55 protein-coding genes (2 of these 55 running past the window's edge) are annotated in these 56,931 nt (G+C 70.5%); 41 read left to right on the top strand and 14 right to left on the bottom strand.

Going from position 1 to position 56,931, the window contains the following annotated elements; translation table 11 throughout:
• Positions 1-728: the 3' portion of an IS481 family transposase gene (locus FZ046_RS13120; RefSeq protein ID WP_070356453.1), read on the top strand. Its footprint begins 244 nt before the window's first position; only the last 728 of its 972 coding nucleotides appear in the window; its start codon lies beyond the left edge, outside the window; the stop codon is at positions 726-728.
• Positions 729-782: 54 nt separating this feature from the next.
• Positions 783-1,301 carry a PH domain-containing protein gene (locus tag FZ046_RS13125; protein WP_070356115.1) on the top strand — a complete coding sequence of 173 codons (519 nt, stop codon included), beginning with the start codon at positions 783-785 and terminating at the stop codon, positions 1,299-1,301.
• On the opposite strand, the gene FZ046_RS13130 is transcribed toward FZ046_RS13125, so the two are convergent.
• The gene (locus FZ046_RS13130; protein WP_070356114.1) at positions 1,256-1,960 is read right to left on the bottom strand and encodes a GtrA family protein; all 705 of its coding nucleotides are present in this window, start codon (positions 1,958-1,960) and stop codon (positions 1,256-1,258) included. The two genes, FZ046_RS13125 and FZ046_RS13130, sit on opposite strands and share 46 nt — an antisense overlap.
• Before the next feature lie 118 nt (positions 1,961-2,078).
• Here FZ046_RS13130 and FZ046_RS13135 point away from each other — a divergent pair, with 118 nt between their 5' ends.
• Genes FZ046_RS13135 through FZ046_RS13145 form a run of 3 tightly spaced genes read left to right on the top strand, consistent with a single transcriptional unit; the run spans position 2,079 to position 4,978 of the window.
• Positions 2,079-3,263, top strand: coding sequence for a 5-(carboxyamino)imidazole ribonucleotide synthase (locus FZ046_RS13135; protein ID WP_070356113.1), 1,185 nt, complete (start codon positions 2,079-2,081; stop codon positions 3,261-3,263).
• Positions 3,256-3,771 carry a 5-(carboxyamino)imidazole ribonucleotide mutase gene (purE, locus tag FZ046_RS13140; protein ID WP_070356112.1) on the top strand — a complete coding sequence of 172 codons (516 nt, stop codon included), beginning with the start codon at positions 3,256-3,258 and terminating at the stop codon, positions 3,769-3,771. Before FZ046_RS13135 ends, purE begins: the two co-directional genes overlap by 8 nt.
• 43 nt (positions 3,772-3,814) lie before the next feature.
• Positions 3,815-4,978: an acyl-CoA dehydrogenase gene (locus tag FZ046_RS13145; RefSeq protein ID WP_070356111.1), complete on the top strand. Its 1,164-nt coding sequence runs from the start codon at positions 3,815-3,817 to the stop codon at positions 4,976-4,978.
• A gap of 7 nt (positions 4,979-4,985) precedes the next feature.
• Here the strand turns inward: FZ046_RS13145 and FZ046_RS13150 are convergent, their stop codons facing one another.
• Positions 4,986-5,720 (bottom strand): TIGR03089 family protein, encoded by a 735-nt coding sequence (locus tag FZ046_RS13150; RefSeq protein ID WP_070356110.1) that lies wholly within the window; start codon positions 5,718-5,720, stop codon positions 4,986-4,988.
• On the bottom strand, positions 5,708-7,204 hold the full coding sequence (locus tag FZ046_RS13155) for an LCP family protein (RefSeq protein WP_070356109.1): 1,497 nt from the start codon (positions 7,202-7,204) through the stop codon (positions 5,708-5,710). The genes FZ046_RS13150 and FZ046_RS13155 overlap by 13 nt, the downstream gene beginning before the upstream one ends.
• A gap of 66 nt (positions 7,205-7,270) precedes the next feature.
• Between FZ046_RS13155 and rfbD the strand changes: the two genes are divergently transcribed.
• The 4 genes from rfbD to manB all read left to right on the top strand — a co-directional run bounded on the left by rfbD (position 7,271) and on the right by manB (position 11,338).
• Entirely contained in the window at positions 7,271-8,143 is an 873-nt protein-coding gene (gene rfbD / locus FZ046_RS13160) for a dTDP-4-dehydrorhamnose reductase (RefSeq protein WP_070356108.1), read from the top strand.
• Positions 8,144-8,221: 78 nt separating this feature from the next.
• A complete protein-coding gene (locus FZ046_RS13165; protein WP_246182991.1) occupies positions 8,222-9,244 on the top strand; it encodes a cellulase family glycosylhydrolase in 1,023 nt (340 codons plus the stop codon).
• A 109-nt stretch (positions 9,245-9,353) separates the two neighbouring features.
• On the top strand, positions 9,354-10,247 hold the full coding sequence (locus FZ046_RS13170; protein ID WP_070356117.1) for a glycosyltransferase family 2 protein: 894 nt from the start codon (positions 9,354-9,356) through the stop codon (positions 10,245-10,247).
• 2 nt (positions 10,248-10,249) lie between these two features.
• Positions 10,250-11,338 carry a mannose-1-phosphate guanylyltransferase ManB gene (manB, locus tag FZ046_RS13175; protein WP_070356106.1) on the top strand — a complete coding sequence of 363 codons (1,089 nt, stop codon included), beginning with the start codon at positions 10,250-10,252 and terminating at the stop codon, positions 11,336-11,338.
• 8 nt (positions 11,339-11,346) lie between these two features.
• On the opposite strand, the gene FZ046_RS13180 is transcribed toward manB, so the two are convergent.
• Genes FZ046_RS13180 through cofD form a run of 3 tightly spaced genes read right to left on the bottom strand, consistent with a single transcriptional unit; the run spans position 11,347 to position 14,263 of the window.
• Positions 11,347-11,880, bottom strand: a complete 534-nt coding sequence (locus tag FZ046_RS13180; RefSeq protein WP_070356105.1) for an NUDIX hydrolase — start codon at positions 11,878-11,880, stop codon at positions 11,347-11,349.
• Positions 11,877-13,229 carry a coenzyme F420-0:L-glutamate ligase gene (locus FZ046_RS13185; protein ID WP_070356104.1) on the bottom strand — a complete coding sequence of 451 codons (1,353 nt, stop codon included), beginning with the start codon at positions 13,227-13,229 and terminating at the stop codon, positions 11,877-11,879. Before FZ046_RS13185 ends, FZ046_RS13180 begins: the two co-directional genes overlap by 4 nt.
• Positions 13,226-14,263 carry a 2-phospho-L-lactate transferase gene (gene cofD / locus FZ046_RS13190; RefSeq protein ID WP_070356103.1) on the bottom strand — a complete coding sequence of 346 codons (1,038 nt, stop codon included), beginning with the start codon at positions 14,261-14,263 and terminating at the stop codon, positions 13,226-13,228. The genes FZ046_RS13185 and cofD overlap by 4 nt, the downstream gene beginning before the upstream one ends.
• Positions 14,264-14,556: 293 nt before the next feature.
• Here cofD and FZ046_RS13200 point away from each other — a divergent pair, with 293 nt between their 5' ends.
• Positions 14,557-14,949, top strand: a complete 393-nt coding sequence (locus FZ046_RS13200) for a WhiB family transcriptional regulator (RefSeq protein ID WP_070356102.1) — start codon at positions 14,557-14,559, stop codon at positions 14,947-14,949.
• A gap of 28 nt (positions 14,950-14,977) precedes the next feature.
• Here the strand turns inward: FZ046_RS13200 and FZ046_RS13205 are convergent, their stop codons facing one another.
• Positions 14,978-15,400, bottom strand: coding sequence for a metallopeptidase family protein (locus FZ046_RS13205; RefSeq protein ID WP_070356101.1), 423 nt, complete (start codon positions 15,398-15,400; stop codon positions 14,978-14,980).
• A gap of 129 nt (positions 15,401-15,529) precedes the next feature.
• Between FZ046_RS13205 and FZ046_RS13210 the strand changes: the two genes are divergently transcribed.
• The 4 genes from FZ046_RS13210 to manA all read left to right on the top strand — a co-directional run bounded on the left by FZ046_RS13210 (position 15,530) and on the right by manA (position 19,839).
• Positions 15,530-15,967, top strand: coding sequence for a DUF3499 domain-containing protein (locus tag FZ046_RS13210; protein ID WP_149484256.1), 438 nt, complete (start codon positions 15,530-15,532; stop codon positions 15,965-15,967).
• A 148-nt stretch (positions 15,968-16,115) separates the two neighbouring features.
• Positions 16,116-17,522, top strand: coding sequence for a phosphomannomutase/phosphoglucomutase (locus FZ046_RS13215; protein ID WP_070355321.1), 1,407 nt, complete (start codon positions 16,116-16,118; stop codon positions 17,520-17,522).
• On the top strand, positions 17,519-18,607 hold the full coding sequence (locus FZ046_RS13220; RefSeq protein WP_070355322.1) for a TobH protein: 1,089 nt from the start codon (positions 17,519-17,521) through the stop codon (positions 18,605-18,607). The genes FZ046_RS13215 and FZ046_RS13220 overlap by 4 nt, the downstream gene beginning before the upstream one ends.
• A gap of 5 nt (positions 18,608-18,612) precedes the next feature.
• Positions 18,613-19,839, top strand: coding sequence for a mannose-6-phosphate isomerase, class I (gene manA / locus FZ046_RS13225; protein ID WP_070355323.1), 1,227 nt, complete (start codon positions 18,613-18,615; stop codon positions 19,837-19,839).
• Here the strand turns inward: manA and FZ046_RS13230 are convergent.
• Positions 19,836-21,215 (bottom strand): FAD-dependent oxidoreductase, encoded by a 1,380-nt coding sequence (locus FZ046_RS13230; RefSeq protein ID WP_070355324.1) that lies wholly within the window; start codon positions 21,213-21,215, stop codon positions 19,836-19,838. The two genes, manA and FZ046_RS13230, sit on opposite strands and share 4 nt — an antisense overlap.
• Positions 21,216-21,273: 58 nt before the next feature.
• Between FZ046_RS13230 and FZ046_RS13235 the strand changes: the two genes are divergently transcribed.
• The 6 genes from FZ046_RS13235 to FZ046_RS13260 all read left to right on the top strand — a co-directional run bounded on the left by FZ046_RS13235 (position 21,274) and on the right by FZ046_RS13260 (position 26,389).
• Positions 21,274-22,752, top strand: a complete 1,479-nt coding sequence (locus FZ046_RS13235) for an amino acid permease (RefSeq protein WP_070355325.1) — start codon at positions 21,274-21,276, stop codon at positions 22,750-22,752.
• Positions 22,753-23,041: 289 nt separating this feature from the next.
• Positions 23,042-24,208 (top strand): alkane 1-monooxygenase, encoded by a 1,167-nt coding sequence (locus FZ046_RS13240; RefSeq protein WP_246183037.1) that lies wholly within the window; start codon positions 23,042-23,044, stop codon positions 24,206-24,208.
• The gene (locus FZ046_RS13245) at positions 24,205-24,372 is read left to right on the top strand and encodes a rubredoxin (RefSeq protein WP_070355327.1); all 168 of its coding nucleotides are present in this window, start codon (positions 24,205-24,207) and stop codon (positions 24,370-24,372) included. The genes FZ046_RS13240 and FZ046_RS13245 overlap by 4 nt, the downstream gene beginning before the upstream one ends.
• Positions 24,369-24,557 (top strand): rubredoxin, encoded by a 189-nt coding sequence (locus FZ046_RS13250; protein WP_070355328.1) that lies wholly within the window; start codon positions 24,369-24,371, stop codon positions 24,555-24,557. Before FZ046_RS13245 ends, FZ046_RS13250 begins: the two co-directional genes overlap by 4 nt.
• Before the next feature lie 125 nt (positions 24,558-24,682).
• Positions 24,683-25,234 carry a TetR/AcrR family transcriptional regulator gene (locus tag FZ046_RS13255; protein WP_170292504.1) on the top strand — a complete coding sequence of 184 codons (552 nt, stop codon included), beginning with the start codon at positions 24,683-24,685 and terminating at the stop codon, positions 25,232-25,234.
• A gap of 78 nt (positions 25,235-25,312) precedes the next feature.
• Entirely contained in the window at positions 25,313-26,389 is a 1,077-nt protein-coding gene (locus FZ046_RS13260) for an acyl-CoA dehydrogenase family protein (RefSeq protein ID WP_099046038.1), read from the top strand.
• 20 nt (positions 26,390-26,409) lie between these two features.
• Here FZ046_RS13260 and FZ046_RS13265 read toward each other — a convergent pair whose 3' ends face one another.
• Entirely contained in the window at positions 26,410-27,369 is a 960-nt protein-coding gene (locus tag FZ046_RS13265) for an RNA polymerase sigma factor (protein ID WP_070355331.1), read from the bottom strand.
• A gap of 251 nt (positions 27,370-27,620) precedes the next feature.
• On the opposite strand from FZ046_RS13265, the gene ahcY reads away from it, so the two are divergent.
• The gene (gene ahcY, locus FZ046_RS13270; RefSeq protein WP_070355332.1) at positions 27,621-29,087 is read left to right on the top strand and encodes an adenosylhomocysteinase; all 1,467 of its coding nucleotides are present in this window, start codon (positions 27,621-27,623) and stop codon (positions 29,085-29,087) included.
• 273 nt (positions 29,088-29,360) lie between these two features.
• Positions 29,361-30,677 (top strand): lipase family protein, encoded by a 1,317-nt coding sequence (locus tag FZ046_RS13275; RefSeq protein ID WP_070355333.1) that lies wholly within the window; start codon positions 29,361-29,363, stop codon positions 30,675-30,677.
• 17 nt (positions 30,678-30,694) lie between these two features.
• On the opposite strand, the gene FZ046_RS13280 is transcribed toward FZ046_RS13275, so the two are convergent.
• Complete coding sequence (locus FZ046_RS13280; protein ID WP_070355334.1) at positions 30,695-31,219, bottom strand: TetR/AcrR family transcriptional regulator; 525 nt, start codon at positions 31,217-31,219, stop codon at positions 30,695-30,697.
• Between the two features lie 252 nt (positions 31,220-31,471).
• Between FZ046_RS13280 and FZ046_RS13285 the strand changes: the two genes are divergently transcribed.
• The 11 genes from FZ046_RS13285 to lpqB all read left to right on the top strand — a co-directional run bounded on the left by FZ046_RS13285 (position 31,472) and on the right by lpqB (position 43,200).
• Entirely contained in the window at positions 31,472-32,137 is a 666-nt protein-coding gene (locus FZ046_RS13285) for an HAD family hydrolase (RefSeq protein ID WP_070355335.1), read from the top strand.
• Positions 32,138-32,169: 32 nt separating this feature from the next.
• Positions 32,170-33,390: a sedoheptulose 7-phosphate cyclase gene (locus tag FZ046_RS13290; protein WP_070355336.1), complete on the top strand. Its 1,221-nt coding sequence runs from the start codon at positions 32,170-32,172 to the stop codon at positions 33,388-33,390.
• Positions 33,383-34,225, top strand: coding sequence for an O-methyltransferase (locus tag FZ046_RS13295; protein WP_246182992.1), 843 nt, complete (start codon positions 33,383-33,385; stop codon positions 34,223-34,225). The genes FZ046_RS13290 and FZ046_RS13295 overlap by 8 nt, the downstream gene beginning before the upstream one ends.
• A complete protein-coding gene (locus tag FZ046_RS13300) occupies positions 34,222-35,514 on the top strand; it encodes an ATP-grasp domain-containing protein (protein ID WP_070355337.1) in 1,293 nt (430 codons plus the stop codon). The genes FZ046_RS13295 and FZ046_RS13300 overlap by 4 nt, the downstream gene beginning before the upstream one ends.
• A 1-nt stretch (position 35,515) precedes the next feature.
• Entirely contained in the window at positions 35,516-36,601 is a 1,086-nt protein-coding gene (locus FZ046_RS13305; protein WP_070355338.1) for a D-alanine--D-alanine ligase family protein, read from the top strand.
• Positions 36,583-37,419 (top strand): TauD/TfdA dioxygenase family protein, encoded by an 837-nt coding sequence (locus FZ046_RS13310; protein ID WP_083298482.1) that lies wholly within the window; start codon positions 36,583-36,585, stop codon positions 37,417-37,419. The genes FZ046_RS13305 and FZ046_RS13310 overlap by 19 nt, the downstream gene beginning before the upstream one ends.
• Positions 37,416-38,273, top strand: coding sequence for an ANTAR domain-containing protein (locus FZ046_RS13315; RefSeq protein ID WP_125939818.1), 858 nt, complete (start codon positions 37,416-37,418; stop codon positions 38,271-38,273). The genes FZ046_RS13310 and FZ046_RS13315 overlap by 4 nt, the downstream gene beginning before the upstream one ends.
• A 108-nt stretch (positions 38,274-38,381) precedes the next feature.
• Positions 38,382-39,023: a dTMP kinase gene (locus tag FZ046_RS13320; RefSeq protein WP_070355339.1), complete on the top strand. Its 642-nt coding sequence runs from the start codon at positions 38,382-38,384 to the stop codon at positions 39,021-39,023.
• A 58-nt stretch (positions 39,024-39,081) separates the two neighbouring features.
• The gene (gene mtrA / locus FZ046_RS13325; protein WP_070355340.1) at positions 39,082-39,768 is read left to right on the top strand and encodes a two-component system response regulator MtrA; all 687 of its coding nucleotides are present in this window, start codon (positions 39,082-39,084) and stop codon (positions 39,766-39,768) included.
• 22 nt (positions 39,769-39,790) lie between these two features.
• A complete protein-coding gene (gene mtrB, locus FZ046_RS13330; RefSeq protein ID WP_070355341.1) occupies positions 39,791-41,443 on the top strand; it encodes an MtrAB system histidine kinase MtrB in 1,653 nt (550 codons plus the stop codon).
• Positions 41,440-43,200: an MtrAB system accessory lipoprotein LpqB gene (gene lpqB, locus FZ046_RS13335; protein ID WP_070355342.1), complete on the top strand. Its 1,761-nt coding sequence runs from the start codon at positions 41,440-41,442 to the stop codon at positions 43,198-43,200. The genes mtrB and lpqB overlap by 4 nt, the downstream gene beginning before the upstream one ends.
• 10 nt (positions 43,201-43,210) lie before the next feature.
• Here lpqB and FZ046_RS13340 read toward each other — a convergent pair whose 3' ends face one another.
• Positions 43,211-43,978: an SDR family NAD(P)-dependent oxidoreductase gene (locus tag FZ046_RS13340; RefSeq protein ID WP_070355343.1), complete on the bottom strand. Its 768-nt coding sequence runs from the start codon at positions 43,976-43,978 to the stop codon at positions 43,211-43,213.
• 40 nt (positions 43,979-44,018) lie between these two features.
• Positions 44,019-44,810, bottom strand: coding sequence for an enoyl-CoA hydratase/isomerase family protein (locus FZ046_RS13345; RefSeq protein WP_070355351.1), 792 nt, complete (start codon positions 44,808-44,810; stop codon positions 44,019-44,021).
• 116 nt (positions 44,811-44,926) lie between these two features.
• On the opposite strand from FZ046_RS13345, the gene FZ046_RS13350 reads away from it, so the two are divergent.
• From FZ046_RS13350 to secA, 4 genes are all read left to right on the top strand, one after another.
• A complete protein-coding gene (locus tag FZ046_RS13350) occupies positions 44,927-46,072 on the top strand; it encodes an acyl-CoA dehydrogenase family protein (protein ID WP_070355344.1) in 1,146 nt (381 codons plus the stop codon).
• 66 nt (positions 46,073-46,138) lie between these two features.
• Positions 46,139-46,792 carry a ComF family protein gene (locus FZ046_RS13355; protein ID WP_070355345.1) on the top strand — a complete coding sequence of 218 codons (654 nt, stop codon included), beginning with the start codon at positions 46,139-46,141 and terminating at the stop codon, positions 46,790-46,792.
• 280 nt (positions 46,793-47,072) lie between these two features.
• Positions 47,073-47,774, top strand: coding sequence for a ribosome hibernation-promoting factor, HPF/YfiA family (gene hpf / locus FZ046_RS13360; protein WP_070355346.1), 702 nt, complete (start codon positions 47,073-47,075; stop codon positions 47,772-47,774).
• A gap of 186 nt (positions 47,775-47,960) precedes the next feature.
• Positions 47,961-50,804: a preprotein translocase subunit SecA gene (gene secA, locus FZ046_RS13365; RefSeq protein WP_149484257.1), complete on the top strand. Its 2,844-nt coding sequence runs from the start codon at positions 47,961-47,963 to the stop codon at positions 50,802-50,804.
• A 17-nt stretch (positions 50,805-50,821) separates the two neighbouring features.
• On the opposite strand, the gene FZ046_RS13370 is transcribed toward secA, so the two are convergent.
• The gene (locus tag FZ046_RS13370; protein ID WP_211372280.1) at positions 50,822-51,427 is read right to left on the bottom strand and encodes an Rv3235 family protein; all 606 of its coding nucleotides are present in this window, start codon (positions 51,425-51,427) and stop codon (positions 50,822-50,824) included.
• 168 nt (positions 51,428-51,595) lie between these two features.
• Here FZ046_RS13370 and FZ046_RS13375 point away from each other — a divergent pair, with 168 nt between their 5' ends.
• From FZ046_RS13375 to FZ046_RS13390, 4 genes are all read left to right on the top strand, one after another.
• Complete coding sequence (locus FZ046_RS13375; protein WP_070355757.1) at positions 51,596-53,005, top strand: WS/DGAT/MGAT family O-acyltransferase; 1,410 nt, start codon at positions 51,596-51,598, stop codon at positions 53,003-53,005.
• Between the two features lie 54 nt (positions 53,006-53,059).
• Positions 53,060-53,578, top strand: a complete 519-nt coding sequence (locus tag FZ046_RS13380) for a DUF6912 family protein (RefSeq protein ID WP_099046075.1) — start codon at positions 53,060-53,062, stop codon at positions 53,576-53,578.
• A 93-nt stretch (positions 53,579-53,671) separates the two neighbouring features.
• Entirely contained in the window at positions 53,672-54,844 is a 1,173-nt protein-coding gene (locus FZ046_RS13385; protein WP_070355755.1) for a ferredoxin reductase, read from the top strand.
• Between the two features lie 76 nt (positions 54,845-54,920).
• Entirely contained in the window at positions 54,921-56,159 is a 1,239-nt protein-coding gene (locus FZ046_RS13390; RefSeq protein WP_070355754.1) for a fatty acid desaturase family protein, read from the top strand.
• A gap of 57 nt (positions 56,160-56,216) precedes the next feature.
• Here the strand turns inward: FZ046_RS13390 and FZ046_RS13395 are convergent, their stop codons facing one another.
• Positions 56,217-56,931: the 3' portion of an aldo/keto reductase gene (locus FZ046_RS13395; protein WP_070355753.1), read on the bottom strand. It continues 134 nt past the right edge of the window; 715 of the gene's 849 nt are visible here — the last part of the coding sequence; its start codon lies off the right edge, out of view — the gene reads right to left on this strand; its stop codon occupies positions 56,217-56,219.

Raw genomic sequence — 56,931 nt, forward strand, 5'->3', positions numbered from 1 at the left:
GCCGCCGCAAGCGCGGTGCTGTCGTGCTGGCTGCCGAGCTCGGCCTGAACCCATCGACGGTCGGACGGATCCTGGCCCGCCACCAGGTGCCCCACCTGGCAGCGCTCGACCCGATCACCGGCGAGCCAGTGCGCTCGTCTCGTCGCAGCCCCAACCGCTACGAACACCGCACCCCGGGTTCGCTGGTCCACATCGATGTCAAAAAGCTCGGACGCATCCCCGCCGGCGGCGGATGGCGTCTGCACGGACGTGACGCTGCGGTCTCAGTGGCCAACCGCCACAAGAAGACCCGCATCGGCTACGACTACGTCCACACTGCCATCGACGACTACAGCCGACTGGCCTACACCGAAGTCCTGTCCGACGAAAAGGACCTCACCTGCGCAGGATTCCTGCACCGCGCGATGGCTTGGTTCGCCGCCCACGGCGTACGCGTGCGACGGCTGCTGACCGACAACGCCCTGGTCTACCGGCAGGGCACCAACTGGGGTTGGGTATGCACGGCCTGGCAGCTCAAACGTCGGTTCACCAAGCCCGGCTGCCCCTGGACCAACGGCAAAGCAGAACGCTTCAACCGAACTCTGCTCAACGAATGGGCCTACGCCCGAGCCTGGACATCCAACAGCCTGCGCACACGAGCACTTGACCGATTCCTCCGCCTATACAACACTCGACGCGGCCACTCCGCCCTCGGCGGAAAACCACCCATCAGCCGGCTCGCCGCCTGACAACAACGTCTCAGGTCACGACATCTAGTCGCCGACGGTCGGTATGGTGCCGGCGTGGGATACCCCGACAACGTCCTGGCCGCAGACGAGCGCGTCGTGCTGCACCGGCATCCGCACTGGAAGCGGCTGATCGGGGCGGTCCTGGTCCTGCTGCTCGCGACCGCGCTCGCGGCGTTCGGCGCCGCGGTGGTCGATCAGACGTCGTGGGAGCCGACGGCGAAGAACATCGTGATGATCGTGATCGGCGCAGTGTGGCTGATCGTCGTCGGGTGGCTGGTGCTGTGGCCGTTCCTCGCCTGGCGTACGACGCACTTCGTCATCACCGACCGCCGGGTGATGTTCCGCCACGGCCTGCTCACCCGGCAGGGCATCGACATCCCGCTGGCGCGCATCAACAGCGTCGAGTTCCGCCACGGGCTGTCCGACCGCGTGCTGCGCACCGGCACGCTGGTCATCGAGTCAGCGGCGCAGGATCCGCTGGAGTTCCACGACATCCCGCGGGTCGAGCAGGTACACGCCCTGCTCTATCACGAAGTCTTCGACACCCTCGGTTCCGAGGAATCGCCCAGCTGACGGCCGCGCCGGCGCCGCGTGGGGCGCATCGGCGTCACGGTGCCGTCACCCGGGGGTACCGCCGCGTCGCCGGTGCGGATCTCGTTGCCGTGATGGATTTCGTAGTCGTCCTCGAGCACCTCGGCGATGCCGCCGGCGGTGACCGTCGCCTCGATCGCCTTCTCCGGGTTGCGCGCGAATTCGTCGGGGAACACGAACCGCCGGAACGCCCAGAACCGGAACGCCATCTGCAGCAGGTTGCCGATGATGTAGGCCGAGACGAAGTCGGCGATGTTCTCGACCGTCAGCGACACCTCGGGCACGCGCAGGCCCAGCATGTAGCTCGACACCCACAGCGGAGCCATGCTCAGGACGACGCCCACGCCGCTGACCCCGAAGAACAGCAGGGCCTCGTGGTGCCGTTCGCGCCCGCCGCGGTCACGGAAGCTCCACTCCCGATTCAGGATGTAGGAGGCGATGACCGCGACGATGCCGGCGATGATCTTCGCCGTGACGGGCTTCGGCTCGAGGATCGTGAGCTTGAGCGTGAAGAAGATGGCCGAGTCGATGACGAACGTGGTGGCGCCCACGATCGCGAACTTGATCAGCTCGTGGTGTCGCTCCGCGAGCGGTCGGACGGCGCGTGGCAGCCGTGCGATGGTGGCGTCTGCGAAGGACATGAGTGGCGAGTCTACGGAAACCACGACCGTGACGCGTACCCGTGCAGGTCGCGCTGGGTGCAGCCGACCCGCCGGGGCGTGAAACGATGACCGGGTGAGTGCACCTCCCGTCGTCGCCATGATCGGTGGCGGTCAGCTGGCCCGGATGACCCACCAGGCCGCCATCGCGATGGGCCAGACGCTGCGCGTGCTGGCCACCTCGCCGGACGAATCGGCTGCCCGGGTCACACCCGACGTGGTGCTGGGCGCCCACACCGACCTCGAAGCGCTGCGGTCGGTGGCCCAGGGGGCGACGGTCGTGACGTTCGACCACGAACACGTGCCGACCGAACTGCTCGACGCGCTCGTCGCCGACGGGATCACCGTCGCCCCGCCGCCGCAGGCGCTGGTGCACGCCCAGGACAAGCTCGTCATGCGCCGCCGCCTCGAGGCGCTGGGCGCCCCGGTGCCGCGCTACGCCGAGGTCACCGACGTGGCCGACGTCGAGGCGTTCGCCGCACGGATCGGTGGTCCGGTCGTGGTGAAGACGGTCCGCGGCGGCTACGACGGCCGCGGCGTGACGCTGGCCGACGACCTGGACGCGGCGCGGGCCGCAGTGCGGCGCTACCTCGACGACGGCGCCGCCGTGATGGTGGAGGAGCGGGTCGCGATGCGGCGCGAACTCTCGGCGCTGGTGGCGCGGTCGCCGTTCGGTCAGGGGGCGGCGTGGCCGGTGGTGCACACCGTGCAGCAGGACGGAATCTGCGTCGAGGTGATCGCGCCGGCGCCGAACCTCGATCCGGCACTGGGCGCGGCAGCCGAGCGGCTCGGTCTCGGCCTGGCCGCCGACCTCGGCGTCGTCGGCGTGCTCGCCGTCGAACTCTTCGAGACCGTCGACGGCGGCCTGCTCGTCAACGAGCTGGCGATGCGGCCGCACAACTCCGGGCACTGGTCCATGGACGGCGCGTACACCAGCCAGTTCGAACAGCACCTGCGCGCAGTGCTCGACTACCCCCTGGGCGCGACCGGGCCGCTGGCCCCGGTGACGGTGATGGGCAACGTGATCGGCGCTCCGGAGCCGCCGGAGATGAGCATGGACGAACGCGTGCACCACCTGTTCGCCCGCATGCCCGAGGCCAAGGTGCACCTGTACGGCAAGTCCGAGCGGCCGGGGCGCAAGATCGGTCACGTCAACGTGCTGGGCGCCGCCGGCGGCTCGCTGGACGACGAGGCCTACGTCGCCGACGTCCGCGAACGCGCGACCCGCGCCGCGCACTGGTTGTCTCACGGGGTCTGGACCGACGGATGGGATCCGCATGACTAGTTCTGCGACGGCGCCGCGCGTCGGCGTCATCATGGGCAGCGACAGCGACTGGTCGGTGATGGAGGACGCCGTCACCGCGCTCGTCGAATTCGAGGTGCCCTTCGAGGTGGGTGTGGTCTCCGCCCACCGCACCCCGCAGCGGATGCTCGACTACGCGCGCTCCGCCGCCGGCCGCGGCATCGGCGTCGTCATCGCCGGCGCCGGCGGCGCGGCCCACCTGCCCGGCATGGTGGCCTCCGCGACGCCGCTGCCGGTGATCGGCGTGCCCGTGCCGCTCGCGCGCCTCGACGGGCTGGACTCGCTGCTGTCGATCGTGCAGATGCCCGCGGGCGTGCCCGTCGCGACGGTGTCGATCGGCGGTGCGCGCAACGCCGGCCTGCTGGCGGTGCGCATCCTCGCCGCGGCCGACGAGGCGCTGCGCGCACGGATGGAGCGCTTCCAGGCCGATCTCGAGGAGATGGTGCTGCGCAAGGATGCCGCGTTGCGGGACCGACTGCTCGGCGACTGATCCGGCCAGGGTAAAGTTACCGACGAGTAGCAAGGAGTAGACAATGGCGTTCGGCAACCCGTCCTTCGACGTCTTCAAGCTGTCCGACGAGCACGAGGAACTGCGCACCGTCCTGCGCGACCTGTGCGAGAAGGAGATCAAGCCGCACGCGGCGGACGTCGACGAAAAGGCCCGTTACACCGACGAGGCGCTCGCCGCGCTGAACTCGTCGGGGTTCTCGGCCATCCACATCCCGGAGGAGTACGGCGGCCAGGGCGGCGACTCGATCGCGGCCTGCATCGTCATCGAGGAGGTCGCCCGGGTGTGCGCGTCCTCGTCGCTCATCCCCATCTGCAACAAGCTCGGCACCATGGGCATGCTGCTGCGTGGCTCCGAGGAGCTCAAGAAGCAGGTCCTGCCGTCGATCGGCGGCGGTGAGGCCACCGCGTCGTATGCGCTGAGCGAGCGCGAGGCCGGCAGCGACGCCGCCGCGATGCGGACCCGGGCGCGCAAGGACGGCGACGGCTGGGTGCTCAACGGCAGCAAGTGCTGGATCTCCAACGGCGGGCACTCGCAGTGGTACACGGTGATGGCCGTGACCGATCCCGACAAGGGCGCCAACGGCATCTCGGCGTTCGTGGTGCACGAGGACGACGAGGGCTTCACCGTCGGGCCCAAGGAACGCAAGATGGGCATCAAGGGCTCCCCGACGACCGACCTCTACTTCGAGGACTGCCGCATCCCGGGTGACCGGATCATCGGCGACGAGGGCACCGGCTTCAAGACGGCGCTGGCGACGCTGGATCACACCCGCCCGACCATCGGTGCGCAGGCCGTGGGCATCGCCCAGGGCGCCCTGGAGGCGGCGATCGCCTACACCAAGGAGCGCAAGCAGTTCGGCAAGTCGATCAGTGACTTCCAGAACACGCAATTCATGATCGCCGACATGGCCATGAAGATCGAGGCGGCGCGGCTGATGGTGTACTCGGCGGCCGCGCGCGCCGAACGTGGCGAGGCGGCACTGGGTTTCATCTCGTCGGCGTCGAAGTGCTTCGCCTCCGACGTGGCGATGGAGGTCACCACCAACGCCGTGCAGCTCTTCGGCGGGTACGGCTACACCGTGGACTTCCCGGTCGAGCGCTTCATGCGCGACGCCAAGATCACCCAGATCTACGAGGGCACCAACCAGATTCAGCGCGTCGTCATGTCGCGCGCGCTGCTGAAGTGACGCCCGCCTAGGGCAATTCGGCGGTGATCTTCTCGGCCTGGCGGCGCCGTTCGGCGGCCGCCGGGTCCGGGTTGGTCACCTGCACCAGCGCCGCCCCCGCGGCGAACACCGACAGCAGGTTGCCCACCAGGGCGTCGGGGTCGCCCCACGCCCGGCTGGACAGCACCCGGTCCCCGGGCGTGAAACCGGCACCGGCGCCGGCACTCTCGGCGGCAGCCAGCACCTCGGCCGGGCTGCGACCCGCGAGCGCCGGACCCGGACTGCGCTCGGCGACGATCTGGTCGCCGTGCACGCGCACCGCGGTCGCGTAGTCGGTGACGCCGACCGGCAGATCGGCGACCGGCCTGCCGAATGCGTCGAGGGACAGCACCAGGACCTCTCCCATGTCGACGGCCGTGTCGGCTTCGTCGAGCCGCTCGAGCGTCGCGCAGGCGACGTCGCAGTCACCGGCCCAACCGTCGTGTCCCAGCACGACTTCGGCGCCGACGTACCACGCGCCGAACAGCACGCCGACGGTCTGCCAGTGCGCGGGGAGCAGCACCGCGACGCGGCCACCCGGTCCGACGCCCAGTTCGTCGCGCAGCAGGTTGCCGGTCTTGGCGGCCCAGTTGGCCAGCGTCACCGCCGACAACTCGATGCGCTCGCCGGTGGCGTCGTCGTAGTAGGTGACGGCGGGGGCCGTCGGGCTGGTGCGCAGCCGCGGCTCGAGCAGGGCCCCGCTGACGGTGCTCAGTTCACGCACGCCGGGTCGTCCGAGCCTGCGGTGATGATCGGGGACGTCAGGGGAGCGGTGCCGTCACCGGAGGCGGCCGCCGGGTCGACGGTCTCGCCGGCGCTGCCGGTGTCGGTGGTGAGCCCGATGGTCGAGGGATCCTCGTTGCCCAGACCCGAGCCGGGCCCGGTGTAGTCGCTGCCGAGGACGACGCGGACGGTGCCTGCCGGCACGGTCGCGTCCTCGACGACGGGCAGGCCCAGTTCCTTCGCGACGGCCTGCGCGCCGAGGTCGTCGAGCTTGGCGGCCTGCACGACGCTGCGGTCCACGTGGGCGGCCTCGTTGTTGCCGACCGCGCCCTCGACGTAGCCCTTGCCGGAGAGCACCTGCGACACCGACGCGGCGAGGCCGTTGATGTCGGTGTCGTTGGCGACGTCGACGGTGGTCTTGTCCGGGCTGTAGGCGAGTTGCTCGGTCTTGCCCTGGTCCTGGTCCTGCAGCAGGCCGGCGACCCACTCCTGTACCGCGGTGGGGTCGACGCGCACGACGCTCTGCATGCCGTCGTCGCTCCAGCCGTCCTCGGCCAGCACCGGGATGGTGGCGAACGCGACGTTGCCCGCCGCGAGATTCTGCAACTGCTCGACGAAGTCCATGATGTCCCAGCCGTCGGACAGCACCACCGACCGCTGCACCGCGGCCTGCAGGCGGTTGAGCGTCGCGGGGCTCGACAGCGTCTTGCCCGAGATCACCTGGTGGGCAAGAGAAGCCATCACGGCCTGCTGCCGCGTCACGCGGTCGAGGTCGCCGCGCGGCAGGTCGTGGCGCTGCCGGACGAAGCTGAGCGCCTGTGGGCCGTTGAGCTTCTGCCACCCGGCCGGGAAGTCCGCGCCCGACAGCGGTTCATACACCGGGTCCTTGAGGCAGACGTCGACGCCGCCGAGGGCGTCGGTGATGAGCGAGAAGCCCAGCAGGCCGATCTCGGCGTAGTGGTCGACCGTGACGCCGGTCAGCCCGGCGACGGTCTTGATGAGCGCCTCACGGCCCTTCTCGACGGCCTTGGGCTCGGCGACGGCGGGATCCTCGCCCTCCACCTCGACGAGTTGCTTCATCTCCTCCAGCTTGACCGCGCCGAAGACGCCGTTGATCTTGGTCTTGCCGAAGCCCGGCGCCTCGACGTACGAGTCGCGCGGGATCGAGATGGCCGTCGCGGACTTCCCGTTGTTCGGGATGCGGACCAGGATGATGGTGTCGGTGTTGGTGGCGACGTCGTCACCCGCGCGCAATGTGGCCAGTTCCTCGGCCGAGAGCGGATTGCCGTGCGCGTCGGTGCGGCTGTCCATGCCCACCAGCAGGATGTCGATGGCGCCGTCCTCGCCGCCACCGCCGAGGGAGTCGGCGCTGATGTGGTTGATGCCGGACTCGAAGGACCGGATCTTGCCCCACGCCACGCCGGTGCCGATCACGACCACCACCGCCGCGATGACGGCGATGGTCCTGGCGATATGAGCGGGCATTGGCCCAGGCTACTGGCGCAACGGCCGCGGACGGAGTAACGCGGGTCGGCGTGCCAGACTCGAAGGATGTCCGCTCGACTCGTGATCCTCGGCGGCGCCGGCCTGCTCGGGACGGTTCTCGCTGCTCAGGCCCGCGCGGACGGCCGCGACGTGGCGTCGCTCACCTCGGCGGCCTGCGACGTCACCGACGCCACCGCGCCCGGACGTCACATCCGGGCGGGCGACGTGGTGATCAACTGCGCCGCGTACACCCGGGTGGACGACGCCGAACGCGACCGCGCCCGGGCGCACGCGGTGAACGCGACGGGTGCCGGGAACGTCGCCCGCGCCTGCGCCGCGGCCGGGGCCGATCTGCTGCACGTCTCCACCGACTACGTCTTCGACGGCGACTTCGGCGGCGCCGCACCGCAGCCGTACGAGACCGACGACGCCACCCACCCGCTGTCGGTCTACGGCGCCACCAAGCTCGCCGGCGAACGCGAGGTGCACGCCGCCCTGCCCGACGCGACCGTCGTCCGCACGGCGTGGATCTTCGTCGGCGGCAACGGAACCGACTTCGCCGCCGTGATGCGGCGCAACGCCATCGAGGGCGCCGCCGTCGAGGTGGTGGCCGACCAGATCGGATCACCCACCTACGCCGTCGATCTCGCATCGACCCTGCTGTCGCTGGCCGACCGGCGTCCGGCCGCCCGCGTGCTGCACGCCGCCAACGCCGGCCCTGCGAGCCGGTACGACCAGGCCTGCGCGGTGTACGAACTCGTGGGGGCGGACCCGCGCCTCGTCACGCCGGTCGGCTCCGAGGAGCACCCCCGCCCCGCACCCCGGCCGACGTACTCGGCGCTGGGGGCCCAGCGCTCCGCGGCGGCGGGCGTGGCGCCGCTGCGGCCGTGGCGGGACGCGCTCGCCGCGGCGCTGGCGGTACCTCTCACCGGTCGCTGAGCCGCAGGGACGGCAGGGACCGTCGGGTACCTTTGTCCCATGAAACGGCGGCGGCCCATGAAGCGACGTGCAGGAACGGTGTTCACACGCCTGGCGGCGGGAGTGGCGGCCGTGCTGGTGGCGGCCATGGTGCCGTCGGCGGCGCAGGCGGCCCCGCCGCGCGTGCCGGCGGCGGGCTACGGCTTCGGCGACGGTGCGCAGATGACGTGGCTCGGCGCGGCCGACGTCAACCGCGAACTCGACGCGGTCGGCCAGACCGGTGCGTCGTGGTTCCGCGTGCTCATCCCGTGGACGCAGATCGAGACCGCCAAGGGACAGTACGACTGGGGGCAGACCGACCTCGTGGTGAACGCCGCGACGGCCCGCGGGCTCAAGGTGCTGGGCGTCATCGCCTACTCGCCGGACTGGGCGCGTCCCGCCGGCTCGTACTTCACCACTCCGCCGGACAACGCCGCCGATTACGCGGACTTCTCCAAGGCCGTGGTGCAGCGCTACGCCGGTCGGGTGAGCAATTGGCAGCTGTGGAACGAACCGAACCTGCCGCTGTTCTTCGGCGGGACGCCGCACAACGCGCCGCGCTACACCGACCTGGTGAAGGCCGCCTACCCCGCGATCAAGTCCGTGCAGCCCAACAGCACCGTGGTGCTCGCCGGCTTCAGCCGGCTGCCCGGTGACGAGTCGCCGCCGGCGTTCCTGGAGAAGATGTACGCCGCGGGCGCCAAGGGCAGCTTCGACGCCGCCGCCGCGCACCCGTACGTCTTCCCGACCGGGCTGGCGGCCAACCCGGAGAACGGCTTCTCCGACCTCGCCGCGCTGCACGACGTGATGGCCGCCAACGGCGATGGTGGCAAGCGCATCTGGATCACCGAACTCGGCGCACCGACGAGCGAGGGCGGTGACGGCGTCAGCCAGCAGGAGCAGGCCAAGCAGATCACCGACGTGCTCGCCGCGGTGGCCGCGACGTCCTACAGCGGACCGGCCTTCATCTACAGCATCCGCGACACCGACACCGCCAACCGCGGCGACCGGGAGTCGAACTTCGGTGCGCTGCTGACGTCGGACTATCAACCGAAGTTCGCCGCGAGCGTCCTGGCGCGCTGACCGCCGAGCCGACACACGGTGTCCTGCCGCGAATCTGGACCGTTACCCTCGACGCCGTGCAGCGAGGAATCCGTGCGGGCCGCACGCACGACGCGTGGGTGAGGCCGGCGTGAGCGACGAGCTGGTGGTCGTGACGGTGACGTACTCGCCGGGTGGCCATCTCGACCGCTTCCTGGCCACGCTGTCGCACGCCACCGAGCGACCGGTCCGCGTCGTCATGGCCGACAACGGCTCCACCGACGGCGCCCCGGAGGACGCCGAGCAGCGCTACCCGAACGCCACGCTGCTGCGCACCGGAGCCAACCTCGGTTACGGCGGCGCGGTGAACCGTGCCGTCGAGAAGTATCTGCACGACCCCGCCTACGCCGGGGACCCCGAGTTCTTCGTCGTCGCCAATCCGGACGTGCAGTGGGGGCCGGGCAGCATCGACGCGCTGCTGGAGGCTGCGACGCGGTGGCCGCGGGCCGGCGCACTGGGCCCGCTGATCCACGACCCGGACGGCTCGGTGTACCCGTCGGCGCGTCACCAGCCGAGCCTGGTCCGCGGCGGCATGCACGCCGTCGTCGGCCCGTTCTGGACGTCGAACCCGTGGACCGCGGCCTACCGCCAGGAGCGGATGGAGCCCAGCGAACGCCCCGTCGGCTGGCTGAGCGGATCCTGCCTGTTGCTGCGCAGGTCCGCCTTCGATGCCGTGGAGGGCTTCGACGAACGCTTCTTCATGTACATGGAGGACGTCGACCTGGGTGATCGCCTCGAACGGGCCGGGTGGTCCAACGTCTACGTGCCCTCGGCGGAGATTTTGCACGACAAGGGACACGCCACGGGCCGAGACCCGGCCCGCAACTTGGCTGCCCATCACCGGAGCACCTACACTTTCCTCGCCGATCGGCACCCCCACTGGTGGCAGGCGCCGCTCCGATGGAGCATCAGGTCTGCGCTGGCGGTGCGTGCGCGCTTGGTGGTACGAAGCTCTCGACGCAAGCTCTCGAAAGGACGGCTCTGACTGTGGGAACCCCGGTAGATCCTGCTGAGACCGACGCCGTCATCCTCGTCGGCGGCCAGGGCACGCGCCTGCGGCCGCTGACGCTCTCGGCGCCCAAGCCGATGCTGCCGACGGCGGGCCTGCCGTTCCTCACCCACCTGCTGAGCCGCATCCAGGCCGCGGGAATCCGGCACGTCGTCCTCGGCACGTCCTACAAGGCGGGGGTCTTCGAGGCCGCGTTCGGCGACGGGTCGGACCTCGGACTGGACATCGAGTACGTCTTCGAGGAGGAGGCGCTGGGCACCGGTGGCGGCATCGCCAACGTGGCGCCCAAGCTGCGTTACGGCACCGCGCTGGTGTTCAACGGCGACGTGCTCTCGGGTGCGGACCTCGGCGCGCTGCTGACCAGCCACCACGAACGGAACGCGGACGTCACGCTGCACCTGGTGCGCGTCGGCGACCCGCGCGCGTTCGGTTGCGTGCCAACCGATTCCGAGGGCGGCGTGACGGCGTTCCTGGAGAAGACGCAGGATCCGCCGACCGACCAGATCAACGCCGGCTGCTACGTGTTCAAGCGCGAGGTCATCGACCTCATCCCGACCGGGCGCGAGGTGTCGGTCGAGCGCGAGGTGTTCCCGGCGCTGCTGAGTGACGGCCTGAAGGTGTGCGGCTACGTCGACGCCACGTACTGGCGCGACATGGGCACGCCGGACGACTTCGTGCGCGGTTCGGCCGATCTGGTGCGCGGCATCGCGCCGTCGCCCGCGCTGAAGGGCCACCGTGGCGAGGACCTGGTGCACGAGGGTGCGTCGGTGTCACCGGGCGCGCTGCTCATCGGCGGCACCGTGGTCGGTCGCGGCGCGGAGATCGGCCCCGGCGCCCGTCTCGACGGCGCGGTGATCTTCGACGGCGTCCGCGTCGAGGCCGGCGCCGTGATCGAGCGCTCGATCATCGGGTTCGGCGCCCGCATCGGTCCCCGCGCGCTGATCCGCGACGGCGTGATCGGCGACGGCGCCAACATCGGCGCGCGGTGCGAGCTGCTGCGCGGCGCGCGGGTGTGGCCGGGCGTGTCGATCCCCGACGGCGGCATCCGCTACTCGACGGACGTCTGAGCCGTCCGCTACCGGCGGGCGGCCGCCGCGAGGTGGCGCAGGCCGTAGTCGGCGTCCGGTGGCAGCGCGTCGAGCGGCCACCAACGCAGGTCGAGCGACTCGTCGCTGCGGGCGATCTCGGCGCCCGCCGGTGCGCGCGCGACGAACTGGATGTCCAGATGCCGCGTCGGCGTGCCCAGCGAGCAGGTGAGTCCGTGCACGTGCAGCGCCGCGGGCACCGGCATCACGACGAGTCCCTCGATGCCGGACTCCTCGGTGGCCTCGCGCAGTGCCGCCGACGCGATGTCGGCGTCGGTCTCCTCGCAGTGCCCGCCGAGCTGTACCCACCGGCCGATGCGGGGGTGCAGCGTCAGCAACGCGCGCCGGCCGGTGTGGTCCAACACCAGCGTCGACGCGGTGACGTGGCCGGGAACGCAGGACCGCAGGCAGGCGTCCGGGCGCGCGAGCACGAACGCCAGCAGCGCCTCGCGCAGCGCGTCCTGAGCCGGGTCGGCTGGGCGCCAGCGCTCCAGGGTGTCGAGCACCGAGTCGCGCAGCGTCATCGCCGGATCAGCAGGTCGGCCGTGGCCGCCGGGTCGCGGGGACCGGTGGCTGCGCTGCCCTCCTCCGGGTAGCCGATGGCGATGGCGCCCGACGGTTCCCAGTCCGGCGGCAGGTCGAGTTCGGCGCGTACCAGATCGGCGGCGAAGATCGTCGAACCGATCCAGCAGCTGCCCACGCCGCGCGCTGCGAGCGCCACCAGGAGTCCCTGGACGGCGGCGCCCACGGCGACGGTGAACATGGTGTGTTCGGCTGCCGTGCGGGCGGCGTCGGGGTAGGCGTGCGCACCGTCGGGCACCAGGAAGGGAATGACGACTTCGGGTGCGTCGTACAGGATCTGGCCGCGTGCCACCCGACGCTCGACGGCGTCGGCCGGCCGGCCGTCGCCCAGCAGGTCGGCGCGCCAGGCGTCCTTCATCGCGTCCAGCAGCCGGATGCGCCGGGCACCGTCGGCGAGCCAGACGAAGCGCACCGGACGGGTGTGGTGTGGCGCGGGCGCGGTGAGCGCGTCACCGACCGCGGCCTCCACGAGCGCGGGGTCGACGGGCTCGGCGGAGAAGCGGCGCACCGACCGCCGCATCAGCTGCGCCTGGCGGCGACCCAGCGCGAGCGCCTCCTCGGTGCCGAGCCAGAACAGGTCCTCCTCGCCCGCGCGCACCAGGGAGCGGCCGGTGGACCCGTCGTCGGCGGGGGAGAGGCCACGCACGACGGCCACCGGGATGGCGGTGAGCTTGCCCTTGACGAGGTCGGCCGCCGCGGCCACCTCGTCGGCCACGGCCACCTCGGTGACGAGCAGTTCGTTGCCGTAGCCGTCGTGTTCGCCGTGGTAGCCGTGCAGGACCGCCATGCCCGCGGATCCGATCGCCACGTCGGTCTGACCGTTGCGCCAGGCGCGGCCCATGGTGTCGGTGACGACGACCGCGACGGTGACGCCCAGCAGCTCGTGCAACCGGCTGCGCAGCGCGGCGGCACTGCCGTCCGGATCCACCGGCAGCAGCGCGAGTTCGGCGGCGTCGACGTTGGAACCGTCGACGCCGGCGGCGGCCTGGACGAGGCCGATCGCGTTCTCGGTGATGAGGGTGCGTCCCTTGCGTGCCAGCACGCGTACCGCTTCGCCGTCGATGAGTCTGCGGCGCAACGCGTCCCGTTCCGCGGGATCGGTCGGCGCGGGGACGATGCGGCCCTCGCTCTTGGAGAGCACCTTGCTCGTCACGACGACGACGTCGGCGTCGCGCAGCCACGGGGCGGCGGTCGCGATGGCGGCGGCGACGTCGTCGCCGGGACGGAACTCGGGAAGTCCTCCGACGGGCAGGATCTCGACCGCGCCGGCCGAGCCGTGGTCGGCGCTCACCGCCGGCCCGCGTCGAGGCCGGCGAGTTCCAGTCCGCTACGCACCATCTCGGCGGTGGCGTCCGGATCGGTCATCAGCAGCGGGATCGCGCGGACGTCGACGCCCTCGATCGTGGCCTCGTCGCCCTCGCTGATCAGCCAGCCGTCGAGGATGCCGACACCGCTGCGTGCGCCGTAGTGCGCGCCGACGGCCTCGGAGCTGGTGGGCACGCCGATCACGGTGAGGCACTCGTCGGCCATGCCCCGCAGCGGGCGACCGCCGATGATCGGGGAGTACCCGACGACCGGCGCCGGCGTCGACCGCAGCGCCGCGCGGATGCCGCCGATGCCGAGGATGGCGCCGATGCTGACGACCGGGTTCGACGGCGACAGCAGCACGACGTCCGCTCCGGCGACGGCGTCGGTGACGCCCTCGGCCGCGGTGGCCTTGTCGGCGCCCACGAACGCAAAGCCGTGGGTGGGGATCTGGGCGCGGTAGCGCACCCACCACTCCTGGAAGTGGATGGCCCGCCGCTCGCCGCCGGCCTCGGCAGCGTCCGCGCCGGCGCCATCGGAGTCGGGAACGGTGACCACGACGTGGGTTTCACTGCGGTCGTCGCTGGCGGGCAGCAGCCGGGCGCCGGGTTGCCAGCGCGCACACAGCGCCTCGGTCACCTGCGACAGCGGGTAGCCGGCGCGCAGCATCTGGCTGCGCACCAGGTGGGTCGCGAGGTCGCGGTCGCCGAGGCCGAACCAGTCGGGTTGCACGCCGTAGGCGGCGAGCTCCTCCTTGGCGTGCCACGTCTCGTCGCGGTGGCCCCAGCCGCGTTCGGGGTCGACGCCGCCGCCCAGGGTGTACATGCACGTGTCGAGGTCCGGGCAGATGCGGACGCCGTGCATCCAGGCGTCGTCACCGACGTTGACCACCGCGGTCAGCTCGTGTTCGCCGGGCAGTGTGCCGGGGGCGTCGCCGAAGCGGCCCAGGCCCAGCAACCGCTGTACGCCGAGCAGGAAGCGGGCCCCGCCCACCCCGCCGACCAGAACTGTCACCTTCACGGGGTTCGACACTATGCTCTTCCGACGAAGGCAGCGCGCGCCGTGGTGCCGGTGTGAGCGACACGCCGTCGGCCGACGCGCCGGAGATTGGTCACGGGATGATATGAAATCCCGTTCCAGCGCTTGACCGGTGCAGCTAACCCGTGTCTAATCACATCAGTGTCATTTCGCGGTTGGCCGGCCGGTTCCGGTGTCGCAGACCGAGATTCGATCACTTGTTCGAATGAATAGGGCCGCACGGGCAGGGGTGGGGCCTCAGTGAGCGATCTACGAGACATGTGAGGAGGCGGAAGATGTCCTATGAGCGCGTCGATTTCGACGGACTGGTCGCATACGACGGTCGGATGCTCGGCTCGGTAGGCAGCGCACCGCACACCAACACCGCACCGACCCCCTTCGCGACACCGGGGCGGCCGCAGTTGAGCTTGGTGCCGGAGCACGCCGATTTCGAGGCGGCCAACGACGAGGACGATCAGTGGCAGGAGCGCGCGCTGTGCGCGCAGACCGACCCCGAGGCGTTCTTCCCCGAGAAGGGTGGCTCGACCCGCGAGGCCAAGCGCATCTGCCAGGGCTGCGAGGTGCGCGACGCGTGCCTGGAGTACGCCCTGGCCAACGATGAGCGCTTCGGCATCTGGGGCGGGCTCTCCGAGCGGGAGCGCCGTCGCATCAAGCGCGGCATCATCTGATCCTCTTCCTCGACTCGACGTCGAGGTCTCAGTCGTCGTCCAGGTCCGGATCGATGACCGAGGGCTCCACCCCGAGATAGGTGGCCACCTGGGCCACCAGGATCTCGTGCAGCAGGTCGGCGAGATCGTCGGTGTTCTTGGCCCGGCGCTCGATTGGCTTGCGGAACAACACGATTCGCGCACGGGTCGAATTCCCCCGGACGTCCACGCCCGCAGGTATCAAGCGCGCCAACGCGACCGGCCCGTCCGCCACCACCTCCGGTGGCCACTGCACGCTCTCCGGATCCTTCGGTGCGATCCGCGGAATCTCGTCGACGGCGACGTCCAGGCTCGACACCCGTTCCTGCCACTGTCGTTCGATCGGCTCGTAGGCCTCGAGCACCGCCATGTCGAACCGCTCGGCGCGGCTGCGCCAGCCCGGCACGGTCGCGGGTAGCAGGGGACCACGCATGCCCCTGCCTCGGCGCGAGGCCCACCGACGCTGCGCGGCCATCGGACGATCGTAACGGTTGGGGAACGCGCCCTCGCGGCTGCGCGTGTCCGTCCCCGAGTGTCGGCGCCGCGCGATAGCCTTCCGGGCGTGAACGTTCCCCGTCGCTGCTGCCGGCCAGGGTGCCCGCACTACGCCGTGGCGACGCTGACCTTCGTCTACTCGGACTCGACGGCAGTCGTGGGTCCGCTGGCCACCGTGTCGGAGCCGCACTCCTGGGATCTGTGCGTGCTGCACGCCGGACGGATCACCGCGCCGCGCGGGTGGGAGTTGGTCCGGCACGCCGGGCCGCTGCCCGCCCACCCCGACGACGACGATCTCGTCGCACTCGCCGATGCCGTCCGCGAGGCGCGCGACGGCGGCATGCCGTCCTCCGGTGTCGTGGCGGGGTTCTCCGACCCCGGGCCTGCCGCGCACGGCGGCGCGGTGATGGCGCCGGCCGCGCGCCGGCCCGAGCACGGGCACCGGCCCGAGCACAACGGCCGCCGGCGCGGCCACCTGCGGGTGCTGCCCGATCCGAGCGACTAGCTCCTGCGCGGTTAGCCGGATCGTGTCGTCATCGCTCCGTGAACCGGCACGCGGGACCGCCCGCGCCGCGGTGGGGGAGCCGATAGGCTTGTGTCAGGAGCGCCTCCGCCCGGGGGCGTTCGAGTCGGTGTATCGAGCGAGGAGCCCTATGTCCCGGCCCGCCGCGGCTGTCAACCGGGTGATCAAGGCGTACGACGTGCGAGGTCTCGTCGGCGAGGAGATCGACGAGGACTTCGTCGCCGACGTCGGCGGCGCCTTCGCCAGACTGGTCCGCGACGAAACGGAACCGGGCGCCCGCCAGATCGTCATCGGCTACGACATGCGGTCCAGTTCCCCCAGTCTCGCTGCGGCATTCGCCGACGGCGTGGTGGCACAGGGACTCGACGTGGTGCGCATCGGCCTCGCCTCCACCGACCAGCTGTACTTCGCGTCGGGCTTGCTGGACTGCCCCGGCGCGATGTTCACCGCCAGCCACAACCCGGCGGCCTACAACGGGATCAAGCTGTGTCGGGCCGGCGCGAAACCGGTCGGCAAGGAGACCGGTCTGGCCACCATCAGCGGCGAGGTCATCGACGGCGTGCCCGCCGCGGACGTCGCACCCGGCACCCTCACCGACCGCGACGTGCTCACCGAGTACGGCGAGTTCCTGCGTTCGCTGGTCAGTCTGACCGGCGGCCGCCCGCTGCGGGTGGCCGTGGACGCCGGCAACGGCATGGGCGGCCACACGTCGCCCGCGGTCCTCGGCGGCATCGAGGGCATCACGCTGCTGCCGCTGTACTTCGAACTGGACGGCACCTTCCCGAACCACGAGGCCAACCCACTGGACCCGGCCAACCTGGTGGACCTGCAGCGCCACGTCGTCGACACCGGCGCCGACATCGGTCTGGCCTTCGACGGCGACGCCGACCGCTGCTTCGTCGTCGACGAGCGCGGCGAGCCGGTGTCCCCGTCGGCGGTCACCGCGCTGGTCGCTGCGCGCGAGCTTGGCCGCGAGATCGGCGCGACCGTGATCCACAACCTGATCACGTCGCGGGCGGTGCCGGAGCTGATCACCGAGCGCGGCGGCACGGCGGTCCGCTCGCGCGTCGGCCACTCCTACATCAAGGCGCTGATGGCCGAGACCGGCGCGATCTTCGGCGGCGAGCACTCCGCGCACTACTACTTCCGCGACTTTTGGGGCGCCGACTCCGGCATGCTCGCCGCGCTGCACGTGCTGGCCGCACTCGGCGAAGGGGACCGGCCGCTGTCGGCGATGATGGCCGACTACCAGCGCTACGAGGCGTCGGGCGAGATCAACTTCACCGTGTCGGACGCCGCGGCCTGCGTCGAGGCGGTCCTGAAGTCCTACGACGGCCGCATCCACTCCATCGACCACCTCGACGGCGTCACCGTCGATCTCGGCGACGGCAACTGGTTCAACCTGCGCACCTCCAACACCGAGCCGCTGCTGCGGCTCAACGTCGAGGCGCGCACCGCGGCCGAGGTGGCCGAGATCGTCGACGCCGTCGGTGTCCAGATCAGGACGACGTCGGGAAGCGACGAGCCGGCGCCGTGAGTGCGGACTCCCGCGCGGACGCGACGACCATCGACCTCGACGACACCGACGGTCTGCTCGCCGCCGACCGCGACGGGCTGCTGCGTGCCGCCTCGATGGCCGGCGCGCAGATGCGCGCGACCGCCGCGGCCCTCGACGAGGGCGAACTGGAGTCGTTGCGGTCCGACCACCCGCCGCGCACCGTCGTGTGGGTGTCCGCGGGCGGCACGGCCGACGCCGCCGGACCCATCCTGGTCTCGGCACTCGGCGGCTCGACCGTCGCACCGCTCGTCACCGCTGCCGAGGTGCCGCCGTGGATCGGTGCGCTCGACGTCCTGATCGTGGCGGGGGACGACGCGGGTGAACCCGCCCTGGTGCGCGCCGTGGCCACCGGTATCCGGCGCGGCGCGCGGGTCCTCGTGGTCGGCCCGGACGGCGGGCCGCTGCGCGACGCCGCGGCGGGACGCGCCGTCCTGCTCGCGCCGCGCCTACCCGTGCCCGACGACTTCGCCCTCGCCCGCTACCTCGCCGCCGGACTGGTGGCACTGCACGCCGTCGACCCCGGCATGGGCGTGGACGTGGCCGGCATCGCCGACGAACTCGACGCCGAGGCCCTGCGCAACAGTGCCGGGCGCGACCTGTTCACCAACCCCGCCAAGGTGCTCGCCGACCGGGTGTCGGATGCGACGGTGGTCCTGGCGGGCCACGACGCGGCGACGCTCGCGCTGGCCCGGCACGTCGGCGCCGTGCTGTTGCGCGTCGCGCAGGCGCCTGCCGCCGCGGTGACGCTCGCCGACACGCTCGTCTCCCTGCACCGCGGGCTCGGTCGCGGGGCGTCGGGGGCCGCGCCCTCGATCTTCTACGACCCCGAGATCGACGGGCCGCTGCCGGCGCGGGTGCGCACCGTCGTGCTCGCGACCGACGCCGAGCGCCCGGCGATCCTGGCGCGCACGAGCGGTTACGACGACGTCACGACCATCAGCGCGGGGGACGTGGGCGACGACCTCGCCGCGCCGACGTCGAGTGGACGCGTGGAACAGCAGTTGGCGATGATGGCCGTCCGATGGGAGATGGCGGCCGTCTACCTGAGATTGGTTCGAGGTTAGACGACGTGGACCTGCTACATGGCGCTGTGCGCACCTATGCCTGGGGATCGCGGACGGCGATCGCGGAATTCAGCGGAAGACCCGCTCCCACAGCGCATCCCGAGGCCGAGCTGTGGCTCGGCGCCCATCCGGGGGATCCGGCGAGGCTGGCCTCCGACGGCGACGAGCGGTCGCTGCTCGACGTGATCGCCGCCGATCCCGAGGGGCAGCTCGGCGCCACCGCACGCGGCCGCTTCGGTGACGCGCTGCCGTTCCTGGCCAAGGTGCTCGCCGCCGACGAGCCCCTGTCGCTGCAGGCGCACCCGTCGGCGGCGCAGGCCGTCGAGGGCTTCGCCCGCGAGGATCAGCTCGGCATCGCCGTCAACGCGCCCACCCGCAACTACCGCGACCGCAGCCACAAGCCCGAGCTGATCGTCGCTCTCGGGCCGTTCGAGGCGCTGGCGGGCTTCCGCCCCGCCGCGGGCAGCGTCGCGCTGATGCAGGCCCTCGACGTGCCGGCCCTGACCCCGTACATCGGCCTGCTGTCCGGGCAGGCCGACGCCGACGGTCTGCGTGCGCTGTTCACCACGTGGATCACCGCGCCACAGCCGGACCTGGACGTGCTGGTGCCCGCGGTGCTCGACGGTGCGGTGAACTACGTCCGCTCCGGCGCGACGGAGTTCGCGGCGGAGGCGAAGACGATCCTCGAGCTGGGCGAGCGCTACCCGGGCGACGCCGGCGTGCTGGCGGCCATGCTGCTCAACCGGATCAGCCTGGCGCCGGGGGAGGGCATCTACCTGCCGGCCGGCAACCTGCACGCCTATCTGCACGGCATCGGCTTCGAGGTGATGGCGAACTCGGACAACGTCCTTCGCGGCGGGCTGACCCCCAAGCACGTCGACGTGCCGGAACTACTACGGGTGCTGGACTTCACCCCGACCACCGACGTCGTCATCGCGCCACGCGACGTGGGCGACGGCCTCGAACGCGTCTACGACACGCCCGCACCGGAATTCGCGGTGTCGGCGCTGTCACTGGACGGCGAGCACCTCGGCCACCAGGTGGACGCCCCGGCACGGCACGACGGACCGCAGGTGCTGCTGTGCACCGAGGGCACCGTCACGGTGCACGCCAAGTCCGACGTGCTGACCCTGCGGCGCGGCGCGGCGGCCTGGGTGCCGGCCGACGACGGACCCATCCGCCTGGTCGCCGACGCGCCGGCGCGGCTGTTCCGCGCGACGGTCGGGGTCTAACCCGCCGACACGGGTTGCCGCTCGCGGCGTGCGGCGCGCTTCTCGGCGGTCCACAGCCGCACGTTGTGCGCGATGGTGCGGCCGACCAGTCGCGGCGAGGGCACCATGTAGAGGCTGTCGAGCAGGCTGAACCGACGCAGGAACCATTCGGCGAGAACGGGATCGGTCTCGGCGGCGCCCAGGAACTGGTCGAACAGCGAGCCCACCGGGCCGTACCACCGCGGGGCGTCGCCCGCCGCGTTGTGCAGGGCGTGGTCGCCGATGGCGGTCATCATCCAGACCGGGAACGTCGTCTTGGCGGTCGCCTTGGCGAGGCGGGACGCGAGGTCGGTCGCATCGGCGGGACCGGCGGCGAGGGCGCGGGACAGGTTGCCCGCCTGGATCGCCGTCATCGTCATGCCCTGGCCGTAGGTGGGGTTGAAGCTCACCACCGAGTCGCCGAACGGGATGATCCCGGCGGGGAAGCGGGTGAGCTTGTCGTAGCGGCGCCATCGGCTCTTGGGGTACTTGTGCTGCGCCACCTCACCGACCGGGGTGCCGCGGCGCACGGCCCGGGCGAACCGCTCGGGCAGGATGCGGTCGGCCAAATCGCACATCTCGGCGAAGTCGCGCGGCGGCGGCACCTTGCCGGTGCCGAAGGTGGTCAACCGCCAGTAGCCGTCCTCGTAGAGCAGCATGCCCAGACCGACCGGCTCCTCGCGGGACGCGCCCGCGACGACGACCTTCTCCTGCAGCAGGCCCTCGGGAATGTGCACCTGGTGGGTGGCGTAGGCGATGCCGACGTCCACGGTGTCCTCGCGCGGCGCGTCGAAACCCCACTGCGACAGCCACATCGGCAGTCGGGTGGCGCGACCGGTGGCGTCGACCACCAGGTCGGCGGATGCTCCGCCCGCGACGTCGCCGACGTCGAACAGCACGCCGCGAACGCGCTGCGCCGCGGCGTCCCACCACGGCTCGGCGATGCTGCGCCGCACCAGCTCGACGTTGGGTAGGGCGAGCGTGCGGCGGCGGATCTGCCATTCGAGGTGGGCCCGGCTCGGCACGTAGGCGGTGAACTCGTCCTGCAGGCGGTGCGCCGTGCCCAGCACGTGGCCGGCCGCGCCGAAGTGGATGCAGTCGGGCCGGTTCTCCAGGATGGGCACGCCGGCGGCGACCATGTCGTCGAGCAGCCCCGGGTAGAGCCCGTCGAACTCCTCGGCGCCGCGCGCCATCAGGAGGTGGACGTGGTGGCCCTGCGGAACGCCGGGCCGGTTCGCCGGGCTGTCGGGCAGCTCGTCGCGCTCGTAGATCGTCACCCGGTCGACGTGATCGGCCAGCACCCGGGCCGCGCACAGGCCGGCGAGGCTCCCCCCGATGACCACCGCATGTTTCCCCATGGCCTGCGACGGTACTCGGTAGGGTCCCCGTCACACGACCGAGAGGGATGACGAAAGCATGGCGGACCGCTGGCGGATCAAGTCGGTCGAGCAGTCGATCGCGGACACCGACGAACCGGACACCCGGTTGCGCAAGGACCTCACGTGGCGCGACCTGACCGTCTTCGGGGTGTCGGTGGTGATCGGCGCCGGCATCTTCACCATCACCGCCTCGACGGCCGGCGACCTGACCGGTCCGGCCATCTCGGTGTCCTTCGTCATCGCCGCCGTGACGTGCGGGCTGGCGGCGCTGTGCTACGCCGAGTTCGCCTCGACAGTGCCCGTCGCGGGCAGCGCGTACACCTTCTCCTATGCCACCTTCGGCGAGTTCACGGCGTGGATCATCGGCTGGGACCTCATCCTCGAGTTCGCCGTGGCCGCGGCCGTGGTGGCCAAGGGCTGGTCGTCGTATCTGGGAACGGTGTTCGGCTTCTCCGGTGGCACCGTCGACCTCGGACCGGTCACGCTCGACTGGGGCGCATTGCTCATCATCGCGGTGCTGTGCGCGCTGCTCGCCCGCGGCACCAAGCTGTCGTCGAACGTCAGCGCCGTCATCACGGCGATCAAGGTGACCGTGGTGCTGCTCGTCGTCATCGTCGGTGCGTTCTACGTCAAGGCCGCCAACTACACGCCGTTCGTTCCGCCCGCGGAGACCGGTGAGGCGTCCGGCTCGGGCATCGACCAGTCGGTCTTCTCGCTGCTCACCGGCGCCGAGGGCAGCACCTACGGCGTGTACGGGGTGCTCGCGGGTGCGTCGATCGTGTTCTTCGCCTTCATCGGCTTCGACATCGTCGCCACCACGGCCGAGGAAACCAAGAACCCGCAGCGCGACGTCCCGCGCGGCATCCTCTTCTCGCTCGGGATCGTCACCCTGCTGTACGTCGCGGTGTCGGTGGTGCTGTCGGGCATGGTGTCCTACACCGAACTGAAGTCCGGACCCGACGGGCAGGCCAACCTGGCGTCCGCCTTCGCCGCGAACGGCGTGGACTGGGCCGCGACGATCATCTCGATCGGGGCGCTCGCCGGTCTGACGACCGTCGTCATGGTGCTGCTGTTGGGTCAGATCCGCGTGCTGTTCGCGATGTCGCGCGACGGCCTGCTGCCGCACGGACTGGCCAAGACCAGCTCGCACGGCACGCCGGTGCGCATCACGGTGGTCGTCGGCATCGTGGTGGCCCTCGCCGCGTCGGTCTTCCCGATCGAACGCCTCGAGGAGATGGTGAACGTCGGCACGCTGTTCGCCTTCGTGCTGGTGTCGGCCGGCGTGATCGTGCTGCGCCGCACGCGTCCCGACCTGCAGCGCGGGTTCCGGGCGCCACTCGTTCCGGTGCTCCCCATCCTGTCGATCCTGGCGTGCGTCTGGCTGATGCTGAACCTCACCGGGCTCACCTGGATCCGGTTCGCCATCTGGATGGTGATCGGCCTCGTGATCTACCTGCTCTACGGCCGGCGCAAGTCCCTGCTGGCCCGCCGGGCGGCGGAGGCCTCCGCTCGGTAACGCCCCGGGTCGGTTTTCGCGCCGCCGCGCGCTGGTGGGTCGGTAGTCGTCGAGATCCGATTTTGGCGGGCCGCACTCGCATTTTCTCGCCACGAGCCGGATCTCGCGCGGGTCGACGCAGCCAAGGGTTTTACAAAACATTCGTTCGTGTCTAGACGAACGACAGATGGCCACTTATAGTCAAGTGCATCCAGTGATGGCTCTCACGAGGAGGTGTGCCGTGACGACTCGGCTCCAACCCCAGGACGCGACCCTCGAGTGGCGCGACCGCAAGCGCTACCTGTGGCTGATGGGGCTCATCGCCCCGACGGCGCTGTTCGTCGTGCTGCCGCTGATCCGGCTGCTCAACGACGCCGGCTGGCACGCCGCGGCAGTCGCGCCGCTGTGGATCGGGCCGATCCTGGTGTACCTGCTGCTGCCGACGCTCGATCGGTTCTTCGGCCCGGACGGGCAGAATCCGCCCGACGAGGTGATGGAGCGCCTGGAGAACGACCGCTACTACCGCTACTGCACCTATGCCTACATCCCGTTCCAGTACGCCAGCGTCATCCTCGGCGCCTACCTCTTCACCGCGTCCGACCTCGCCTGGCTGGGCTTCGACGGCGGGGTGAACTGGGTCGGCAAGGTCGGTCTGGCGCTGTCGGTCGGCGTGCTGGGCGGCGTCGGCATCAACACCGCCCACGAACTCGGCCACAAGAAGGACGCGCTGGAGCGGTGGCTGTCCAAGATCACCCTGGCGCAGACCTGGTACGGCCACTTCTACATCGAGCACAACCGCGGCCACCACGTCCGCGTCGCCACCCCGGAGGACCCGGCGTCGGCGCGCTTCGGCGAGACCTTCTGGGAGTTCCTGCCGCGCAGCGTGTGGGGCAGCCTGCGCTCGTCGTGGGAGCTGGAAGCCAAGCGTCTGCAGCGCGCCGGCAAGCCGACGTGGCACTGGTCCAATGACGTGCTCAACGCGTGGGCGATGTCGCTGGTGCTGTGGGGCGCGCTCACCGCGGCGTTCGGCTGGGGCGTGCTCGTCTACATGGCGATCTCGGCGGTCTACGGCTTCACCCTGCTGGAAACGGTCAACTACCTCGAGCACTACGGGCTGCTGCGGCAGAAGACGGCCAGCGGCCGCTACGAACGCTGCACCCCCGAGCACAGCTGGAACTCCGATCACATCGTGACCAACCTGTTCCTCTACCACCTGCAGCGTCACAGCGACCACCACGCCAACCCGACCCGGCGCTATCAGACGCTGCGCAGCATGGACGGCGCCCCGAACCTGCCCAGCGGCTACGCGTCGATGATCGCGCTGACCTACGTCCCGGCGCTGTGGCGGGCGGTGATGGACCACCGCGTGCTCGCCCATTACGGCGGCGACATCACGCGGGTGAACGTGCACCCGCGGGTACGCGACCGCGTGCTCGCCCGCTACGGCGACGCGGCCGACGCGGGCGCACGAGCATGACCGCCTACCGCTGCCCCGGGTGCGACTACGTATACGACGAGGCGCTGGGTGCGCCGCGCGAGGGGTTCGCGGCGGGCACGACGTGGGAGCGCGTGCCCGACGACTGGACCTGTCCGGACTGTGCGGTCCGGGAGAAGATCGACTTCGAGGAGATGGCGCGATGACCGACGAGGCGTACCGGCTGTTCGTCTGCGTGCAGTGCGGGTTCGAGTACGACGAGGCCAAGGGCTGGCCGGAGGACGGGATCGCTCCCGGCACCCGCTGGGACGACATCCCCGATGACTGGAGTTGCCCCGACTGTGGAGCGGCGAAGTCCGACTTCGAGATGGTCGAGGTCGCCCGTCCGTGACGCTGGCCGTAGGGGATAGGGTCGCGCCTGTGAGCGCACCGCGGGACGACGAGCAGCCCAGGACTGCTCGCGTCTCGTACGCGGAGGCGTCCCGGGTGCTGCTGCGCGACTCCATCCTCGACGGCATGCGCGATCTGCTCGGCGAGCGCGACTGGTCGTCCATCACGCTGACCGACGTGGCCAAGGCCGCCGGGATCAGCAGGCAGACGATCTACAACGAGTTCGGTTCGCGGCAGGGCCTCGCCGAGGGGTATGCCCTGCGCCTGGCGGACCGGCTCGTCGACGCCGTGGACAAGGCCATCGACGGCAACGTGGGCAACGTGCATGCCGCGTTCCTCGAGGGATTCCGCGCGTTCTTCGCCGAATCGGCGGCTGACCCGCTGGTCATCTCGCTGCTCACCGGGGTGGCCAAGCCGGACCTCCTGCAGATCATCACCACCGACAGCGCGCCGATCATCACCCGGGCCAGCGAGCGGCTCACCGCGACCTTCATGCACAGCTGGGTGCGCGCGAGCGAGGAGGACGCCGGCGTGCTGGCCCGGGCCATCGTCCGGCTGGCGATGAGTTACGTGTCGATGCCGCCGGAGGCCACCCATGACGTGGCCCGGGACCTGGCGCGGTTGATGGCGCCGTTCGCCGAACGCTACGGCGTCGTGATCGACGAAGGATCGAACTGAACTCGTACCCGCTGCATCTGGACGGGTATGACAACGACAACGCCTCATACCCCGACCCCCGTTCTCGACCCCGCCGCCATGACCGAGTCCCTGCGGCCGGCGATCAGCAGTGCCGCCGCCGAGGCGGACCGGTGCGGCGCCATCCCCGCTGATCTGCGTGACGCGCTGCGGGCGGCCGGGGCGTTCCGTCTCTTCACGCCGCGGGAGTTCGGCGGGTGGGAGGCGCCGCTGCCGGTCGCCCTCGAGGTCTACGAACGGTTCGGCTACCTCGACGCCTCGGTCGGTCTGCTGGTGTGGAATGCGAACTTCGGCTTCGTCGGCGCGCTACTCGATCCGGCAGGAGCGGCCCGGGTGTGGGCCGACGGAAAGGAGCCGGTCTTCGCGAATTCCGGTCTGCCGGGAACCGCGGTACCGGTCGAGGGCGGGTATCGGCTGACGGGAGAGTGGCGGATCGTCAGTGGCATCCGGGGGGCCGACTGGGTGGTGCTGGTCGGGCTGACCCCCGAGGTCCGGCTCTTCGTGGTGCCCGTCGACCAGGTGTCGGTGCGCGACGGCTGGGACGTCACCGGGATGCGCGCCACGGGCAGTCACGACGTCACGGCCGACGGCGTGTTCGTGCCGACGGAACTGGTGGTCGACCTCGGGTCCGCGCCGCACGTCGACCGGCCGCTCTACCGCGGGTTCGTCCCGGCTCTGGTGTTCCCGGGATGCAGCGCGGTGGCGCTCGGCATCGCCCGCCGCGCCATCGACGAAACCGTCGCGCTCGTCGGGTCCAAGCCGGTGATGACCGGCGGGACGTCCGCTGAGACGGCGCGTACCCAACACGTGGTGGCGACGTCCGAGGCGGCCGTGACGGCGGCCTGGCTGCTGCTGCGGCACGCGGCGCGAGACGTCGACGCCGCGGGTGCCGACGTGACGCTGCAGCAGCGCGCCGCGCTACGAGCCGCCATGTCCCACGCGGCCGAGGTGAGCCGGCAGGCGTTGGTGGCGCTGCACGGGATCGCCGGCTCGGCCGTGCTCTACCGCTCCAACCCCGTCGAGCGGGTCTTCCGTGACGGCATGGTCGCCGTACAGCACGCGAACCACTCGGCGGTCTTCATGGAGGCGGCGGGTCGGGTGCGGCTCGGCCTGCAACCCGGGTTGCCCCTGTTCTGACCGCGGGCGGCCGCAACGACTCACGCGGCGGGTTCGACGCGCCCCCTGGGGTGCGGATGGAACATCGACAGCCCGCTCACCCGTCCGCCGTGCAGGGACTGCACCCACAGCACGGCGGGCGGGCAGTGGAACGGGTCGTCGGGCGGGTTGATCAGGTCCGTCTCCCAGATCACCACCTCGCGGCCGGCGACGACGTTGGTCAGGCGCTGTCGGACCCCGTCGTCGAGGTCCTGATCCATGGCGCGCGACAGGTGGTCGAGGCCCACGGTGTGCACGCCGCCGGGCCAGGTCGTTCGCAGGCGCGGGTCCCAGCGCGCCGCGAGCGCCGCGCCGAAGTCGCCGTGCACCGCGGCGTGCAGGATCTCCTCGGCGTGTTGCCGGTGCACGCGCGTCCAGGCGGTCGCGTCGTCGTGCGGGGCATCGGCGGTGTCGAGCAGCGCGTCGTAGAGCTTGCGCCGCGCCTGGTTCAGCCGGCTGCGCACCGTGCCGACGGGCACTCCGCACACGTCGGCGAGCTGCTCGTAGGCGGTGACGCCGGTGAAGTAGCGCAGCATCGTCACCAACCGCAGCGTCGGGGAGAGCCGCTCGATGGCGCTCCACACCCAGTCGGCCAGCGCCTGCTGATCGAGCAGTGCGGCGGGGTCGCCGTCGAGGCTCACCGGCAGCAGCGACGTCAGGTCGGCCAGCGGCAGCGGCGGCGTCCGCCGCACCTGCATCCGGCAGCCGTTGCGCACGATCGCGTGCAGCCACGGCGTCACCGCGCTCGGGTCGCGCAGATCGGTCAGCCGCCGCAGCGCCACCAGGGCGGCGTCCTGGACGGCGTCCTCGGCCTCGGGACGAAAACCCAGGATGCCGACGGCGACGGCGCGCATCGACGCCTCGTGCCGGGCCAGCAGCAGACCCAGTGCGCCGACGTCACCGTGCTGGGCGGCCAGCACCAGCTCGGCGTCCGTCGGTTGCCCGGTCACCATCTCGCTCATCGTCCCGTCCTCCTCGATCCCACCCGTTCTACGTCGACTCCCTTGGAGATTCCTTCGGGGCGGACGGGGTCGCGATGACGGCCGTGCCGATCACCCCCGGGGCCGCGCCGGGTCGCGGGACGCTAGAATCGATCCGACACCTCCCGGCCGTCAGTGCGCTGTGCGCCTGTCCCGCGAGCCCGCAGGCCAGGGGTTTCGCCAGCGCACCCGGCGTGCGCCTCACTGGCACATCACGACTGAAGGGGCTCTACATGACTGCACCTACCCTGACCGCCGACGTCCTCAACGGCATCGACTTCAAGGTCGCCGACCTCTCGCTGGCCGACTACGGCCGCAAGGAGATCCGCCTCGCCGAGCACGAGATGCCCGGCCTGATGGAACTGCGCCGCGAGTACCACGACGTGCAACCGCTCAAGGGTGCGCGCATCTCCGGTTCCCTGCACATGACCGTGCAGACCGCCGTGCTGATCGAGACGCTGACCGCGCTGGGCGCGGAGGTCCGCTGGGCGTCCTGCAACATCTTCTCCACCCAGGACCATGCGGCCGCGGCCATCGTCGTCGGCCCGCACGGCACGCCCGAGGAGCCGCAGGGCATCCCGGTGTTCGCGTGGAAGGGCGAGACGCTCGAGGAGTACTGGTGGGCGGCCGAGCAGATGCTCACCTGGTCCGGTGAGCCCGCCAACATGATCCTCGACGACGGTGGCGACGCGACCATGATGGTGCTGCGCGGCGCGCAGTACGAGAAGGCCGGCGTCGTCCCGCCCGCCGAGGACGACGACTCCGCCGAGTGGAAGATCTTCCTCGGCGTGCTGCGTCAGCGCTTCGAGACCGAGAAGGACAAGTGGACGAAGATCGCCGCGTCGGTCAAGGGCGTCACCGAGGAGACGACGACCGGCGTGCTGCGGCTGTACCAGTTCGCTGCGGCCGGTGAGCTGGCGTTCCCCGCGATCAACGTCAACGACTCGGTCACCAAGAGCAAGTTCGACAACAAGTACGGCACCCGCCACTCACTGGTCGACGGCATCAACCGCGGCACCGACGCCCTGATCGGCGGCAAGAAGGTGCTGATCTGTGGCTACGGCGACGTGGGCAAGGGCTGCGCCGAGTCGCTGGCCGGCCAGGGCGCCCGCGTCCAGGTCACCGAGATCGACCCGATCAACGCGCTGCAGGCCCTGATGGACGGCTACGACGTGGTGACCGTCGAGCAGGCCATCGCCGACGCCGACATCGTCATCACCTCGACCGGCAACAAGGACATCATCACCCTCGACCACATGAAGGCGATGAAGGATCACTCGATCCTGGGCAACATCGGTCACTTCGACAACGAGATCGACATGGCTGCCCTGGAGCGTTCCGGTGCGACGCGGATCAACATCAAGCCGCAGGTCGACGAGTGGACCTTCAAGGAGTCCGGCAAGTCGATCATCGTGCTGTCCGAGGGCCGTCTGCTGAACCTCGGCAACGCGACCGGACACCCCTCGTTCGTGATGAGCAACAGCTTCTCCAACCAGGTGATCGCCCAGATCGAGCTGTGGACCAAGAACGACGAGTACGACAACGAGGTCTACCGGCTGGCCAAGCACCTCGACGAGAAGGTCGCCAAGATCCACGTCGAGGCACTCGGTGGCACGCTCACCAAGCTCAGCAAGGACCAGGCGGAGTACATCGGCGTCGACGTCGAAGGCCCGTACAAGCCGGAGCACTACCGGTACTGATCCCGTCTCGAGCGGCCCCGGCGACCTACCGTCGCCGGGGCCGTTCCTCGTTTGGCCGTCGAAATCCGTACCCTCGGTTGATATTCGGAGCCGCGTTGGTACTCATCGCCTGCGCGGCAGGGTGTTTCGGCGGCGGCGACGACGACGACGCATGTCCCGGAAGCGGCACGTTTGCCGAAACGTCCCCTTGGCGCAACGACTTTCACGGTCAAGAGCGTCGCGTCCGGTGGGAGGGCTTAACAAATCGTCGCCACATTGTTACGGTTTCGCGTCATGGGTCGGGTGCTGGGGTTCGTTCTCGCGGTGATGCTGTTGGGCACGATCGGTGCGATGCCGGCGGTCCATGCGGAACCCGATCCGACGAACGACGTCCGCGACCCCAAGTACAACGAAGACGAGTACATCGCGTTCTACACCCCACCGGATCCGTTGCCGGAAGGCCGACCTGGCGACATCATCCGTAGTGAGCCGTCACGACTCGTGCTCGAACCGTCGGGTCAACTGGGTGCCATCTTCGCCAACGGCACACGAATCATGTACCGCAGCACCAACTCTCGCGGCGAACCGATGGCGGTCACCGGGACCTACTTCGAACCGTGGAACGCCTGGCCGGGCAAGGGCCCGCGGCCGCTCATCGTCTACGGTCCCGGCACGCAGGGGCAGGGGGACCAGTGCGCGCCGTCGCGGCAGTTCAACCAGGGCATCCACTTCTCGCCGTTCCTCGACGTCACCTTCAACTACGAGGAGCTGTTCGTGGCGACGATGGTGGCGCGTGGTTTCGCCATCGTCATGACCGACTACCAGGGCCTCGGCACGCCCGGACTCCACACGTACGTCAATCGGGTGGCGCAGGGCAACGCGATGCTCGACGCGGGACGCGCTGCGCAGCGGCTGCCCGGGACGTCGCTGGATCCGCATGGCTCCGTGGCGTTCTGGGGCTATTCCCAGGGTGGCGGCGCGGCGGCCTCGGCGGCCGAACTCGCGTCGTCCTACGCGCCGGACCTCGACGTCGTCGGAACCTACGCCGGCGCCCCACCGGCGGACCTCAAGGAACTGTTCCCGTACGCCGACGGCAGCGCGCTGGTCGGCGTGGTGGGCTACGCGCTCAACTCGGTGATCACCAGCTATCCCGAGTTCGCCGACGTCATCCGGTCGAAGATGACGCCCCGCGGACTGGACCTGCTGCAGAAGGTCCAGGACCAGTGCATCGGGGAGACCGTCGCCAAGTTCATGTTCCGGCACCTGCAGCCGTACTTCAACGTCGACATCACCACGACGGTCAACGAGGAGCCGTTCGCGTCGCTGTTCGACATGCAGAAGCTCGGCAAGTTCACGCCGAACGCGCCGGCATTGATCCTGAGCAACCGGTTCGACCCGCTGGTGCCGTGGACGGCGGCCAATCAACTCGGCCGCGACTGGTGCTCCCGTGGGGCCGACGTCCAGTTCTTCACCAACGAGCAGCCGCCGTTCCTCAACAAGCTGGTGATCAACCACGCGCTGCCCATGCTGGTCGACGGTGAGCGCGCCATGCAGTGGATCGCCGACCGCTTCAACGGCGCGCCGACGACGCCGAACTGCGGGGAGTTCTGACCCCTCAGCGCCAACCCTCAGCGCCGGGCGCCGGCGAGCACCAGGTCGACGGCGGCCTCGATGACGCCGTCGTCGGGTGCAGTCCCGAACATCAGCGTCGGGCAGGCGACCACGCCGGAGAGCATCGAGATCGTCGCCTCGAGTTCGGCGCCGCTGAACAGCTCGCCGAGCATGCCCCGGATGGGACGTTGGCCGTCGGAGTTGATGCGGTCGCGGATCTGGGCCATCTCCTCGACGGAGGCCCACTGCGCCATCACCGACAGGATCTGGTCCAGCCGGAAGTCGCGCACCGCCTGACGGAAGATGCGCAGCTCGCCGATCAGGTCGGAGCGCAGATCGTCGGTGCGCTCCTGGTGCGGCATCTCGCCGATCGCGTCCAACGCCAGGGCGATCAACTCCACCCGGGACGGCCAGTGCGTGTAGAGGGTCGTCTTCGAGTAGCCGGCGATGTCGGCCACGTGGGCGTGGGTCAGGGCGTCGGCGCCCTCGGTGGTGAGGACCTGCAGGGCCGCCCGGGAGACGTCGGCCCGGGTCCGTGCCACGCGTGCATCCCGCACGGTGTCGCTCCCATCCGACCGCTCGGGAGGGGGCACGGTCTCACCTCCTCCGTTGCGTGCTCCGAATGCAGACAAGGTACCCAATGAACGCGCTGTTCAATTATGGCGAGCGTGTTCAAAACTGGACGTTTGGAGAGATAGTGGACGGGTATTTCAGCGCCCGGGATGCGGGCGACCTCGTCGGACCGCGCCACGTCATCAGATGCGCCGTACGCCGTACGCCAAGGAAGGCTCTCCATGTCCTCGATCCTCTTCGGTTCCATCAGCACCCTCGCCGACACGTCGGAACTCCAGCGCCGTGCCTTCAACGAGGCCTTCAAGACCCACGGACTGGACTGGGAGTGGTCGCGCGACGACTACGTCGCCATGCTCGGTTCCAACGGCGGGGCGCAACGGGTGGCCGACTACGCCGCCGCGCGCGGTGCGGACGTCGACGCCGACGCCGTGCACGCCACCAAGTCCGAGATCTTCCGTTCGCTGCTGGCCGAGAGCGAGGTGGCACCGCGTGACGGCGTGGTGGACACCGTCGAGCGTGCCCAGCGCGACGGTCACCGGCTCGGCCTGGTGACGACGACCAGCAGCGAGAACGTCGACGCACTGCTGAACGCACTCGCCGCGCACGTCGACCGCAACGCGTTCGACGTCGTGGTGGACAGCTCGGTGGTCGACGAGCCCAAGCCGGCGCCTGCGTCCTACCGCTACGCCCTCGATCAGCTGGGCGAGGACGCCTCGGCGGCCGTCGCCATCGAGGACAACGTCGGTGGCGTGCGCGCGGCCGCCGACGCCGGCATCGCCGTCGTCGCCTTCCCCAACCAGAACACCAGCGACGGCGACTTCTCGGAGGCCACCGAGACGGTCGACGCGCTCGACGCCGACCGCCTCGTCGAGCTGACCCGCTCCTGACCCACGCGTCCCGACAACGAGGAGAGACTTCCATGAGCAACATGCAGGCCCGAGTGACGGCGGAGGACAAGGCGTTCCACGTCGAGGGCTACGAGAAGATCGAGTACGACCTGGTCTACGTCGACGGCATCTTCTCGCCCGACCGCCCCGAGCTGGCGGAGTGCTACCAGCCCTACGGACGCGTCCTGATGGTCGTCGACGAGACGGTCTACGACATCTACGGCGAGCGCATCCGCGGCTACTTCGATCAGCACGGCATCGCGCTGACGGTGATCCCCGTGCAAATCCGCGAGACCGCGAAGTCGCTGGAGACCTTCGAGCGCATCGTCGGTGAGTTCGACGCCTACGGTCTGGTGCGCACCGAGCCGGTGCTGGTGGTGGGCGGCGGATTGACCACGGACGTGGCTGGTTTCGCGTGCGCGAGCTACCGCCGCAACACCCCCTACATCCGGATCCCGACCACGCTGATCGGCCTCATCGACGCCAGCGTGTCGATCAAGGTCGCGGTGAACCACGGCAAGCACAAGAACCGTCTCGGCGCCTACCACGCGTCGCAGAAGGTGTTCCTCGACTTCTCCTTCCTCGGCACACTGCCCGAGGATCAGGTCCGCAACGGCATGGCCGAGCTGATCAAGATCTCCGTCGTCGGCAACGCCGAGATCTTCGAGATGCTGGAGTCCCACGGCGCCGACCTGTTGGCCACCCGGTTCGGCCACCTGGACGGCACCGACGAACTCCGCGACGTCGCGCACCGGCTCACCTACCAGGCGATCGCCACCATGCTCGAGCTGGAGGCCCCGAACCTGCACGAGATCGACCTGGACCGCGTGATCGCCTTCGGTCACACCTGGAGTCCCACACTGGAACTCACGCCGCCGGCACCGTTCTTCCACGGCCACGCCATCAACATCGACATGGCCCTGTCGACGACGCTGGCCGAGCAGCGCGGACTGCTGTCGGCCGCCGACCGCGACCGCGTGCTGAACGTGATGAGCGCCCTCGGCCTGGCGCTGGACAGCGATTACCTCACCCCGGAGCTGCTGGCCGGAGCCACCGAGGCGATCCTGCGGACTCGCGACGGACTGCTGCGCGCGGCGGTGCCGGATCCGATCGGTCAGTGCCGGTTCCTCAACGACGTCACCGTCGAGGAGTTGGCCGAGACGCTCAACATGCACAAGAAGTTGTGCCTGGACTTCGCCCGCGGTGGTGATGGCGTCGACATGTTCACCCCGGTGACCCCTGCGCATGCCTGACGCCGGCACCCGGCAGGAGATGCTCCCCGCCCCAGCGCGTCCGGTGACGCCGACGACCATCCTGGCCGCCGAACTCACCGACGTGTGCGCCGAACTCGAGGCGTGGGGCGGGGCGCCGTCGGCGCTACTCGACCGGCTGCGCCGGGCGCGCGACCTGGCCGAGGGTCTCGATCCGTACCTCGATCGGTGCACCAGCGGCGAGTCGCCCGCGCTGGCCCGATTGGCGCAACGGACCCGGGACACCGACTGGGTGCGCCGCTCGTCGGGCAGCCTCGAGCAGGAGATGCTGTCCGGCCACGTCGAAGGGCGGGTGCTGAACTTCCTGGTCCGGATGTCCGGGGCCCGGCGGGTACTCGAAGTGGGCATGTTCACCGGCTACTCGGCGCTCGCGATGGCCGAGGCGCTGCCCGAGGGCGGCACCGTGGTGGCGTGCGAGGTGGACGCCGACGTGGCCGCGTTCGCACGGACGTGCTTCGACGACTCGCCGGTGGGCGACCGGATCACCGTCGAGGTGGGCCCGGCGATGGCGACGCTGCACCGGCTGGCCGAGTCGGTCGCGGCCGAGGGGAGCTTCGACTTCGTGTTCATCGACGCCGACAAGGCCGGCTACCTCGGCTACCTCGATCTGCTGCTGGACAGCGCCCTGCTCAGTCCCGGCGCGGTCATCGCCGTGGACAACACGCTGATGCAGGGCCAGCCCTACACCGGGCTGGGCGTCACGACGAACGGCGCCGCCATCGCGACGTTCAACGAGGCTGTGGCAGCCGACGCCCGCGTGGAGCAGGTGCTGGTCCCGCTGCGCGACGGGTTGACGCTCGTCCGGCGGGTGACGTGAGGGCACGCACGCTGGCCGCACTGGCCGGACTGTGCGTCACCGCCCCGATCAACCTCGCCGTGATCGGGGCGGCACTCGTCGCCGGGTCGGCGCGTCCGCCACGGCCGGACCGACGGTCGCCGTCGCGCACGATCCTCGTCAGCGGCGGGAAGATGACGAAGGCGCTGCAGTTGGCGCGGTCGTTCCACGCCGCAGGGCACCGGGTGATCCTGGTGGAATCGGCGAAGTACCGGCTCACCGGGCACCGGTTCTCCCGCGCGGTGGACCGGTTCTACGTGGTCCCCGAACCGACCGCACCGGGGTACGCCGAGGCTTTGCTGGACGTGGCCCGCCGGGAGCGCGTCGACGTGTACGTGCCGGTGTGCAGTCCGGCGGCGAGCGTGCACGACGCCGCGGCGCGCCGGCTGCTCGACGAGGTCTGCGAGGTGGTGCACGGCGACGCCGACACCGTGCGGCTGGTCGACGACAAGACCGAGTTCTGCCGCACCGCAGCCATTCTCGGGCTGCGCGTTCCGGACAGCCACCGGATCACCGACGTCGCGCAGATCGAGGGATTCGACTTCCCCGAGGGGCGCAGTTACATCCTCAAGCGCGTCGCGTACAACCCGGTGGGGCGCATGGACCTCACCCGCTTGAGTCGCGAGACGCCGGAGCGCAACGTGGCGTTCGCGCGGGGACTCGGGATCAGCGCCGACGATCCCTGGATCTTGCAGGAGTTCGTCGAGGGGCAGGAGTACTGCACGCACGGCACGGTGCGCGACGGACGGCTGCAGGTGTACGGGTGCTGCGAATCGTCGGCGTTCCAGATCAACTACGCCCACGTCGACAAGCCCGAAATTCAGGACTGGGTCACGCGATTCGTCGCGGCGCTGCGCCTGACCGGGCAGTACTCGTTCGACTTCATCGAGGCCGCCGACGGTCACGCCTACGCCATCGAGTGCAATCCGCGGACCCACTCGGCGATCACGATGTTCTACGACCATCCCGACGTGGCGGCGGCCTATCTCGAGGACGGGCACCCGATGATCACGCCGACCGCGACGTCGCGGCCGACTTACTGGCTGTACCACGAACTGTGGCGCCTGCTCACCCAGCCGGACCGGCGGCACCGGCTCGGCGTCATCCTGAACGGCACCGACGCCATCCTGACGCGGTGGGATCCGCTGCCGTTCTTCGCCGTTCACCACCTGCAGATGCCCTCGCTGCTCCTGCGCAACCTGCGTCGCGGCACCGGGTGGACGCGGATGGACTTCAACATCGGCAAGCTCGTCGAGCAGGGCGGAGACTGACATGACGGACCCGACTCTCGTGACCGACACGACGGACGCGCCGCGCACCGTGCTGCACCTCATCGGCTCACCGGTCGACGAATTTCACGCGGAGCTGTCCCGGCTGTACGGCGGCGCCTGTCTGCGGGCGCTGCACGACCCGGACCGCTACCGGGCCGTGGTGGCCTACGTCGCGCCCGACGGGTCGTGGCGCTTCGCCCCCGACGTGACGCCCGAGGCGCTCGCGGCTGCCGAGCCCAGGACGGCCGCCGAAGCGATCGCGCACGTGGCGACGCTGGGCGTCGACGTGATGGTGCCGCAGATGTTCTGCCTGCCGGGCATGACGTCCTACCGGTCGCTGTTCGACGTCCTCGGAATCCCGTTCGTGGGCAACACCGCCGAGGTCATGGCGATCGCCGCGGACAAGGCGAGGACGCGGGCCATCGTCGCGGCCGCCGGGGTGCCGGTACCGCCCGGGCGCGTGGTGTTCGACGACGCCGCGGTCGACGTCGACCTGCCGGTCGTGGTCAAGCCGGTCGGCTCGGACAACTCGGTGGGCGTCACGCTGGTCCGCGATCGGCGCGACTATGCCGACGCGGTGCGCCTGGCGTTGGCGGAGGGCGGCGGCGCCCTCGTCGAGTCCTACGTCGAACTGGGCCGGGAAGTGCGGTGCGGCATCGTCGTTCGGGACGGGGAACTGGTGTGCCTGCCCCTGGAGGAGTATGCCGTGGACGCCGACACCAAGCCGATCCGCGGGCGTGACGACAAGCTGGCCCGCAGCACCGACGACGAGCTGTACCTGGTGGCCAAGGATGCCAGCCGCGCCTGGATCGTGCCCACCGACGACCCGGTGACCGAGCGGGTGTGGGAGGTCGCGCGGCGCTGCCACGAGGCTCTGGGCTGCCGGCACTACAGCCTGTTCGACTTCCGCATCGATCCGGACGGGCAGCCGTGGTTCCTGGAGGCCGGACCGTACTGCTCGTTCGCCGACAGCAGCGTCATCGCCGTGATGGCCAGTGCTGCGGGTCTTTCCGTGCGGCGCCTGTTCGCCGACGCGCTGACCGAACTCGACCGCGAAGGGAGCACCTCGTGCACGTCACCGCTCTGAACCCCGTCGGTGCCCACGTGGAGGGCGTCCGCGTCGACGCCCTGGACGCCGAGACCGTGACCGAGCTGAGCGGTCTGCTCGGCGAACACGGCGTGCTGGTCCTTCCGCGCCAGGACGCCGACGACGAGCGGTTCCTGCGATTCCTCCGCAGTTTCGGCGAGTTGATGTTCACCACCGGCGAGACGCCGGTCGACGGCTACCCCGACCTCAACGTCATCAGCAACGTCGGCCGCACCACGCCGCCGCGCTCGACGTTCCACGTCGACACCAGCTACGTCCGAAAGCCGCCCGCCTACACCGCGTTACGCGCGGTCGACGTGCCCTCCAGCGGTGGCCAGACGTTGTTCTCCAACCAGTACCGGGCCTATGAGACGCTGCCGGAGCAGCTGCGGACCGACTTGGCGGACCGCACGATCGAGCACGTGGTCACCGGGCTGGAGTTGACCGAGGACGACGAGACCTCGGCCGAACATCCCGTGTTCCGTGCGCATCCCCTGAGCGGGCGGACGGCGCTCTTCCTGACGACGCCCGCGCGCTGCGCCTCGGTGAGCGGGATGTTAGCGGACGACGCGGAGGCGACCGTGCGCTTCCTGTTCGAGCATTCGACGCGCGAGGACAACGTCACGCGGCACGCCTGGGCGCCGGGCGACGTGGTGATCTGGGACAACCGGTGCGTCATGCACCAGGCCGATCACTCGGGCGTGGTGGGCCGTCGGGTGATGCACCGCGGGATGGTCGCCGACGGCGGGCTGCCGAGCGTTTCGTCAGGTGGTACCGCGGGTACTGAGGCGACGACTTCGACGGAGGGTAGGCAATGACGGAGATCTCGGCGATCGCGAACGGCACCGAGGGCGTGGTGGACGCGTCGACGCTGATCGCGCGGATCAACCTGATCTCGCACGCCACGGTGCGCACGGCCGTCAGCCGCCTGCAGGACGACCACGGCATCACCGATGCCGACACCGCCTTCCGCGCGCTCTACACCGCCGCCAAGCGCTTCGACGTCAAGCTGCGTCACGTGGCTGCAGCGGTGCTCGCGCACGATGAAGACGCCGACGCGGCCGCCGGTGAAGCCGGGACGGCGCCGGCGCTGCCGTTCTCGACGGGGCGGCGGACCGGCGCGGCGAAGCGCTCCGAGGTGCTCGCCGACCTGGCGTCCGCCGCCGCCGAGCTGACCGCGGCGCCCAAGGTCGCCGTGCACCTGCGTCACCAGCTGCACGGCGGGGTGTGCATCGAGAGCCAGCTCGGACTCGGCGAGGGCTACCGCCGGCACTTCAGCTACGTCGACGACGCGGGCTCGGCAGCGGGCCGGGCGATGAGCAGCTGCGGGCTGGTGCGGCTCGACGACGTGGCGACGTCGCCCATCTACACCTATGCCGACGCTGCGGTGCTGGCCTCCGAAGGCGTGCGCGCCGAGCTGGCCGCGGCGATGTGCGATGAGACCGGACGCGAGTGGGGTGCGGTGTCGGTGCTGTTCGACGTCCGGCACCCGCGCATCGACCCGTTCGCCGTCGAGATGCTGCAGGGCCACGCGGATTCGTGCGCCCAGTGGTTGCGCTGGTACGACCAGGCGGTGACCCCGCGCATCGTCGCGGCCGTGCACGACCACGCGCGCAAGGTCGGTGCTGCCGACGCGTCGCCGGTTCCGGCGGCCGCTCCGGCCTCGGCGTAGGCGAGGCGCACCGCGTCGTCGGGGGATACCGCGTCGTCGGAGGATACGGCGTCATCGGGGGATACTGCGTCGTCGGGGATAGCGAGGCGGCCCGCTACGCTCATCGACGTGCTCATCGCCATCGAGGGCGTCGACGGTGCGGGCAAGCGCACCCTGACCGAGGGACTGCGGGCGGCCTTCGCCGCCGAGGGGCGCTCCGTCGGCCAGCTCGCCTTCCCGCGCTACGGGCAATCGGTCCACGCCGACGTCGCCGCCGAGGCGCTGCACGGCGGCCACGGCGACCTCGCCGAATCCGTCTACGCCATGGCCATGCTTTTCGCGCTCGACCGCCGGGGCGCGCGGGAGGACCTCGCCCGGCTCGGCGGTGACTACGACGTCGTCATCCTCGACCGCTACGTGGCGTCCAACGCCGCCTACAGCGCCGCCCGCCTGCACCAGGGTCCTGACGGCGACGTGGTCGAGTGGGTGCGGACGCTGGAATTCGACCGATTCTCGTTGCCCGTGCCGGACTGGCAGGTGCTCCTGGCCGTGCCGACCGAGCTGGCGGCGCAACGCGCCGTTCGCCGCGCGGCCACCGAGGCCGACCGCGCACGCGACGCCTACGAGCGCGACGACGGGTTGCAGCGTCGCACCAACGCGGCGTATGCCGCACTGGCGGAACGTCATTGGTGCGGTCCCTGGCTGACGGCGGGACCCGACGTCGTCGCCGCCGACCTGGCCGCCACCCTGCTGGCCGGGCCCGCCACCTGAATCGTCGCCGCGAAACGCCCGGTGTGGTAACCGGGTATCGACGCATTTCGGTGACACCATGGTCTCCATGAGGCAAAGGATTCTGGTCGTCGACGACGATCCGTCGCTCGCCGAGATGCTGACCATCGTGCTGCGCGGCGAGGGATTCGACACCGCGGTGATCGGCGACGGCAGCCAGGCGCTGACCGCCGTCCGCGAGCTGCGACCGGATCTGGTGCTGCTCGACCTCATGCTGCCCGGCATGAACGGCATCGACGTCTGCCGCGTGCTGCGGGCGGACTCCGGCGTGCCGATCGTCATGCTGACGGCCAAGACCGACACCGTCGACGTGGTGCTCGGCCTCGAATCGGGCGCCGACGACTACGTGATGAAGCCGTTCAAGCAGAAGGAACTCGTCGCCCGCGTGCGCGCCCGGCTGCGCCGCAACGACGACGGCCCGGCCGAGATGCTCTCGATCGCCGACATCGACATCGACGTGCCCGCACACAAGGTGACCCGCGCGGGGGAGCAGATCTCGCTGACCCCCCTCGAGTTCGACCTGCTGGTGGCGTTGGCGCGCAAACCGCGCCAGGTGTTTACTCGGGATGTGCTCCTCGAGCAGGTCTGGGGCTACCGGCACCCCGCGGATACCCGTCTGGTGAACGTGCACGTCCAACGCCTGCGCGCCAAGGTCGAGAAGGATCCGGAGAACCCGCAGGTGGTGCTCACCGTCCGAGGAGTGGGATACAAGGCCGGACCGCCGTGATCCCACCCGCTCGGCGGTCGCCGTGATCTTCGGCTCGCGCCGCATCCGCGGCGGCTGGGGCCAGGGTCCCGTCCTGCGCGGCACCCGTGCGCTGAGCCGTGCACTCGGACACGCGTGGCGCCGCTCGCTGCAACTGCGCGTCGTCACCCTCACCCTCGGTCTCTCCCTGGCCGTCATCCTGGTGCTCGGCTTCGTCCTCACCAGCCAGATCACCGACCGCATCCTCGACGTCAAGGTCCGCGCCGCGACCGAGGAGATCGACCGTGCGCGCACCACCGTCAGCGGCATCGTCGGCGGTGAGGAGTCCCGCTCGCTCGACAGCAGCCTGCAGCTCGCCCGCAACACGTTGATCGACCGGAAGGCCGACACCGGACCGGGGTTGGCCGGCGCGTTCGACGCGGTCCTCGTGGTGCCCGGCGACGGGCCGCGCGCCGCGACGGCCGCCGGACCGATCGGCCAGGTGCCCGACAGCCTGCGCGAATTCGTCAAGGCCGGGCAGGTGAGCTACCAGTACGCCACGGTGCGCACCGACGGCTTCACCGGGCCGGCGCTCGTCGTCGGCAGCCCCACCTCGTCGTCGGTCACCAACCTCGAGCTGTACCTGATCTTCCCGTTGAACAACGAGGAGTCGACGATCGCGCTGGTGCGCGGCACCATGGCCACCGGCGGCATCGTGCTGCTCGGCCTGCTGGCCGCCATCGCGCTGCTGGTGGCCCGCCAGATCGTGCTGCCGGTGCGGTCGGCGTCGCGGATCGCCGAGCGGTTCGCCGAGGGACACCTCACCGAGCGCATGCCGGTGCGCGGCGAGGACGACATGGCCCGCCTCGCCGTCTCCTTCAACGACATGGCCGAGAGCCTGTCCCGCCAGATCACCCAGCTCGAGGAGTTCGGCAACCTGCAGCGCCGGTTCACCTCCGACGTCAGCCACGAACTGCGCACCCCGCTGACCACCGTGCGCATGGCGGCCGACCTGATCCACGACCACAGCGACGACCTCGAGCCCGCGCTGCGGCGCTCGACCGAACTGATGGTCAGCGAGCTGGACCGGTTCGAGTCGCTGCTCAGCGACCTGCTCGAGATCTCCCGGCACGACGCCGGCGTCGCCGAGCTGTCCGTCGAGTCGGTGGACCTGCGCGCCACCGTCGAGAGCGCGCTCGAGAACGTCGGACACCTGGCCAAGGACGCCGACGTCGACCTCATCGTCGACCTGCCCGGCGACCAGGTGATCGCCGAGGTCGACCCGCGCCGCGTCGAGCGCATCCTGCGCAACCTCATCGCCAATGCCATCGACCACGCCGAGCACAAGCCGGTGCGCATCCGGATGGCCGCCGACGTCGACACCGTCGCCGTCACCGTGCGCGACTACGGCGTCGGACTGCGCCCCGGCGAGGAGAAGCTGGTGTTCAGCCGGTTCTGGCGCTCCGACCCGTCGCGCGTGCGGCGCTCCGGCGGCACGGGTCTGGGCCTGGCGATCAGCATCGAGGACGCCCGCCTGCACCAGGGCCGACTCGAGGCGTGGGGCGAACCGGGCAAGGGCGCCTGCTTCCGCCTGACGCTGCCGCTGGTGCGCGGCCACAAGGTCACCGCCAGCCCGCTACCGCTCAAGCCCGCCGGGCCCGACCGGCCGCCGCGCCGCCCGGCACGCGAGACGCAGTCGGCGGGGAAGCGGACGTGACGCGCGCGCTGGCCGTCCTCGCGGCACTCGCCCTGGTGTTCACCGGCTGCGCGGGCGTACCGAACTCCTCGGCTCCGCAGGCCATCGGCACCGTGGAACGGCCCGCGCCGCCGAGCCTGCCCACCCCGTCACCCGCGATGGATCCCGACGTCCTGCTGCGCGAGTTCCTCAAGGCCACCGCCGACCCCGCCAACCGTCACCTCGCCGCCCGCCAGTTCCTCACCGAAGCGGCGTCGAGTGCCTGGGACGACGCGGGCAGCGCGCTGCTGATCGACCGCGTCGTCTTCGTCGAAACCCGTGGGCCCGACCGCGTCACCGTCACGATGAAGGCGGACATCCTCGGTTCGCTGTCCGACATGGGCGTGTTCGAGACCGGTGAGGGCGCGCTGCCCGACCCGGGTCCCATCGAGCTGGTGAAGACCCCGGGCGGCTGGCGCATCGACAAGCTGCCCAACGGGGTGTTCCTGGACTGGCAGCAGTTCCAGGCCACCTACAAGCGGCACACCCTCTACTTCGTCGATCCCACCGGCAAGACCGTGGTGCCCGACCCGCGCTACGTCGCGGTGAGCGACCCGGACCTGCTGGCCACCGAACTGGTCACCAAGCTGGTGGCCGGGCCGCGCCCGGAGATGGACAAGACGGTCCGCAACCTGCTCGGCCCGCCGCTGCGCCTGCGGGGCCCGGTGACCCGGGCCGATGGCGGCAAGACCGGCGTGGGCCGGGGCTACGGCGGTGCGCGGGTCGACCTCGAGCGCCTCGACACCACCGACCCGCACAGCCGCCAACTGCTGGCCGCGCAAGTGATTTGGACGCTGTCGCGGTCGGGGATCAACGGCCCCTACGTCCTCGACGCCGATGGCGCCGCCCTCGACGACCGCTTCGCCGAGGGGTGGAACACCACCGACGTCGCCGCCACCGACCCGGGCGCCGATCCCGGTGCCGCCGCGGGCCTGCACGCGCTGCTCGGCGGGTCGATGGTGTCCCTCGACGGGCAGCGCGCCCCGCGGGTGCAGGGCTCCTTCGGCGACATCCGCGACCAGACGTCGGCCACGCTGTCCCGCACCGGCCAGGACGTCGCAACGGTGGTGACGCTGCGCCCCGGTGCCCCCGACGTGGCGTCCTCGCTGTGGGTCGGCCCCATGGGAGGCGACGCCGCCCAGGCGATCGACGGCCGCACGCTGACCCGCCCGAGCTGGGCGCTGGACAACGCGATCTGGGTGGTGGTCGACGGCAGCAACGTCGTGCGCGTCATCCAGGAGCCGGCGTCCGGACAGCCCGCCCGGATCCCGGTCGACGCCGGCGCCGTCGCCACCCGCTTCCCGGGGCCGATCACCGAATTGCAGCTGTCGCGCGACGGCAGCCGCGCCGCGATGGTCATCAACGGTCAGGTCATCCTCGCCGGCGTGGAGCAGACCCAGGGCGGGCAGTTCGCGCTGACCCATCCGCGACGCCTCGGCTTCGGGCTCGGCGACACCGCGGTCAGCCTGGCCTGGCGCACCGGCGACGACATCGTGGTGACCCGTACCGATCCGCAGCACCCGGTGTCCTACGTGAACCTCGACGGCGTGAACTCCGACGGCCCGAGCCGCAACCTGCTGATGCCGGTGGCCACGGTCGCCGCCAACCCGTCGACGGTGTACGTCGCCGATCAGCGCGGCGTGCTGCAGCTCGCGGGGTCGGCGGCCGAGGACGACCTCGCCTGGGCCGAGGTGCGGCCGTTGATGGCCGCCGGCGCAACGCCGGTACTGCCGGGCTGACGGCCTGCCGTCAGGCCGTGCCCATCAGCGCGTGCACGTGCCCGAGCACGTCGGGGTAGCGCTTCATGTGCGCGCCGCCGTTGACGTCGAGGACCTCGCCGGTGATCCAGGACGCCCGCTCCGAACACAGGAACACCACTGCCTCGGCGATGTCCTCCGGCGTGCCGGCCCGCCCCAGCGCGGTGTTCTCCACGTACTCCTCGACCACTCCGGGCACCATCGCGGCGCCCTCCGTCAGCGGGGTGTGCACGAAGCCGGGGGCGACGGCGTTGACCCGGATGCCCCGGGCGGCCAGTTCCAGCGCCGCCACCTGGGTGAGCATCGACAGGCCCGCCTTCGCCGAACAGTAGGCGCTCATCCCGACGGCCGGCTGGCGGCCGTTGAGCGACGAGATCCACAGCAGCGCACCGCCGTTGCGCAGTGTGCGGCCGGCGTACTTGGCCACGATCAGCGAGCCGGTGAGGCACACGTCCACCACCGCGCGGAACTGGTCGACCGGCATGTCGACGATGGGGCTCATGTTGGAGAAGCCCGCGGTGGTGACGACGACGTCGAGCGGACCGGCCGCCTCGAAGAGCGCGGCCACCGAATCCTCGTCGGTGACGTCGACCCCCGCCGCGGTGTGCGGGTCACCGAGTTGCGCGGCGCGCGCGGCGGCGCCGTCGGCGTCGAGGTCGGCCAGCAGGACGCGGCAGCCGTCTGCGGCCAGCGCCCGCGCCGACGCCCAGCCGATGCCCGAGGCGCCGCCGATCACCAGCGCCGTACGCGGATCCGTCACCGTGCCTCCCGCCCGAGTCGATCCGCTCACCCTAGACCGCTCAGCGGCCGGTGTAGGTCGCCTTTCCCGGGCCGACGTCGAGGAAGCTGCGCACCGCGCCGCGCAGGTCCTCGGTGCCGAACAGGGCGCCGGACACCTCGGCGGTCACGGCGTCGGCGTGCGCGACGCCGCCCGACCGCCAGGCCGCGACGATGGTCTTCGTCGCCGCGTGCGCCCGGGTGGGTCCGTCGGCGAGCCGCTCGGTGAGCGCACGGGCCGCGGCGTCCACGTCGTCGTGCACCGCGTTCACCACACCCCACTCGGCGAGCGTCGCCGCGTCGTACAGGTCGCCGGTCATCACCAGCTCGCGTGCCCTCCCGGAGCCGGCGCGCTCGGCGAGCCGCTGCGGCCCGCCCATGGACGGGGTCAGCCCGACGACGGTCTCGACGAGGCCGAACTTCGCGCGCGGCCCCGCGAGGATGAGGTCGCAGGCCAGCGCGATCTCGAACGCGGCGGTGAGGGTCAGCCCGTGCGCGGCGAACACCACCGGGCACGGCAGCGCCTCCAGCGGACCGATGATCCCGTCGAACAGCCGCCGCCAGAGGTCGGCGCCCTCCTGCTCGGTCAGGCCGTCGAAGACGTGCACGTCGACGCCGGCCGAGTTGACCTTGCCTTCGGCGCGCAGCAGCAGCGCCCGCGGCGGCTGAGCCGTCAACTCGCGCAGCCGGGCGGTGAGCGCGTCGAACATCGACTGGTCGAAGAGGTTGAGCGGGCCGTGCGCGAACGTCAGGACGGCGACGTCGGCACCGCCGGCGGTGGTCGAGCGCTCGAGCGAGAGGGGTTCACCGGACACGTCGGTCAGCGTGCCACACGCCGCCCCGGCCACCAGCGGCGCAGCCCGCGCCGCGAACCCGGCTACTCGTCGGTAGCTAAGCTCGACGTGGAGAGCCGCCGCAGGAGGAGTCAGCCATGAAGCGCACGTTGTACGACGACGACCACGACGCGTTCCGCGAGTCGGTCCGCGAGTTCGTCCTCCGGACCATCGAGCCCGCCGAAGAGAAGATGATCGAGCAGCGCTTCGTCGACCGGGACAGCTGGCTCGAGGCGGGCCGCAACGGCTTCCTCGGCCTGGAGGTGCCCGAGGAGTACGGCGGCAGCGAGGCCGGCGACTACCGTTTCAACGCCATCTTCAACGAGGAACTCGCCCGCTCCAGCGCCGCGGTGGCCTCGGCGTTCTCGATCCAGTTCGACATCGTCGCGCCGTACCTGGTGAAGCTGAGCACCGAGGAGCAGCGCAAGGAGTACCTGCCGAGGTTCTGCTCCGGCGAGCTGATCACGGCGATCGCCATGACCGAGCCGTCCGGCGGGTCGGACCTCGCGGCGCTGAAGACCACGGCGGTGCGCGACGGTGACGACTACGTCATCAACGGGTCGAAGACCTTCATCACCAACGGGACGCAGGCCGACCTGATCATCGTGGCCACCCGCACCTCACCGGAGAAGAAGGCCAGGGGCATCACCCTGTTCGCCGTCGAGGCGACCGACGAGGGCTTCTCCCGCGGCCGCAAGCTCGACAAGGTGGGCCAGCCCGAGGCCGACACCGCCGAGCTGTTCTTCGAGGACCTGCGCGTGCCGTCGTCGCGGATGATCGGCGAGCTGGACGGCGGATTCATTCACATGATGCAGCTGCTGCCGCAGGAGCGGATCAGTGGCGCCGTGCAGAACCTGGCCCACGCCCGCCGCAACCTCGACGACACCATCGCCTACTCCCAGGAGCGCAAGGCATTCGGCCAGCAGATCGGGTCGCTGCAGTACAACAAGTTCCTGCTCGCCGAGCTGGTCACCAAGCTCGACGTCGCCCAGGCGTTCATCGACAACTGCGTGGTGGCGCACACCCACGGCGAGCTGTCGGCCATCGACGCCGCGAAGGCGAAGTGGTGGAGTTCGCAGGTGCAGAACGAGGTCCTCGACCACTGCGTGCAGCTGCACGGCGGCTACGGCTACATGAACGAGTACCGCGTGGCCCGGGCCTGGAAGGACGCCCGCGTGACGAAGATCTGGGCCGGCTCGAACGAGATCATGAAGGAACTGATCGGGCGCGACCTCGGCCTCTGACCGGGCCGGGTTGTCGGTCTTCGCGCCTCCCGCGCGGATGTCGGACCCCGCGCCCACACTGCGGGGGTGCTCGCCGACCTCGTCCTCCCGCTGCACTGCGGCGGCTGCGGTGCACCCGGCCTCCGGTGGTGTGCCGACTGCGAGCGCCTGCTGGCCGGTGCGGGCCGTGACCCCGTCCTCGTCACGCCGCGAATCGATCCCGGCGTGCCGGTGTTCTCACTCGGCCGCTACGCCGGGGCGCGGCGGCAGGCGATCGTGGCGGTCAAGGAACACGGTCGCGCCGATCTGATCGCGCCGCTGAGCCGGGCGCTGGCCGGCGGACTGCACCGGCTGCTCGGCTGGGGGCTGCTGCCGGTGCCCGTCACGCTGGTGCCCGCCCCGACACGCGCCTCGTCGGCCCGCCGCCGCGGCGGGGACCCGGTCACCCGCGTCGCCCGCGCGGCGGTGACACCGCCGAATGGCGTCGCCACCGTGGACGGCGTCGCGACCGTGGACGGCGTCCTGCGGCTGCGGGCCTTCACCCGCGACTCGGTGGGCCTGTCGGCGGCCGCGCGGCAACGCAACGTCGCCGGCCGCGTGCGGCTGCGCCGACCCGTGCGCGGCGACGTCCTGCTCATCGACGACGTCGTGACCACCGGGGCGACGGCCTGCGCGTCGGTGAGCGTTCTGCAAACCCACGGCGCCCGGGTGGCGGCAGTGCTCGTCATCGCCCACGCCTGAGGTCTCGTGTAACAGCGGCGTTGGGCGTCGGTGAAGTCGTCGAAACGCGTATGCGAAATGTGTGGCACGAACCGGTGAACTCGGACTACCGTCGGTCTGACCACCCGTGGAATTCCACGGCGGCGTTGTCTCCAACCAGCGCCACATCGCTGACAGCGGTAGGAGGTGAGTCTTCGACATCTGCGCCGGTGGGCGGTGACGTCAAGACCCGTCGGCGCGTTTCCCCGACCAGCCGGCACGCCCTGATGCGTGCGACGCGAAGAGAAACGAGTTGCGAAGTATGTCAAGCCATTCCGTGCAAGCAGCAACCCAGTCCACCATGGTCGTCGACGACGAGCCACCCGTTGCCGGACCCCGCGCCGAAATCGTCGTCAAGGGTCGCAACGTCGAAGTCCCCGACCACTTCCGCGTCTACGTCGCCGAGAAGCTCGCGCGCGCAGAGCGCTTCGACCGCACCATCTACCTCTTCGACGTCGAACTCGACCACGAACGCAACCGGCGGCAACGCAAGAACTGTCAGCACGTGGAGATCACCGCGCGGGGGCGCGGTCCGGTGGTGCGGGGCGAGGCCTGCGCCGACAGCTTCTACGCCGCGTTCGAGGCGGCGGTCGGCAAACTCGAGAACCGGCTGCGCCGCAGCAAGGACCGGCGCAAGATTCACTACGGCGACAAGACGCCGGTCTCGGTGGCCGAGGCCACCAAGGTGATCGACCCGGACGCCTTCCTCCCGCTGTCCTCCGACGGCTCGGTCGACGGCACCACCGTCGACGGCTCCCACGACGGCGCGTCCGCCGACCACGAACCGGGCCACATCGTGCGCACCAAGGAACACCCGGCCGAACCGATGAGCGTCGACGACGCCCTCTACGAGATGGAACTCGTCGGCCACGACTTCTTCCTGTTCCACGACAAGGAGAGCGACCGGCCCTCGGTGGTCTACCGCCGCCACGCCTACGACTACGGGCTGATCCGGCTGTCCTGATCGCTCCAATCGACCGACCGTGACGAGGTCCCCGGCACCGCAGGGTGCCGGGGACCTCCTCGTCGGGGCCCGTGCGCGGTGCAACCGGCCTGGCAGGCGAGTCACCTACGATGGATGACGTTTGACGAAACTCGTGGCCCGGCGACGGTCCATCGAGGTCCACACCTACCCGCAGGGGACGAAGCCGTGCTCACGAAGTTGCTCCGTATCGGCGAAGGCCGCATGGTCAAGCGCCTCAAGAAGGTCGCCGAATACGTCAACACGTTGTCCGATGACGTCGAGAAGCTGTCCGACGCCGAGCTGCGCGCCAAGACCGACGAGTTCAAGAAGCGCATCGCCGACGGTGCCGACATCGACGAGCTGCTGCCCGAGGCGTTCGCCGTGGCGCGGGAAGCCGCGTGGCGCGTGCTGGGCCAGCGGCCGTTCGACGTGCAGGTCATGGGTGGCGCGGCGCTGCACTACGGCAACGTCGCCGAGATGAAGACCGGTGAGGGCAAGACGCTGACCTGCGTGCTCCCCGCCTACCTCAACGCGCTGAGCGGCAAGGGCGTGCACGTCGTCACGGTCAACGACTACCTGGCCAAGCGCGACCGCGAGTCGATGGGCCGCGTGCACCGCTTCCTGGGCCTCGAGGTCGGCGTGATCCTCTCGCAGATGACGCCCGACGAGCGTCGTGCCGCCTACGCCGCGGACATCACCTACGGCACGAACAACGAGTTCGGCTTCGACTACCTGCGCGACAACATGGCGCACGCGACCGCCGACATGGTGCAGCGCGGCCACCACTTCGCCGTCGTCGACGAGGTCGACTCGATCCTCATCGACGAGGCCCGCACCCCGCTGATCATCTCCGGCCCCGCCGATGGCGCCTCGAACTGGTACCTCGAGTTCGCGCGCCTGGCGCCGCTGATGGAGAAGGACACGCACTACGAGGTCGACATCCGCAAGCGCACGATCGGCGTGCACGAGGTGGGCGTCGAGTTCGTCGAGGACCAGCTCGGCATCGACAACCTCTACGAGGCGGCCAACTCGCCGCTGGTCAGCTACCTGAACAACGCCATCAAGGCCAAGGAACTGTTCATCCGCGACAAGGACTACATCGTCCGCAACGGCGAGGTCCTGATCGTCGACGAGTTCACCGGCCGCGTACTGCTGGGCCGCCGCTACAACGAGGGCATGCACCAGGCCATCGAGGCCAAGGAGCACGTCGAGATCAAGGCCGAGAACCAGACGCTCGCCACGATCACGCTGCAGAACTACTTCCGGCTCTACGACAAGCTCTCCGGCATGACCGGCACGGCGCAGACCGAGGCGGCCGAGCTGCACGAGATCTACGGCCTGGGCGTGGTGAGCATCCCCACCAACAAGCCGATGATCCGCACCGACCAGTCCGACCTCATCTACAAGACCGAGGAAGCCAAGTACATCGCCGTCGTCGACGACGTCACCGAGCGCTACGAGAAGGGCCAGCCGGTCCTGATCGGCACCACCAGCGTGGAGCGGTCGGAGTACCTGTCCAAGCAGTTCACCAAGCGCCGCATCCCGCACAACGTGCTGAACGCCAAGTTCCACGAGCAGGAAGCCGGCATCATCGCCGAGGCCGGACGGCGCGGCGCCATCACCGTGGCCACGAACATGGCCGGCCGCGGTACCGACATCGTGCTCGGTGGCAACCCGGACTACCTCGCCGACAAGCGGCTGCGCGACCGTGGCCTGGACCCGGTCGAGACCCCCGAGGACTACGAGGCCGCCTGGGACGACGTCATCGCATCGGTGAAGGCCGACGTCGCCAAGGAGGCCGAGGAGGTCATCGAGGCCGGCGGACTGTACGTGCTCGGCACCGAGCGGCACGAGTCCCGCCGCATCGACAACCAGCTGCGCGGCCGCTCCGGCCGACAGGGTGATCCGGGTGAGTCCCGCTTCTACCTGTCCCTCGGCGACGAACTGATGCGGCGCTTCAACGGCGCGACGCTGGAGTCGCTGCTGACCCGGCTGAACCTGCCGGAGGACGTGCCGATCGAGGCGAAGATGGTGACCCGCGCGATCAAGAGCGCGCAGACGCAGGTCGAGCAGCAGAACTTCGAGATCCGCAAGCAGGTGCTCAAGTACGACGAGGTGATGAACCAGCAGCGCAAGGTGGTCTACGCCGAGCGCCGGCTGATCCTCGAGGGTGAGGACGTGCAGGCGCAGGCACACAAGATGCTCGTCGACGTCGTCACCGCGTACGTCGACGGCGCCACCGCCGAGGGCTACTCGGAGGACTGGGACCTCGAGGCGCTGTGGCAGGCGCTGAAGATGCTCTACCCGGTGGGCATCGACCACCACGACCTCATCGACGGCGACGCCGTCGGCGAGCCGGGGGAGCTGACCCGCGACGAGCTGCTCGGTGCGCTGATCGCCGACGCCGAACGCGCCTACGCCGAGCGGGAGGCGCAGCTGAAGGAGATCGGCGGCGACGAGGCGATGCGTTACCTGGAACGCAGCGTGCTGCTGTCGACGATCGACCGCAAGTGGCGTGAGCACCTCTACGAGATGGACTACCTCAAGGAGGGCATCGGCCTGCGGGCGATGGCGCAGCGCGACCCGCTGGTCGAGTACCAGCGCGAGGGCTACGACATGTTCATGGCGATGCTCGACGGTCTGAAGGAGGAGTCGGTCGGCCTGCTGTTCAACGCGCAGGTGCAGGCCGCTCCGCAGCCCGCCGAGCAGGTGGCCCCGGTCTCGGCGCCGGCATCGCTGGCGCAGTTCGCCGCCGAGGCGGCGGCCCGGGCGCAGGAGCCGGCGCCGCAGGGTGGCGGTGTGGCGACCAAGGAGGCGACCAAGGAGGCCGCGCCGGCGCTGCGGGTGAAGGGCATCGACGAGGAGAAGTCGCGTCCCATGACGTTCGTGGGCCCGTCCGAGGACGGCTCGGCGGAGGTGCAGCGCCAGGGCGGCGGCCGGCACGCCGCGTCGACCGGCGGTACGCGCAAGGAGCGTCGCGAGGCGGCGCGCCGGCAGAACCGGGGTGGCCCGAAGGCGCGCCGCGGCTAGCGGGTAGAGCCGGCCCGTCAGCCCAGCTGGAGCGCGACGAGCTGCCAGCGTCCGTCGACGACCTCGACGCGTCCGGCGACGGCGCGGACCCGACGGCCGCGGGTGTAGGTGGCGAACACCTCGGCCGCGGCCGGTTCGGCCGTCCCGGCGGCGGCCGGTTCGGCCGTCCCGGCCGCGACGGTGCGCAGCCGCACCCGCCGCAGGACCGCGGCACCGGCGGCCGATGGTTGGCGGGCGTGCGCGGCGACGGCGTCGAGCAGTGCGGGGCGCAGCGCGTGCCGCAGTTGCGTCAGCGGCCGGCGCCGGTCGATCACCTCGAGGACGTGGCGCAGGGTGACGTCCGCGAAGGCGACCGCCGCGGGCGGCGCAGGGTGCTCACGCGCGGGCGGCGCAGGGTGCTCACGCGCGGGCGGCGCAGGGTGCTCACGCGCGGGCGGCGCAGGGTGCTCACGCGCGGGTTTCTCCCGAGCAGGCCGGGTGGCCGGGTTGAGCGGTCGGGGACTGTGCCGGTGCAGCGCGTCGGGGCGCGGCATCGGGCAGGCGGGGTCCCCGGGTGAGACGGGCGGCGGCTCGTAGTCGACGACGGGCGAGGCGAGCGGCGGGGTGACGGGTGCAGCGGTCAAGGCGATTCTCCAGCGGTCGGCCGGTGGGGTGCGTCTGCTGGAGAGGAACAGACCCCTCGATCCTCGCACGCGGTCAGGACACTCTCGTGCACCCGTGCTGCGGCACCTCGGCGACGGCGGTTACCGTGGCGTGGTCTAGCAGAACGGCATGGCGAGAGGCGGCACCGCGTGGTGACCAGGTTGTCGTCGTCCGACGCGTCGTTCTACCACTTGGAGAACACGTCGACGCCAATGTACGTCGGCACGCTGTCGATCCTGCGCAAGCCCCGCGCCGGGCTGAGCTACGAGACGCTGCTCGCGACGGTGGAGCGCCGGCTGCCGCAGATTCCGCGTTACCGGCAGAAGGTCCGCGAGGTGACTCTGGGCCTGGCCCGGCCGGTGTGGATCGACGACGGTGACTTCGACATCACCTACCACATCCGGCGTTCGGCGCTGCCCTCGCCGGGCAGCGACGCGCAGCTGCACGACCTGGTCGCGCGGCTCGGGTCGCGGCCGCTGGACAAGTCCCGACCGCTGTGGGAGATGTATCTCGTCGAGGGGTTGGCGAAGAATCGCATCGCCATCTACGTCAAGTCGCACCAGGCGCTGGTGAACGGGATGACGGCGCTGGAGATCGGGCACGTCATCGCCGACCGCAACCAGAAGGGCCCCGAGTTTGGGGAGGACATCTGGATTCCGGCCCGCGAGCCCAGCGACACCCAACTCCTGCTCGGTGCGGTGGGAGAGTGGATCGCCCGGCCGCGTGCGCAGATGACGGCGGCGCGCTCGACGGTCACCGAGATGGTGACCAACACCAGCCAGCTCGTCGAGGCCGCGCGCCGGATGGCGGACGTGGCGCGCACCATGGCCCGCGGGACGGCGCCGAGCAGCCCGCTCAACACGACGGTGTCGCGCAATCGTCGCTTCACCGTCGCCTCGCACGACCTCGACGACTACCGGCGGCTGCGGGCCCGCTACGACTGCGACGTCAACGACGTGGTGCTCGCCGTGGTGGCGGGGACGCTGCGCAACTGGCTGATGTCGCGCGGCGAGCCGGTGACGTCGACCTCCACGGTGCGAGCGATGGCGCCGATGTCGGTGTACCCCGACGGTGAACTCGACGTGGCGGGGCCGGGCCAGGCGATCAGCGAGGTGTCGCCGTTCCTGGTCGACCTGCCGGTCGGCGAACCCAATGCCGTGGTGCGGCTGTCGCAGATCGCGCACGCCACCGAGTCGGTGTCGACGGCCTCGAGCCTGGTGGACGCCCGGACCATCGTCACGCTGTCCGGCTTTGCGCCACCGACGTTGCACGCTATGGGGATTCGTGTGGCGACGAGCTTCTCGGCGCGGGTGTTCAACCTGTTGATCACCAACGTGCCGGGTGCGCAGAAGCAGATGTACGTCGCCGGCACCAAGCTGTTGGAGACCTACGCGGTGCCGCCGCTGCTGCACAACCAGACGCTGGCCATCGGCGTGACGTCGTACAACGGCATGCTGTACTTCGGCATCAACGCCGACCGCGACGCGATGAGCGACGTCGACGTGCTGCCCAGCCTGCTGCGCGAGTCGCTGGACGAACTGTTGGAGTCCGCGCGCTGATCGGCGGACGCGGCGCGGGTGGCTACAGTCTTGGGCGTGCGCGTGTACGTCCCGATGACCTTGGCCATGTTGCAGGGATTGGTCACCGACCAGACGGTGCACGCCCGCAGCGGCACGGCCTTCGCCGTGACGCCGACGCTGCGCGAGAGCTACTCCGACGGGGACGAGGAGGAGCTGGCCGAGGTGGCCCTGCGTGAGGCGGCGCTGGCGTCGCTGCGGCTGCTCGCCACCGAGGCGGCCCCCGGTGGGCAGGAGCGCAGCGACCCGGGAGTCGACACCAAGGCGCTGCCGCTGCGGCGCGCGGTGCTGGTGGCCGACGTCGAACCGGTGACCGTGCGGCCCGACCTCGACGACGCCGTGGTGCGGCTGGCAGGGCCGGTGGCGATGTCCGACGTCGTGGCCGCCTACGTCGACAACGCCGCAGCCGAGCAGGCGGTGGCCGCCGCGGTCGAGGTGATCGACGAGGCCGATCTGGGGGACGAGGACGCCGAGCTGACGGTCGGCGACGCGCAGGACCACGACCTCGCGTGGTATGCGACGCAGGAGCTGCCGTTCCTGCTCGACCTGCTTTGACGCGGGTTACCCGACCGTAGGTTACGGTACCGTAGATTTAGCCCGCCGAAGGTGGGTAGTCATTCTTCGACCACACGTCGGCAGGAGTCCGTCATGGCCAAGAACAACATCAAGGTCTCGGCCAACGTGGCCGATACCGTCCGCCCCACCGTCGTCGGTGCCAAGCACCGCCCGGGGTGGCACGCGCTGCGCACCATCGCCGCACGCATCACGACGCCGCTGCTGCCGGACGACTACCTCGTCCTGGCCAACCCGCTGTGGTCGGCACGCGAGCTGCGCGGCCGCATCCTCGAGGTGCGCCCGGAGACCGTCGACTCGGCGACCATCGTCATCAAGCCGGGCTGGGGCTTCTCCTTCGACTACGAGCCGGGGCAGTACATCGGCATCGGCGTCCTGGTCGACGGCCGGTGGAAGTGGCGGTCCTACTCGCTGACCTCCACGCCGGTCACCTCGGCCGCGGCGGCGAAGGGCGGCCGCACGGCGCGGACCATCACGATCACCGTCAAGGCGATGCCGGAGGGCTTCCTGTCCTCGCATCTGGTCAACGGTCTGGAGCCGGGGACGATCGTGCGGCTGGCCGCGCCGCAGGGCAACTTCGTGCTTCCCGACCCGGCGCCGTCGTCGCTGCTGTTCCTCACGGCCGGATCCGGCGTCACGCCGGTGATGTCGATGCTGCGCACGCTGGTGCGCCGCGGCCAGATCGGAGCGCCCGGACACGTGGTGCACGTGCACTCCGCGCCGACCGAGGACGACGTGATGTTCAGCGGCGAGCTGGCCGAGCTGGCCGACGCGCATCCCGGCTACCGCCTGATCCGCCGGGCCACGCGCCGCGAGGGGCGCCTGGACCTCGCGCGCCTCGACGAGGTGGTTCCCGACTGGCGCGAGCGGCAGACCTGGGCGTGCGGCCCGGAGGCCATGCTCGACGACGCGGTCCGCGTCTGGAAGGACGCGGGGCTGGAGGACCAGCTGCACCTCGAGCGCTTCGCGGTGTCGAAGGCGGCCGTGCACGGCGCCGGCGGTGAGGTGACCTTCGAGCGCAGCGGCAAGACGGTCCGGGTGGACGCGGCGACGTCGCTCATGGACGCTGGTGAGGACGCGGGCATCCGCATGCCGTTCGGCTGCCGGATGGGCATCTGCCAGTCCTGCGTGGTGGGTCTCGTCGACGGCTACGTCCGCGATCTGAGGACGGGCGACGAGCGCGAGCCGGGCAGCCGGATCCAGACCTGCGTGTCGGCGGCATCGGGAAATTGCGTGATCGACGCGTAGCTTTACTGACTAGTAACCTACGGGATCGTAGGTTACGCTAGCGTAGGAACGACACAGCGAGGAAGGAGGACACGACATGGCAATCACCGACGTACCGGAATTCGCTCACCTGACCGAAGCCGACATCGAGAACCTGGCCCACGAGCTGGACACGATCCGTCAGGACATCGAGGACTCCCGCGGGGTGCGCGACGCGCGCTACATCCGCCGCACCATCGCCGCCCAGCGGGCGCTCGAGGTGGCCGGTCGGCTGATGCTGACCGCGAGTTCGCGACGCTCTGCATGGTGGGCCGGCGCAACGACCCTCGGCGTGGCCAAGATCGTCGAGAACATGGAGATCGGCCACAACGTCATGCACGGTCAGTGGGATTGGATGAACGATCCCGAGATCCACTCCTCGTCGTGGGAGTGGGACATGAGTGGCGCGTCCAAGCACTGGCGCTTCACGCACAACTTCATGCATCACAAGTACACGAACATCCTCGGCATGGACGACGACGTGGGCTACGGCCTCATCCGCGTCACGCGCGACACCAAGTGGCAGCCGATGAACCTGTTCAACCTCGGGTTCAACACCATCCTCATGGCGTTGTTCGAGTGGGGCGTCGGCCTGCAGCACCTCGAACTGGGCAAGATCTTCAAGGGCCGCGACGATCGCAACGCCACCCTGAAGCGCGTCCGCGAGTTCGGTGTGAAGGCCGGAGCGCAGGTGGCCAAGGACTACGTGGCCTGGCCGGCCATCACGTCACTCTCGCCGGGTGCGACGTACACGTCGACGATGAAGGCCAACGCCATGGCCAACCTCATCCGCAACGTCTGGGCCAACGCGGTCATCTTCTGCGGCCACTTCCCCGACGGCGCGGAGAAGTTCACCAAGACCGACATGGTCGGCGAGTCCAAGGGGCAGTGGTACCTGCGCCAGATGCTCGGCAGTGCGAACTTCAACGCCGGCCCGGCGCTGCGATTCATGAGCGGCAACCTGTCGCACCAGATCGAGCACCACCTGTTCCCCGATCTCCCCAGCAACCGCTACGAGGAGATCGGCATCCGGGTGCGCCAGGTGTGCGACAAGTACGACCTGCCGTACACGACGGGATCGTTCCTGGTGCAGTACGGCAAGGCGTGGCGCACGATCGCCAAGCTGTCGCTGCCGGACCGCTTCCTGACCGACACCCGCGACGATGCGCCGGAGACGCGCAGCGAGCGGATGTTCGACGACCTCGAGCCCACGCAACGCCGTGGCCTCAAGTCGTCGATCGCCGCGGTGCGTGCCCGACGCCGGGAACGCAAGGCCGTCGCCCTGCGCGCGGCCTGACGACCAACGCAGAAGCGGGGAGATCGTGATCGATCTCCCCGCTTCGGCGTATCCGGGTCAGTCGGGCACGTAGTCGAAGCTGTCCGGGTTGGGTCCGGTACGGCCGTCCTCGCCCTTGTCGAGTTCGGACAGAGCGTCGACGTCGTCGGGGCTCAGCTCGAAGTCGAAGATGTCGAAGTTCTGCTGAATGCGCTCCGGGGTCACCGACTTCGGGAACACGACGTGGCCGAGCTGCACGTGCCACCGCAGCACCACCTGGGCCGGCGTCTTGCCGGTGGCCTTGGCGATCCCGTCGACCACCGAGTCGTCGAGCACCTTGCCCTGCGCGATGGGCGACCACGCCTCGGTCGCGATCCGATGGGCCTCGCCGTACTGGCGCACCTCGTCGTTGGTGAAGTACGGGTGCACCTCGATCTGGTTGACCGCAGGCACGGTGTCGGTCTCCGTGGCCAGCCGCTCGAGGTGGGGCACCTGGAAGTTGGACACCCCGATGCTGCGGGCGCGGCCGTCGGCCTTGAATTCCTCCAGCGTGCGCCACGTCGCGGGGAAGTCGCCGTCGTAGAGGGTCGGCAGCGGCCAGTGAATGAGGAACAGGTCGACGTAGTCGAACCCGAGCGCGGCCAGCGTGCCGTCGAACGCCTTGCGCGCGGCATCCGGCTCGTGGAAGCCGTTGTTCAGCTTGCTGGTGATGAAGACGTCGCCGCGGTCGATGCCGGCGTCGCGGATGCCCTGCCCGACGCCCTTCTCGTTCTGGTACATCTCGGCGGTGTCG

Source organism: Mycolicibacterium grossiae, assembly GCF_008329645.1.
Taxonomy (GTDB): Bacteria; Actinomycetota; Actinomycetes; order Mycobacteriales; family Mycobacteriaceae; genus Mycobacterium; species Mycobacterium grossiae.

What these genes read in the sequence shown, in the direction of transcription:
- FZ046_RS13130 (WP_070356114.1), bottom strand. Translation starts at nt 1,960, where the DNA reads ATGTCCTTCGCAGACGCCACCATCGCACGGCTGCCACGCGCCGTCCGA.
- FZ046_RS13135 (WP_070356113.1), top strand. Translation starts at nt 2,079, where the DNA reads ATGATCGGTGGCGGTCAGCTGGCCCGGATGACCCACCAGGCCGCCATC.
- purE (WP_070356112.1), top strand. Translation starts at nt 3,256, where the DNA reads ATGACTAGTTCTGCGACGGCGCCGCGCGTCGGCGTCATCATGGGCAGC.
- FZ046_RS13145 (WP_070356111.1), top strand. Translation starts at nt 3,815, where the DNA reads ATGGCGTTCGGCAACCCGTCCTTCGACGTCTTCAAGCTGTCCGACGAG.
- FZ046_RS13155 (WP_070356109.1), bottom strand. Translation starts at nt 7,204, where the DNA reads ATGCCCGCTCATATCGCCAGGACCATCGCCGTCATCGCGGCGGTGGTG.
- rfbD (WP_070356108.1), top strand. Translation starts at nt 7,271, where the DNA reads ATGTCCGCTCGACTCGTGATCCTCGGCGGCGCCGGCCTGCTCGGGACG.
- FZ046_RS13180 (WP_070356105.1), bottom strand. Translation starts at nt 11,880, where the DNA reads ATGACGCTGCGCGACTCGGTGCTCGACACCCTGGAGCGCTGGCGCCCA.
- FZ046_RS13200 (WP_070356102.1), top strand. Translation starts at nt 14,557, where the DNA reads ATGTCCTATGAGCGCGTCGATTTCGACGGACTGGTCGCATACGACGGT.
- FZ046_RS13205 (WP_070356101.1), bottom strand. Translation starts at nt 15,400, where the DNA reads ATGCGTGGTCCCCTGCTACCCGCGACCGTGCCGGGCTGGCGCAGCCGC.
- FZ046_RS13215 (WP_070355321.1), top strand. Translation starts at nt 16,116, where the DNA reads ATGTCCCGGCCCGCCGCGGCTGTCAACCGGGTGATCAAGGCGTACGAC.
- FZ046_RS13230 (WP_070355324.1), bottom strand. Translation starts at nt 21,215, where the DNA reads ATGGGGAAACATGCGGTGGTCATCGGGGGGAGCCTCGCCGGCCTGTGC.
- FZ046_RS13235 (WP_070355325.1), top strand. Translation starts at nt 21,274, where the DNA reads ATGGCGGACCGCTGGCGGATCAAGTCGGTCGAGCAGTCGATCGCGGAC.
- FZ046_RS13240 (WP_246183037.1), top strand. Translation starts at nt 23,042, where the DNA reads ATGGGGCTCATCGCCCCGACGGCGCTGTTCGTCGTGCTGCCGCTGATC.
- FZ046_RS13245 (WP_070355327.1), top strand. Translation starts at nt 24,205, where the DNA reads ATGACCGCCTACCGCTGCCCCGGGTGCGACTACGTATACGACGAGGCG.
- FZ046_RS13250 (WP_070355328.1), top strand. Translation starts at nt 24,369, where the DNA reads ATGACCGACGAGGCGTACCGGCTGTTCGTCTGCGTGCAGTGCGGGTTC.
- FZ046_RS13255 (WP_170292504.1), top strand. Translation starts at nt 24,683, where the DNA reads ATGCGCGATCTGCTCGGCGAGCGCGACTGGTCGTCCATCACGCTGACC.
- FZ046_RS13260 (WP_099046038.1), top strand. Translation starts at nt 25,313, where the DNA reads ATGACCGAGTCCCTGCGGCCGGCGATCAGCAGTGCCGCCGCCGAGGCG.
- FZ046_RS13265 (WP_070355331.1), bottom strand. Translation starts at nt 27,369, where the DNA reads ATGAGCGAGATGGTGACCGGGCAACCGACGGACGCCGAGCTGGTGCTG.
- ahcY (WP_070355332.1), top strand. Translation starts at nt 27,621, where the DNA reads ATGACTGCACCTACCCTGACCGCCGACGTCCTCAACGGCATCGACTTC.
- FZ046_RS13275 (WP_070355333.1), top strand. Translation starts at nt 29,361, where the DNA reads ATGGGTCGGGTGCTGGGGTTCGTTCTCGCGGTGATGCTGTTGGGCACG.
- FZ046_RS13285 (WP_070355335.1), top strand. Translation starts at nt 31,472, where the DNA reads ATGTCCTCGATCCTCTTCGGTTCCATCAGCACCCTCGCCGACACGTCG.
- FZ046_RS13290 (WP_070355336.1), top strand. Translation starts at nt 32,170, where the DNA reads ATGAGCAACATGCAGGCCCGAGTGACGGCGGAGGACAAGGCGTTCCAC.
- FZ046_RS13295 (WP_246182992.1), top strand. Translation starts at nt 33,383, where the DNA reads ATGCCTGACGCCGGCACCCGGCAGGAGATGCTCCCCGCCCCAGCGCGT.
- FZ046_RS13305 (WP_070355338.1), top strand. Translation starts at nt 35,516, where the DNA reads ATGACGGACCCGACTCTCGTGACCGACACGACGGACGCGCCGCGCACC.
- FZ046_RS13315 (WP_125939818.1), top strand. Translation starts at nt 37,416, where the DNA reads ATGACGGAGATCTCGGCGATCGCGAACGGCACCGAGGGCGTGGTGGAC.
- mtrA (WP_070355340.1), top strand. Translation starts at nt 39,082, where the DNA reads ATGGTCTCCATGAGGCAAAGGATTCTGGTCGTCGACGACGATCCGTCG.
- FZ046_RS13350 (WP_070355344.1), top strand. Translation starts at nt 44,927, where the DNA reads ATGAAGCGCACGTTGTACGACGACGACCACGACGCGTTCCGCGAGTCG.
- hpf (WP_070355346.1), top strand. Translation starts at nt 47,073, where the DNA reads ATGTCAAGCCATTCCGTGCAAGCAGCAACCCAGTCCACCATGGTCGTC.
- FZ046_RS13380 (WP_099046075.1), top strand. Translation starts at nt 53,060, where the DNA reads ATGACCTTGGCCATGTTGCAGGGATTGGTCACCGACCAGACGGTGCAC.
- FZ046_RS13385 (WP_070355755.1), top strand. Translation starts at nt 53,672, where the DNA reads ATGGCCAAGAACAACATCAAGGTCTCGGCCAACGTGGCCGATACCGTC.
- FZ046_RS13390 (WP_070355754.1), top strand. Translation starts at nt 54,921, where the DNA reads ATGGCAATCACCGACGTACCGGAATTCGCTCACCTGACCGAAGCCGAC.